Raw genomic sequence first — 41,350 nt, 5'->3', positions numbered from 1 at the left:
ATCCTGCGCCAACAAGTACTTCGCCCCACATAACCATGAATGTGAATAGGTCAGCATTTGGAAGAGCGAACGTTTCTAGAAATGCACCCCACCAAGCTTGAACGGTAGCCTCTTCGCCTTTAGAGTTGGCGATTGCGCCTTGAATGAAGCCACTTGCATCAAATCCGCCACCAGTAACTTTACCCCAACCACTCGTAATCCAGCTGTACCCAATATAAATTCGAATAATTGCTAATACACCAGCCACGACATTGTTATTTCTTAACATATTTAACATAAAAACCATCTCCTTATATTGTTCATTATTTCACAATTGATTTTTCAAGAATTCTTGTTTGTCTTTCTATATTTATATACTAACACGTATAGGAAGTATCGAAAATACATTTGTTCATTAATTCACAAATGCGAGATAAAGTTATGACGATTTAGTTAAATAATAGATTAGGTATTGACTTAAGCAGATGGCTAAAAGTGTGTTAAATAACCTTACAAGTTCCTTAAATTGAAGTTTAAATCGGTTTATACTGTGGTAAATCAATGTTACGAAACTTTTTAGGAAAGGGGTAGTTGATGTTTGTAAACGTGAAATTGTTACAAAGAAGTAGGTTAATTCTTTCTATTGCGACTGTTCTTGTTATTTTAACCAGCATGTAACTAGCAGTAACAACCCACTGATTGAAATTCCACTTTATCCTGGTGCAATCGCCCAGGAAGTTCCCAGAGAGAGTAGTTCATTCTAGCTGTTTGATTCAACCGCAAAAACCTTTACAATTAAATACTAGTATCTATTAGCAGTCCGATTAGCAACCAAATTGGACTGCTAAATTTTGTTGTGTCATCATTTGGATAGGGGGAAATCGTCAGTACAGTGCAAACATGCTATAATCGATTTGGATAATAGGTACCAACTATAAATGGAGGTTTATCATGATGAAATTAAAAGGATTTGTTATTGCGATAACTGTTATGTTGTTAAGTTTGCTTGTGGCTTGTGGAACAGGACAGGATGCAGAACCTGAACAAGAACCTAGTGAGTCACAAGAACAAACGAATGGACAAGCTGATGCAGAAGTTGATTTATCAGATGTAGAAGAGAACCTGGTCATCACGATCACCATGGAAAACGGTGGAGAAATTGTGGCTGAGTTATACCCAACGGTTGCACCAAATACGGTTGCGAATTTTATTTCATTAGTTGAGGATGGATTTTATGATGGATTGATTTTTCACCGGGTAATACCTGGATTTATGATCCAAGGTGGCGATCCTGATGGGACTGGAACAGGTGGACCAGGATATGCGATTGCAGGTGAATTTAGTGCAAATGGATTTGAAAATGACTTAGCACACGATCGTGGTGTATTGTCGATGGCCAGAAGCCAGGATCCAGACTCAGCAGGATCTCAATTTTTCATTATGGTAGCAGAATCATCCCATTTGGATGGGGAATATGCTTCTTTTGGAGAAGTAACAGAAGGAATGGACGTTGTCGATGAAATTGTAGCAACTGAGCGAAACGATGCCGACAAACCACTAGAGGATCAAAGAATGGAAACTGTAACGGTCGATACAAAAGGATATGACTATCCAGAACCAGTGAAAGAATAGGTGTCAAGCACTATAGGGAGGATGGTAACTGTGAGTAATGTGAATTTTATTGAGTTGTTGCAAGTATCATTAAAAGCAGGGCAAGAGATTTTGGATGTTTATGCGCAAGATTTTGATGTAGCGTTTAAAGAGGATGATTCTCCATTAACGGAAGCTGACCAAAGAGCGGATCAAGCAATACGAACTGGCTTGCAAGCAATCAGTGCGGATATTCCAATTTTAAGTGAAGAAGGGCGTGATATCCCTTATGCCGAGCGACAAGACTGGGATCGGTTTTGGCTAGTTGATCCACTAGATGGAACAAAAGAGTTTGTGAAAAAGAATGGGGAGTTTACGGTTAACATTGCACTAATTGAAGGAAACTTTCCATTAATGGGGGCGATTTATGCGCCAGTATTGGATGTGTTTTATTTTGGCAAGGTTGGAGATGGTGCTTATAAATTAGAACAAGCATCAAAGGTTTCCATCACAAGCGAAGCACAGCTGAAAGATAAAAGCATTCGCTTGCCAGAAAAAGCATCATCCAGTGCTGTGAATATTGTTGCTAGTCGTTCGCATATGTCTAATGATACAGAGGCATTTATTGATCGTATTAAGCAAAAGCATGAGAAAGTGGAGGTTGTGTCAGCAGGCAGTTCGTTGAAGTTTTGCTTAGTGGCAGAGGGGAAAGCGACGTATTATCCCCGATTTGCGCCAACGATGGAATGGGATACAGGAGCAGGACAAGCAATTGTGGAAGCATCAGGTGGAAAAGTGACACGACATGATGATGGTGAGCGTTTCGATTATAACCGTGAAAACCTTAAAAACGGTTGGTTCTTGGTAGAGAGATAAAGAGAGCGCGACAAACTAGCCTCAATTCAAGGCAGTGCATCAATGCTGCATGTTTTTAACTATGAATGAAAATGGAGGTATTTTGACATGACGATTCTAGTCACAGGTGGAGCGGGATACATAGGAAGTCATACAGTCTTATATTTACAAGAACAAGGTGAAAAAGTGGTGGTGTTAGATAGTTTGCAAAAGGGGCACAAACAAGCGGTAGTAGATGTGCCTTTTTATCAAGGGGAACTACACGATAATGCTGTGCTTGATAGGATCTTTGTCGACAACAAGATTGATGCTGTGATTCATTTTGCTGCAGATTCCCTTGTTGGCGAAAGTGTCAAGGATCCGCTTAAATACTATGACAATAATGTAATTGGGACCCATCACTTGGTGAAAAAAATGATCGAATATGATGTGAAAACGATTGTCTTTTCATCGACTGCAGCAACCTACGGAGAACCTGATTCGATTCCGATTCAAGAAAGTGACACTACCGTACCAACCAATCCATACGGGGAAACGAAATTGGCGATTGAAAAGTTGTTGAAATGGAGTGACCAAGCATATGGATTAAAATCTGTTTGCCTACGGTACTTTAATGCAGCTGGAGCTGATCCTGAAGGGCGAATAGGGGAGGACCATACCCCTGAAACACACTTGATTCCGATCGTATTACAGGTTGCATTAGGACAAAGGGACAATGTCAAAATGTTTGGTGATGATTATCCAACAGAAGATGGGACATGTGTTAGAGATTACATTCATGTGATGGATCTTGCGCAAGCGCACTATCTTGCCGTTAAAAAGCTGAAATCGACCAAACAGAGTGCCATTTATAATCTCGGAAATGGCCAAGGTTTTTCCGTCAAACAAGTGATTGATACGTGTCGAAATGTTACTGAACATGACATTCCGGCAGAAGTAGCGCCACGACGCGCGGGTGACCCAGCCATACTGATTGCATCATCCGAAAAGGCAAAAACTGAATTGGAGTGGACACCACAATACCCAGAACTTGAAGCAATCATCTCCCATGCCTGGGACTGGCATCACAACAACCCAAATGGATTTGAAGAGTGACAGCCACCATCTTAACATTTCCTATCACTCTAAGGAGGAACAAACATGGCTGAGCCAAAAGTTTTAGTAATAGGTAGTATGAATATGGATTTGGTTACGACGACTTCAACATTTCCAAAGCAAGGAGAAACGGTAATGGGGGAGACTTTTTCTACCATTCCTGGTGGTAAGGGAGCTAACCAAGCTGTTGCTGCATCACGTTTAGGTGCAGATGTGACGTTTATCGGATGTGTTGGGGAGGATCTTTTTGGCGAAACATTGATCAAAAATTTACATAAAAACAATGTCAACAGCGATTCTGTTACAAAGATAAACGGAGTCGAGACTGGAGTGGCTGCGATTACGATTGCTGAACACGATAACAACATCATCGTTGTCCCAGGCGCCAATGATCAGATAACACCTACGTTAATTGAACAATATGAACAAGTAATCGCTGAACACGATATGTTGTTACTGCAGTTTGAAATTCCTATCGACAGTGTAGCAAAAGCGATTACGATTGCTAACAAGCATCGAGTAAAAGTTGTGTTAAATCCAGCCCCCGTCAAGCAATTGCCTGTTGAAGTGTTAAAACAAGTTGATTTCTTAATACCGAATGAACATGAAGTATCCATCCTTGGTGAGCAACTTGAAGCGGAAGGGATATCTTTAACGGGACTTGCAACAAAGATCATCGTCACAAAAGGAAAAGATGGGGTGTTGATTTATCCAAATGAAATTGTTCCAAGTTTTGCCGTGAAAGCCACTGATACAACAGGGGCAGGGGACACTTTTAATGGCGCTTTTGCAGTAGCAATCGCACAAGGTAAACCGATCGCGGAAGCTTGCCAATTTGCCAATGCGGCAGCAGCCCTATCTGTAATGAAACTAGGTGCACAAGCAGGAATGCCTACGGAACAAAACGTATATGAATTTTTAAAAAGGTGACAAGCACTAGGATCATGGTGCTTGTCACCTTTTTAAAGTTGTCACCTAAAGCATACTTTTAAAAAATCTCTTCATAATAACTATATATCAGAATGTGAGAAGTGAATGTGATATTCGCTTGAAAAAAAGGGGTGATAGGAATGTTACGTATTGTTGCAATAGGATTGCTGGTCTTGTTAGTTGCTTGCAATACAAGTCCGCAAACACAACCTAATCAATCGAGTGAACAAGAGAATCCATATAAACAGCTTTCAACCAATCAACAAAATCAAGAAAATAATGAGGAAAACGATCAAGTTGATCTACATGAAAACAATGGATCCGACGATGAACAAGAGCAGTTTGAAGAGGTACATGATCAGAATCAAGCGTCTCTTCAACAATCCATTTCTGATGATGTTGAAGTAGAAATAGAAGAAAAAGAAGCTCAGGACAGCGAGTCACAGCAAGATACAGAAGCTCAGGACACCGAATCGCAACAAGATACAGAAGCTCAGGACAGTGAGCCGCAGCAAGATACAGAGGACCAGGACGCCGAACCACAACAAGATACAGAAACGCAAGATGAAACAGAATCACAGTCAGACCAACAAGGTGGAGAAGAAACAACTGACAAGATTACAACGAAACTACCTTTTGATGATTTTCAGCAAAGATGGAATGCCGTATCAGACGAACAATTATCTAATTTGTACATTCGAGGGTGGGATAAAACGGACAAGGAGTCTGAAGAAATTTATCGTACTAAATTCAGAGAGAATTTAGAACTCAACGTACATGTACAACAGGGATTCATCCAATCAATAGGTATGGTCAATCATGATGGGAGAGACAAAGACAGTGTTTTCTCCATGTTAACTGGTTGGACGCAAATCATTAATATCTTACATCCTGAGATGGAGATTTATGATATCGATTCAATCTTATCAGATATTGGAGTAGGACCAAATGGAGATCTCCGTCATGTTAAGACAAGTACTTTTACTTATGAAGACGTTGACTACCATGTAACCAAGGATAAAGACAGTTACCAACTTTATGGAATATATCAAGAAGATCATAGTTCGTAATAAATATGTGCTTATCTTGCGTATGCCAACAGTAGTAATGTTGGCCAAAACACAAACATCTAAGAACAAGCAGCAAAAGGGAGGCACCATAGATGAAAAACATAAAGCTATTGGTCGTATGTATGACCATCGCTTTCATGCTTTCGATTATCCATCAAAGTACTCCAGTTCGGTCGCAAAAAGGTCTATTTAATATGTCGTATCTTTTCTTTGGTAATCCAAATACGTATATATCTCAAGTGGACCAAACACAGGGAAGTTTGCACGTTATTTCGCCAAACTATTTTGATATCGGGGACGAAGGTAATTTAGAAGTTACTTGGAGAGTAAGACAAGACTTTATTGATGAAATGCACCGTCGAGGCAAGAAAGTCGTCCCTTTCTTAGCGAATCATTGGGATAAAACAAAAGGGATAAAAGCGTTAGAAACCGCTGCAAGCAGGGACAAGTTGGCGAAAGAAGTCGCAACCCAAATAGAAAATTACAACCTGGACGGTGTTAATGTTGACATTGAAGGAGTGAATGAAAAATATCGTGACGCACATACGGATTTTATACGGTTATTAAGAGAGTATGTTCCAAATCATAAAGAAGTATCGGTTGCAGTTGCAGCGAACCCTAATGGTTGGAAAACGGGCTGGCATGGCTTTTATGATTATCCAGGATTAGCGAAATATGCCGATTATCTTATGATCATGGCTTATGATGAATCATGGGAAGGGAGAGATAGCCCAATCGGTCCTGTATCTACCCTTAACTTCTTTGAAAGGTCTGTACAATATGCGATCAATCAAGGTGTTCCAAAAGATCGCATTGTTGTCGGTTTACCTTTCTATGGTCGGATTTGGACACCGGGTGGTCCAACAGCTGAGGGTACTGAGCTTATAGGTCGTGGCTTATCAAGTACAACGATTGAAAAACTAATCAATGACTTCAATGCTGACGTTCAATATGATGAACAAAAGCATTCCACATCAGCTGAATTTACGATTCCAAACGGACAAACCGCCTATGCTGGCAGTACAAAACTAACACCAGGGGATTATATTATCTGGTACGACGATGAACGAGCCATTAAACAAAAGCTGTTAGTGCCAAATAAATATGGTATTAAAGGAACGGGATCGTGGGCGTTGTATCACGAAACACCAGAAACATGGAATTATTATACGGCTTGGTTAAATCGCTTTTTCTTTACGGATGTCTCCCTCAACTATTGGGCAGCAGATAGTATTCGTCGTGTTTCAGATAAAGGATGGATGAAAGGTACGAAGGAGACTACCTTTTCACCAAGCAAAACACTTACAAGAGCAGAAGGTGCTACTATTATTGTTCGAGCACTTGGACATGAAGGAGAAGTACCAACTAATTACCAATTTGAAGATACTAGAAATCATTGGGCACGACAAGAAATTGAACTGGCGCGAGAAAATGGCTATATACAAGGGAAATCAAATACAACCTTTGATCCCAATGCATCGTTAACTCGCCAAGAACTTGCGAAAATATTGCATAATATCTTTAATTTTCCGGTTGCAGCCAATACGACAAATCCATTTCAAGATGTGTCGCCATCTAGGTGGTCCTACAATTCCATTATCGCCTTACATCAGCGCGGGGTGATTGGCGGTTATAATGATGGTACTTTTCGGCCAAATATGGTCTCATCAAGGGCACACATGGCGACATTTATGGACCGATTGTTAGAAGATTTTGAACAAAAGCGGAATGAATAAATTATTTCTTTGAGCATGTAACTAACTGGTACTAAGCAAGCCCTCACTGAGTGAAGTTTACTTTACCTGGTACAATCGTCAATAGGCTTCACACTTCAAGGCATGAAACCAAACGGAGAAATTCAAATGTGGAGTAAATGGACATGTACACTCCGATTAGTTTAACTAACACTCAGTGAGGGAAGAGCAAAAACCCCCACTGAATTATGTTGACAAAAGGTAGAGAAAGCGAGGGATGGCATGACAAGGCTGCTATCGATACTTGTTGTGGTATGGTTAACCGCATGTCAACAACAAGTTCCAAATACAGAGCAAGATACTTCAACTAACTATCTACAATTAAATACTACGGAGCAGGGGGATGTCACAGGTCAAAACGCTGAGGATACTAGGGAGATTACGGATGATTCATCTGATAGTCCAGGAGCGGATGATCCATTAGCAAATGATGGAACGAATGAGGTACAGCAATCAGAATCCACTATAGAGGATACCATTGATCCAGAGATTGAAGAAAACGGCGAAATCAGGGTGATGATGCTTGTTGAAGAAAATAGTAGCCCGGAGCAAGTTATACAAACATATGATGGCACGGTGGAACAAACGTATGAGGAAATGAATATGATTGCTGGTTATGTGCCGCGACAAAAGATTTCGGATTTAGAGCAAGATCAACGGGTTACCCACTTAGAATATGATAAGGTGATGGAAATCAATTCCACCCAAGTAGTGGAATGGGGGAGCGAAGCGATTCAATCACCGCTGGCATTATCAAGTAACTTTACAGGAGAAGGGGTGAAGGTTGCAGTTCTTGATACAGGAATTGCGGATCATGAGGATGTAACCATTACCGCAGGTGTATCGATGGTAGACTATACCAATAGTTATCAGGATGATCATGGCCATGGAACACAAGTTGCAGGGATTATAGGAGCTAAGCCTAATGATATTGGGATTGTTGGTGTTGCACCGGCAAGTGAGCTTTATGCTGTGAAAGTTCTTGGACAAGATGGAACGGGTTATACGTCAGATGTGATCGCAGGGATTGATTGGGCCATTCAACAGGATATGGATATTATGAATATAAGTCTAGGTGCTGAAAGAGGATCGCCATTAATGGAAAGTTATATCCGCCAAGCAATCGATCAAAATATTGTTGTGATTGCTGCTGCAGGAAATGACGGCACCCCAGCAGGTACAGAGGATAACGTTGGCTATCCTGCTAGGTATTCCCAAGTAATCGCTGTTGGAGCCACGAATCAGAGTAACCAGCGTGCAGATTTTTCATCGACTGGACAGGCAGTTGAGATAGCGGCACCGGGGGAAGCAATTTTAAGTACGCACCTTCATAACAAATATGCACGAGTGAATGGAACAAGTTTTGCGAGTCCATATGTGGCAGGGGTGGCAGCGCTGATAAAACAACTTAATCCATCGATGACTGTTTCGCAAATCCGGAAAAGAATCCAACAAGAAAGTATTGACTTGGGCCCAACAGGACGTGACTCTTGGTATGGATATGGTTTAACACAGGCACCTTATTATTTTCGTGATATATACGGGAGTTGGGCACGTTCTGATATCGTAGCAGTCCGGGAAAAAGGATGGATGAATGGTGCGAATCAATACTTTTATCCATCACGGTCATTGACAAGAGCAGAAGCTGCGGCAATCTTCGTGCGCATGCTTGATCTTCCAATATCTGAACAAACCGAAACAACCTTCACAGATGTTTCAAGTCGGTATTGGGCAGCACGCGAAATCCAAACGGTTGTTGATCATGGTATTATGTATGGAATCAATTCATCAACCTTCTCGCCCAATCAAAATTTAACGCGAGAGCAAATGGCCGTGATGTTACATCGCGCTTTGGATCCTGATGACCAAGAGGTATCCAATCCGTTCGAAGATGTATCAGCAAATCGTTGGTCTTATCAATCAATTGTTACTTTAAAACATATAGGGGTGATTAACGGGGTGAATGCAACGACATTTGCACCAAAAAGATCGATCCAGCGAGCAGAAATGGCAGCGATGCTTAATCGAATTGCAAAGTATATGGGTGCTAACCAATAATTCCCTTGGTACAAATTTTAACAAGATCTTCCAACTGGCGAAATTGGAAATTTATCCTGGTGCAACCGTCCGATCAAAATTTGGTAGTAATTGCAGAGGAATAAGTTAAAAAGAGAACTTCTATCTTATTAGAAGTTCTCTTTTTCTATATAAAAACAATCTATGTTTTCCTGTCAAAAATGGTAGAATTTTCCCTCGTTTTCCTCTAATATATAGAATAGTAGTGTAATAGTTTAAATGAAAGGGGAATAACATGCCGAGGTGGTTGAACAACAAGATAATTACAATGATTATTGTTGTCATTTCTATGGTAACTCTACTAGCTCCTAAACTTACATCCGCGGCGTATAGTCATTCTTTTACAGATGTGAAAGAAGGATCTACATTCTATGAGCCGATTATGGAGCTAACGAAGCAAGGAGTTATCAGTGGGTATTCTGATGGCACTTTCCGTGGGAAAGAAACATTACAACGTCGTCATGGAGCTGTGTTATTGTATCATGCATTGGATATGCAAAAACCTGCTGACATCGACGAAAGATTGAGTGAATATTATGATGACGTTTGGGAAGGTGGCGCCAATGCAGATGAAATTGCAGCAGTAACCCCTTCCGTTTTTAAGGGTAGTGACAGGTTGTTTCACCCTAATGACAACATGACAAGAGAAGAAGTGGCAACAACTTTTGTAAGGGCGTTTGATTTATATGATAACGGCACAGACCCTGGGATGAATCTATCAAACGTTTCTCCTGCTCATAAGCAAGGTGTTGAGATTCTAGCTCAATATGAGGTAACAGATGCTTTGGATGATTTCAAGCCAAAGGAAACAATCACTCGAGAAGAGTTTTCTGCATTTCTTTATCGGATCATGAATCAGAGTCAAGAAAAGGATATTAGAACCTATACATCCTATGATTCTGATTTTGATGAAGTCATCAATACGCAAATGGACCGAACACCAAAAGTTGATGGTGCGGGAGCATTTTTAGCAAGTGAGCAATTGGTTGAACATTATGCAAACCCTAACAATTTTTCAGAGGATACACCTGAGTTTTTCCAATTTTTACTACTTTCCTATAGTGATGGGTTACATGCAGATGAAATTAACCAGAAAATCCTAAAAGGAAAAGGTAGTTTAGAAGGTACGGCGGAAGCTTTTATCAAAGCTGGTAAGAAATATAACATCAACGTTATTTACTTGATTGCTCATGCTTTACATGAGACAGCGAATGGTACATCGACTTTGTCAACGGGTTATCCTGTTTCTGAAGTAGATGGTGAAGAGGTACCAGAGAGAAAAACATATAATATGTATGGTATAAAAGCCTATGATTCTACTCCGCTAGAAAGTGGCTCCGAATATGCTTACGAACAAGAATGGTTCACAAAAGAAGATTCGATTATTGGTGGAGCTAAGTTTATTAACAGTGGGTATATTGGAGAAGGACAAGACACCCTTTATAAGATGAGGTGGAATCCTGATTCACCTGGCGATCATCAATATGCCACACATGTTAATTGGGCAACGATCCAAGCGGAAAATATCCAAAAGATGTATGAGGTTTACAATTTAATCGATCATTATGTCTTGAAATTTGATATTCCAACTTATGATAATCTGCCTGAAGGTTCACCCAAACCATCCGTCGAAGCACAATATGTAGTCGATGAGGCATCAGCAGGATGGATTGGCGAAACGACGGATAACCTTAACCTTCGAGTGGCACCATCCACATCAAAACAAAGAATTACGACCATTCCCGAAGGTACAGAAATGGAAGTTATCGGTGAAAATGGTGGCTGGTACAATGTTGATGTCGATGATGAAATTGGTTGGGTAACTGGAGAATATGTAGAGTTTACTAATTTATTATTAGTAGATGATGTAGGGTCTAGTGTTCTTAATGTTCGAAATGAACCTAGTACAACCGATTCAACTGTAGTTGGAAAGTTAGAAGAAGGGGACCCGATCGTCGGGGTCAAAGATGAACTGGATGATTTTACTAAAGACGGCGAGTGGTATAAGGTAACGTACAATGGGGAAGACGCTTGGGTGCATGGAGATTATGTGAAAGAAGATGACTAGAGCAATGAATAACCTTAGCCTATGATTGAATAGGTTAAGGTTATTTTTTAGTACCTTACAATGAGGGCGGTCTGTGAAATAGCGGGATGAGGGCCCACTTCCATCCCGTCTGGGTAAAAAAAGCACGCCGGTGTTTCTGCCAACTACGTAAAAATAACAAATTTTCAGAAAGCATCCTCAAGCAAATTCATTCAAACATGTAACAAGATATCAAATAGCAATTAGTTGTTCTGAAGCGATTGATTTCATTAATTGAATGTGCTGAACTTTTACTATAACATTGATATACTTGCATATATGATTGGTTTTGTATTGTCTTGTGCTATACAGTCAAATCGTATATATTTAAATTATTTGATATAAATCAATTGTTTATAATAAAAGGATTATAAAAATGAAGTAATGGAGTTGTGTAGAAATGAAAATAGCAATTGCAGGTACAGGATATGTAGGTTTATCTAACGCGGTTCTTCTCGCACAACATAATGAGGTAGTCGCTGTAGATATTATTCAAGAAAAAGTGGAACAAATAAATCGAAAAGAATCGCCAATTGTCGATGCGGAGATTGAAGAATTTTTACAAACGAAAGACTTAAATCTGTTCGCTACTACTAATATGGAAGAAGGGTACAAAGACGCAGATTTTGTTATCATCGCAACACCAACGGATTATGATACGGAGAAGAATTATTTTAACACAACAACTGTCGAAAGTGTGATTGAGTCTGTTCAATCGATTAATCCTAATGCGGTTATGGTCATTAAATCGACCGTTCCAGTTGGGTACACGAAAGATATAAAACAAAAGTATGGGATAGATACGATTATGTTTTCGCCTGAGTTTCTTCGTGAGGGGAAAGCTTTGTATGACAACTTATATCCATCAAGAATCATTGTTGGGGAACAATCTAAACGAGCAGAAACTTTTGCTAATCTGTTAGTAGAAGGTGCGGAGAAACAAGATATTCCAGTTCTATTCACAGATTCTACGGAAGCAGAAGCAGTTAAGCTATTTTCTAATACGTATTTAGCCCTTCGTGTTGCATACTTTAACGAGTTAGATACGTATGCAGAGATGAAAGCATTAGATACAAAGCAGATTATCGAAGGCGTTGGATTAGATCCGCGAATAGGAGATCACTATAATAATCCGTCCTTTGGTTATGGTGGCTACTGTTTACCAAAAGACACCAAACAGCTAAAAGCCAATTTTGAAGATGTGCCGAATAATATCATCGGGGCAATTGTTGATGCTAATCGTACACGAAAAGATTATTTAGCATCGAAAATTGTTGAAAAGAATCCGAATAGAGTTGGAATTTATCGTTTAACGATGAAAAAAGACTCTGACAACTTTAGGGAGTCCTCGGTTCAGGGAATTATGAAACGAATCAAACAAAAAGGAGTCGAAGTTGTCATCTATGAGCCTAATTTAGATGATTCATCTTATGATGGTTCCAAAGTAATAAAGGATTTTGACGAGTTTAAACAAACAGCAGATATCATTGTCTCTAATCGCCTTAGTCCTGAATTAGAAGATGTAGAAGAGAAAGTGTACACGAGAGATTTGTATAATAGAGATTAACAGCGAGTGGAGCCAGGTAGGAATGGCATTTCTGAAAGGATGGAAGTTATGACGGTAAGACGATACCGTGCTGGAGATGAACAGCAAATACAAGCCTTGTTTGAAAAGGTATTTAAACATAAACGATCATTAAGCCATTGGCAATGGAAATTTATCAATACACCAACTACAACGAACCCCTTTATTTTAGTGTTTGAAGAAGAGGGGGAAATTCTAGGACATATTAGTTTATGGGTGCATGATGCGTTTGTGGATGGGAAACGAACAAAACTAGGCCTTCGAGTTGATACGATGGTCGACCCTGATGCACAAGGGAAAGGTATCTATCGAAAGCTAAATGAACATCTATTCCCAGAGGCAAAAAAGGATGGAATTTCTTATGTTTATGGGTTTCCAGCTGCAAAGGCTAAACAGCTTTTCCAAAGGTATACCGGTGCCTTTCATATGACTGATATGCCACGATTGGTTTATGTTTTACGTCCATTAACTTTACTATCAACTAAGTTTTCGATTATGAAAGTATTCAGTGGTTTCGATCGATTGGTTGCAGCGATAAGGTTAGGGAAGTTTACGAAACAATCGCGTAATGGTGAGGTTAGAGAGGTAGAAAAATTTGATCAAACGTTTGATCAATTAGCAGAAAGGTTGCGAAATAGATACCCAGTCCAACTGGTTCGAGACGCAGCGTATTTAAATTGGCGATATCGAGAGCATCCGGATTATCAGTATCATGTATTAGGATATTATGAAAAGCAAGAGTTACTTGGGTACTTAGTTTATAAGATAGAAAGAAATGAACAAAAAGGGTTTACTAATGGCTTGATTATGGATCTCGTAGTAGATGAAAATAAACAAGAAGTGATTCAAAAGGAATTATTAGCTATCGCGATGAAAAAAATGAGCAAGGTAGATATGGTTCAAGCTTGGTCACTACCATCAATGGAATTATACGACTTATTGAAAAAGCACGGTTTTATTCATAAAGATAGCCCAGTACCACTAGTTGGAAAAGAAGTAACCGGCACAAAAACGTACGCATCCGACTATACAAACTGGTTTATTACCACAGGTGACGTCGACTCTTTCTAAAGGTGGACATTCTTCCTTGTTAATTGGAGCATTCTGTCCAAGGGCCTGCTGGCTGGGCACTCCGTGTGGTACTAACACCAAGTGCGGGAGCGCAAAAACTCCACTGATTGAAGTTTCACTTTATACAAGGCTTTTAATAAAAGATTGTTGTTTTGTCACAATAACTATAAACTCATGCGTAACTTTAATATGATTATCTCATATTGGAAATTTGCCGTTAGGCGTGCACTATTTCACATGTTTTCGTCTATATCTGAGTCGAAATCCCAGGCAAATGTGCACGTTTCTTAAGTTTTCGTGTACATTAGGTGTGATTTTCAAGGTAGATGTGCACGATTAATTCATTTTCGTCTATATCTGAGTCGAAATCTCATGTAAATGTGCACGTTTCTTAAATTTTGTTTGAAGTTACGTCGAAGTTTCTATCAACTACGAAACAAAAGCAACAAACTTTACTAAAAGACCTTATAAAAAAAGCACAGTAGCGTTCATCATGAGCGCTACTGTGCTTTTTTCTTAGTTTTCTTGTTGTTCTAGGAATTGCATCGTACGGTACAAGAAGCTAGCAAATTCTCCACGTGTTACCGCTTGTTTTGGTATGAAATCATCTCGTTGTTTGGTAATGCCTAAGTTTGCGATGAGTTGTACATCATCTTTAAACACAGGGTTTACGTTACCCAAATAGATATCCACTTGTTTATCTTCATCTGTATCAAAACGTTTAAGATCAAATGCATTAACCAATGTTTGTGCCATTTGGTCACGTGTAAGTTTTTGATTGATTAAGAAGTTTTCGCCATCCCCTCTGAAAATACCAGCTTCGGCAACCGCGGCAATGTATTGTGCGTATGGGTTGCTTGCACTAACATCTTCAAAGTACGTTTCTACAACTTCAGTGCTAGGTGTATCAAGGCTAAGTGCCTTTGTAAACATCGTTGCAGCATGTGGTCGTGTTAACGTATCTTTTACACCGAACTCACCGTCTAAATAGCCTTTAATCCCTTTAGTGGTTAACCAATAAATACCATCATTGTGAACGCCACCTGGATATACATCGGTATAATACATCGTATCTGGTGAATTAGAAATCGCCATTAATATAGATGAAACACCACGTTCACGGCCATCGGAAGGGGAGTTGGCAAGTTGGACTAACTCTTGTCCTGGATAACGCGTTGCCATTGTCGTCGAGCCGCCGCCATCCATGTTCAATGCTCGATCTACCCCCAAGCCTACTAAATACTCCGCAAATTCAACCATTGACATACCATCACTATACCCGTTTTGACGGCCATCAACCGTAACGAAAAAGATTCTTTCACCGGTCTCATCAATCGCAACGGCCGTTTTTGGTGATCTAGTTGTCGCTCTCCAGCTAGTTGGATCCATGGAAAGGTCTACTTTGCCGTCTTTTACAAGCATTGGGCCACTAGCTAGCATGAAGGAGCTATTGTGCCATTTCTTGTCCATTTGGATTGAAACGGAAATATCGTCTCCAACCTCAATATCTGACATGTTGAATAAATCTGTACCATGCCCGGATATAACGAAACCTTTTTCAGGTATTTCTGTTTTAGTATCATCATGTCTTTCCCTTATAGCAGTGACTGTTCCTTGATAGGTGGAATCGAATGTCATGTTTGGACTTTCAGGAAGAGATACAACGAGTTCTTTTCCCATACTGCTCGTTTCGGTATAATCACTATGAAAGTCAGGTGTATATAAAATCGTTTCGTCTGGTGAACGCTTTTTATTTACACTTGCAATCTTATGTGTATTATCGTTATGGGTATACGAAAGTTGTAGAGCGTAGTGATCAATGACACCTTTACCGTTTTGATCGACCCCAAAAGCGATTGGTTCATTGACATAATTAGCTTCCCCTTGATAAATCGAACCGCCAAAAATAAGCTGGCCATTTTTTGCAATTAAATACATTGGTGTAGAGTCATCAATGTTAAAAAAGGAACCATTAATGGCACCGACCACTTTATTGTCTTCCGTATGATAGTTCACGGCTTGAGAAGTTGTCGTTTGCAACTTATTTAAATTAGAAGCATGACCAAGTCCTATGTTGGCATAAGGATTGGTAGTATCGATTTCCATTACATTAATTGCTTGGTTACTAGTATCCGATCCATCTAGAATGCGATTAGATTGAAAATGAATACCATCTGACACTTTAAAATCTTGATAGACTTTTTCTTCTATTGTTGGTGCAGCTTCCGTATGTAAAGGAAGGGAAAAGGTAGCGACCAACGTCATCAAAACAATTACCCGAATACTAAAAACAAAACGCTTGCGATGTCTGCTCATATTCTACTCTCCTACTTTAAAAACTATAAACCTACAAATCTATTATACATAAAAAATAAACAAACAGGAAGATAGATTTAAAGAGGATAGGCCTTTACAACCAGAGGTTTCTGTGAACAATTTTTTCGCAAGTGAAATATAAGTAGGAATAATCAATTGGTAAACGACCTGAACATGTTTACATTAGTCTGATATGCTATAATGGATCTATAGAAAATCATTCAAGAGAGCGTTTTACTTTTTGATAAAAAACAAAGAGGAGGAACGAACAATGAGGGATACGTTTAAAAAAGGATTAGCAATTGGTTTGGGATTAGCGATGACAAGCAAGGAACAAGCGGAAAAAATGTTTGATGACTTAGTCAAAAAAGGGGAGCTAACCCAACAAGAATCAAAAGATTTCATACGAGAAATGCGCCAAAAAGGAGAAGAATCTCAACAACAAATCGATGACAAGATCCAACAAAAAATCTCACATGTGTTCGATGATCTAAATGTAGCTTCAAAAGAAGAAGTTCGAGCACTCGAACAACGAATTCAACAATTAGAAGACCAGCAGAAATTGTCAGATTCAGAATAACGATCGCTAAGTAGAAGGGTGTGGTGCCTATTTTTGAAAAAAGAATTCGACATATACAACGTTATCGAGAAATAGCAGCAGCCTTTACCCGAAATGGTTTTGGTTTTATTGCAAAAGAATTAGGCTTATATGACATCCTAACCTTACCGAAGCGATTGTTCGTAAAAGATAGCGAAGATGTTCATACTAAAACTACTGGTGAACGTGTCCGTGTTTTTTTGGAAGAATTAGGTCCAACATTCGTAAAACTTGGACAACTGGCAAGTACTCGTCCGGATGTGATTCCGAAAAGTATTATCGTTGAATTGGAAAAATTACAGGACCAAGTATCAGCCGTTTCTTACCATGAAGTAACCACGATTGTCGAACAAGAGCTAGGGATGGAAGTTGATCAAGTCTTCCGCGAGTTTGAACCTGAGCCACTCGGTGCTGCGTCAATTGGTCAAGTCCATCAAGCAGTATTAAAAACAGGGGAACATGTTGCTGTAAAGGTCCAACGCCCAAATATTGACAAGAGGATAAAAACGGATCTAGAAATTTTACTTCAGTTAGTGTTAATGGCTGAACATCGAATGGAGTGGGTAGCAAGGTACAAGGTCCGAGACATGATTGAGGAATTTTCGAATACGATATTGGCCGAGCTGGATTACACAGTGGAAGGACAAAACGCTGAAAAAATTGCTAGACAGTTTGCCGATGATGCAACCATCCGTATTCCTAGCGTATATTGGGAGCTTTCCACCAACAAAGTTCTGACGATGGAATACGTGAAAGGGAACAAACTGAACGAATTAGAACAGCTTGGTCAACAAGGGTTTGACCGAAAACAATTAGCAGAACGGTTAACCCATGCGATGTTACAACAAATTTTAATGGAAGGTTTTTTTCATGGAGATCCACACCCAGGGAATATTACGGTGTTGCCCAATGAGACAATCGTCTTTATTGATTTCGGAATGGTAGGTCGGCTGACACCAGAAATGAGAAATCATTTAGTTTCATTAGTCATTGCGCTCATGCGTCAAGATTCAGAGCGAATGATTAAAGTGATTACCAAAATGGGCATCGTTCCCGTTGATGTCGATATGCGACGGTTGCGGATTGATGTCGACCAAGTAAGGGAAAGGTACTATGACATTCCATTGAGTAAAGTTCGAATTGGGGAAGCTGTGCATGACCTATTCTCGATTGCGCAACGTCATCAAATTCAAATTCCTTCTGATTTCACCTTGTTAGGAAAAGCCCTATTGACGTTAGAAGGTTCGGTTGAGAAGTTGGATCCGGGATTTAATATGATGCAGGTGGCTGAGCCCTTTGGCCGAAAATTGCTCCAACAACGTTACCATCCTAAAAAAGTGGCGAAAGATATGGTCGATCAATGGGTCGAGGTAGGCGAGGCATTAGCAGATGTGCCTAAAAACATTCGAGAATTAACTACAATTTTGAAAAAGGGAAAAGTCCCACTAGAAATATCAATGCCTAAGTTGGAAATGTTTTTAACTAAGTTAGATCGGATTAGCAACAGGCTATCGTTCAGTATTGTATTACTGTCCTTTAGCATCGTCATGGTCGGGTTAATCATTGGTTCTGCAATCGGTGGCCAATCCTCCCTACTTTGGGATATACCAGCTGTTGAGATTGGTTTTGTCGTTGCTACGCTAATGTTTCTATGGCTAATCTTTTCAATCTTTCGCTCTGGTCGTTTTTAGCCTCTAACAATTCGATACGGAATAGATGAAAACACGCAAATAATAGTATTCAGTTGCCAAAACGCTCAGAAATTTAATCTGAGCGTTTTTCATTTGTCTTGTATTTTTTCAGAAACGCTTCGGACTTATTTATTTGACTGTAGGTGTTAAATTATACCTCGTTTTACTTTGTTAAAAGACATCCAAACTACCTAATAGTTAGTACTTGATTGTGTCCCAATGAAATCAGTTTAGAACTCTAACTCGAATAAAACAGGGAGGTGAGGCTTTGGGTGAGTTGGTAAAAAGAATTTCCGTCTTTTTCAGCATCTGTGTGATTAGCATTTGTCTACATGTAAACACAGAAACAGAAGCGAAAGTTGTCAGCAACGAACAAACGACACAATCACTGATTGAATCACCTCTCATCAATGTGGCAGAACTTATGCTTCGCCTGGAACGAGCAGGCTTTAAGGTGTCAGGCACTTCCACAGACGAATCGAATCAAAACATAAAACAGGCAATTAAAAATTTTCAATCTCAGTATGGGTTAACGCCAACAGGAATTGCTGATCAAGAAACGCTAGAAAAGTTAGAAGATGTGATTCATAATCGTGTTGCTAGGCATTTGCCGGCTATTGTTAATCCGAATGGAGTCTACACCTATCAACAAATGCAGGAAGATATGAAGCGGTTAGAATTTATGTATCCGAACTTAATCGAATCCAAGGTGATTGGTCAATCGGTTGCTGGTCGTGCTATTTATGCGATTAAATTAGGGAATGGAAAAAAAGAAGTATATATCGATGCAGCGCACCATGGTCGTGAACATATGACAACGAACCTTGTCATGAACATGGTTGATACTTATGCGCGTGCTTACGCGGCTGATCAGACATTTGCGACTTATGACGTGAAAGAACTATTAGACCAAGTTACGATATGGATCATTCCAATGGTGAATCCAGACGGGGTTACCCTTGCCCAACACGGGCTAAAAACAACGGTTAATCCAGGCCAATTAATTCTATATAATAACGGACGTACCGATTTTAAAAACTGGAAGGCCAACCTTCATGGTGTGGATTTGAACAGACAATATCCATTTCAATGGAATACGATTGTCCATGATCCAGGAAAGCCGAGTTACGGGTATTATAAAGGTCAGCAAGCTTTAAGTGAACCTGAAGCAAAAGCAGTCTATCGTTTTATCAAAAGTCATCATTTTTTAGCTGCTATTTCCTATCATTCCTCAGGGCAATTGGTATATGGGAGATCGGGACATGATCGCTATACCCTACCGTTGCAAAAACAAATAGCCGATGCAACAGGTTATCGCCCCATTGATCTTCACAAAAATCCAGATGGTGGCGGATTAACATCATGGTTTGTATACGACCAAGGCCAACCAGGCATTACCCCAGAAATTTCCCCATACGTAGTCGAACAACCAGTTCCATTGAAAAATTGGGACAATGTATGGAACAGAAATAAAACAATCGGATTACTAGTGGCAAAACACGTAATCAATCGATGACAGGCACCAGGTTAAAAAGTGTCTGTCACATAGCCGTTTCATTTATCAGAAAATTTAGTATATAATGGTTGTATCATGTAAAAGGGGGAGTCGGTATGCAACAACAATTATATCAACGTTTAGAAGCATTGTATCCAGACCTTGTAGAGATTCGTCGTGACTTGCACATGTATCCAGAGCTTTCATTTCAAGAAGTAAATACACCAAAAAAAGTGGCAAACTTTTTGCAGGATCTTGGGTTGGATGTTCGTACTGATGTTGGTGGCAGAGGTGTTGTCGGTTATTTGAAGGGTGGTAAACCAGGCAAGACAATTGCATTACGTGCTGACTTTGATGCTTTACCAATACAAGATGAAAAGGATGTCCCATACAAATCCAAAGTAGATGGTGTGATGCATGCGTGTGGTCACGATCTCCATACTGCCACATTGTTAGGTGTTGCCAAAGTATTAAGTGAAGTGAAGGAAAACTTGCACGGGACGGTTGTGTTTATTCACCAATTTGCAGAGGAACAAATTCCTGGCGGTGCCCAAGCAATGATTGAAGATGGTTGCTTGGATGGGGTCGATGTGATTTATGGTGCCCATGTATGGTCACCACTTCCGGTTGGAACTGTTGGGATTGTGGAAGGAAATACGATGGCCGCTGGAGATAGTTTTGACATACAAATTGATGGTAAGGGGGGCCATGGTGCTCAACCACATTTGACAGTCGATGCGATTACAACGGGCGTGCAGTTAGTTAGCAACATACAAAACATTGTCAGTCGACGTGTGGACCCGCTTCATCCTGCTGTGGTCACTGTTGGAACGTTTGAAGCAGGCCAAGCATTCAATGTAATTGCAGATAAAGCAAAAATTACTGGCACAGTACGAACGTTTGATGAAAATACTCGCGATTTAGTGGAAGAGGAGATTAAACATATTGCGCACACAACCTGTGAAGGAGCAGGTGCTACAGCACAAGTTACTTATCAACGAGGTTATCCAGCCGTATGGAATCACCCAGAGCCGATAAGAAAAGCGGAGACATTGGCAAAGGAAGTTGTTGGCAAAGATCAAATCATTCATATCGATCCATCGATGGCGATGGAGGATTTTGCTTATTACTTAAAAGAAATTCCAGGGGCGTTCTTGTTTATTGGTGGTAGAAATGAACAGTTGCTGGCGACCTATCCACACCATCATCCCAAATTTAATGTCGATGAACGTGCGATTCTTCATGGAGGAAAAATGTTTATATCACTAGTGTTAGATTTTCTGACTAGTGAGTTGAAACAAAGTAAATCTGTTCGTAAAATATAAGAGGTCAAACTCCTAGTTGGTTGTGTCGACTAGGAGTTTTTGCTTGTTGATAGATAACCATCTGATTATTGCTCAAATTGTCGTGACGGTGTGTCTCACGACAGTTCCGAGCTCTGATTTATGCTGAAACTGTCGAGACAGGCTCTCTCACGGCAGTTTCGCGTCCCAATTTATGCTCCAAGTGTCGAGACAGGGTCTCTCACGACAGTTCCGCTCCCAGATTTAAGCACATAGTGTCGAGACAAGGTCTCTCACGGCAGTTCCGCTCCTAACTTTGCTGAATCAATTACAAACAAAAATAATAAACAAATAAAGGAAATAGCCGCTTTTTGTAGAAATTAGTAGGTACCATTTTTTACTGAACGCATGTTTTAACTAGAAAAAATTCGCTACATGAATCATAGAGGAGTTTTCATAGCACCGGGATAAAGGGGTTGCGCGTATGTCTTCACTAACATTAACGGTTGCAGATATTTTGGATCGACCAATATTTAAACATGCTAAACTTCTAGCAGGTCGAGAGGGATTACAGCATACCATTCGTTGGGTACATGTCATAGAGGTAACGGAAATAAGTCAACTGCTTAGCGGAAATGAATTTATTTTATCGACAGGGGTTAGTTGGCAAGGAGAACCTGATCGTGGATTGGCATGGTTACAGCAATTAATTGCAAATGATGCGGCAGGTTTATGTGTAGAATTAGGTACCTATATGGACGAAATTCCCGAAGCGATGATTGAGCTTGCTGAAGAAAAGGCCTTTCCATTGATTATATTCGATCGAAAAGTACGATTTATTGATATTACGCAGGAATTGAATCGTTTGCAGCTAGAAAAACATTATCAACTCATTTCAGATTTAGAGTGGTTTTCTAATCGATTGAACCATTTGTTGCTAAAACCAAATAGTTTTCAAAAGATTTTACGCTTATTTTCTGATTACGTTAACGCACAAGTTGTCTATGTTGGCATTGATGGCGATACCAAATTTTTTCCACCAGTAAAAAAGAACCAGCAGCTTAGTTATATGCAACAATTCGAAGCGGTTTACGATTCTTCCTCACAAGATCCAACGGTCATGTTTCAACCAATTGAGGCAGTAGGGCATAAAATTGCCGACTTGGTTGTGTTTGTCAATGAACATGAACGAGCTGACTTTGTGGCACTATTACTGGAGCGTACCGTAACGGCGATTGCGCAAGAAAAAATGCGAATCCTATATGTGGAAGAAAAGCAAAAACATAGACAAGAGGATTGGGGCAAAGCGTGGTTAAAAGGGGAGCATACGGAAGAAGAAGTTGAAAACTATTTGTTAACAGTTGACCCAAAATTACAACCAGCAGGCTATTGTACTTGCCTATGTAAAGTAGCTGCTGTTGACGAAGAAACGGACATGACCTATTATACCACGATTTTTAGTTCGATTTTAAAACAAAAAGGCTTTCTATCGATGATTATTGTCGAAGGAAATCACTTGATCTTTGCGTTAGTCAACAAGCGCGAACAAACGAACTGGAAACAACGGCTGCGAGAGGCATTCCAACAAATGGAGCAAACCGATTTAATCGCCGATGGTTTGTTTGATTGGACCAGTGTATCAATCGGTAAGCTAGTAGAGGATTCAGAATCCTTATCGGAAAGTTATTTGACGGCCAAGGATACAAGGAGTATTCAGCAACAGTTAGCACTTACTAAACCTACTTTTTATGATGAATTGTATATTTACCAATACCTTTGGAAATTAAAAAAAGAGAATGAGTTACAACATTTGATTGCCCATATTGAACCCGTTTTGGAGTATGATCAACATCATAAAGGACAAATGCTCCCAACATTGGAAATGTTTTTGCAAGTCAATGGGTCAAAAAAAGAAGCGGCAGAACACTTATATATTGTCAGACAAACCCTTTATCACCGGATTGAAAAATTAAAAGAGTTACTTGGGGGTGACTTTATGGAACAAGAAAAACGTATAATGATAGAGCTTGCCATAAAGGCGTATCGGTTACAAAAAAATCCCTCAAATAATGTGCAAGGTTAATAGTCACAATTAAATAGAATTTACGGAAACAAGTAAGCATTCATGATTGTCGCTTTCTTTTTCCTAACTTCAATACAAGCATGCATAAGCGATCCCGATTTGTGATGTAAGATAAGTATGGTCATTCGGGATTGCTATCTCCTTAGATTCTTTCACTTCACAGTATTACAATTTTTTTCAAATCCAGCGAGAATGTCAACCTATTCGTAGTCCAGACCGGTCCTTTCATAGCAGATGTGACATAATGTAAAATGAGTGAGTCATTTCTTACACACTACGTATAATGTAACAAGCAGTAAAAACACGTACAATAATATCATTCATAATTTTCTGTATTTTCAGTACAATCACACTAAAAATAAACTAACATTGTGAATAGTTAACAATAAGCAACACAAATGCGATCAATATTATGGAGGTGGAGCGATGATTAATCATAACCGACTACATAACCATATACAGGAGCTGTCCAAGATTGGCAAGGTTGGCGAAACAGGTGTATACCGGTTAGCGCATTCTGAATTAGATGTGAAAGCAATCTATCAAGTCAAGGAGTGGATGGAAGCAGCAGGGTTGCAAACGAGAATCGATAACTTTGGAAATTTAATTGGACGATTAGAGGGGAACAATCCTGACAAACCAGTGTTCATGATAGGGTCACATATTGATTCACAACCATATGGCGGGAGGTTTGACGGGACAGTTGGTTCTCTGGGGGCACTTGAAGTTGTCCAAACCTTAAAAGAACAGCAAGTACAAATCCAACATCCTATCGAGGTAATCTGTTTTGCTGATGAAGAAGGAACCAGGTTTAACAAAGGAACGTTTGGATCTAGAGGAATAACAGGCCAGTTAGTGGATGGAGAGCTAGAAAGAACAGATGAGCAACGGATTACAAGAAGACAGGCCTTACTTGATATGGGCTGCAACCCTGATCAACTAGATAAAGATGTATACCCTGAGGGAAGTATTGAGGCATTTATCGAGGTGCATATTGAACAAGGACCAGTGTTGGAAAAACAAGATGTTCCAGTTGGGATTGTATCAGGAATTTCTGGACCAGTATGGTTGACGGTGACGATGGAAGGACATGCCGGCCATGCGGGGTCAGTGCCAATGGATCAAAGACAGGATGCTCTTGTTGGTGCATCAGAAGTGATCAGTGGGTTTCGCTCAATCGTAAGTCAAGATCCGAACGCAGATACTGTTGGAACAATTGGCAACATCCAAGTTTTCCCTAATTCTAGAAACGTCATTCCAGAAAAAGTCGCATTTACGATTGATCTACGTGATATCGATGTTTCTAGGCGTGAGGACTATGAGCAACAATTCAAACAGTTGCTAGATGAAGTGGCCGAGCGACACAATTTAACCTATCAAGTGCAGGAAGACATGCGTAGTAATCCGAAGTATTGTGCAGATTGGATTAAAGATGTTATGAAACAAGAAAGTGAAAAATTAGGCTTGCAAGCACCGACGCTTATGAGTGGACCATTTCATGATGCATTAGTGTTATCCAATGTTTGTGACTATGGCATGATTTTTGTTCGTTGTAAAGATGGATTAAGCCATCATCCTGATGAATATGCAAATGAACACGATATTAGTAAAGGAGTTGAGTTGTTGTACCAGACCGTTTATCAAATAGTAACCAATGATTAAAGGGAGGACTCCAATCATGGAAGTTGCAGATCTTATTTTTTTCAATGGCAATGTTATTACCGTCGATCAACAATTTAGCATTCACCAAGCAATTGCAGTCAAAGATCATCTCATATGTGGCACTGGTGCATCACGAGATATATTGGCCAACTTTAAGGGAGAGCATACGAAAGTCATCGATTTAGATGGCCGTAGTTTGTTGCCGGGTTTCATTGATGCGCACGCCCACCTTGAACTTTATGGAACGAATAAATTAGGGGTGAATTGTAAGGAACTTGCAAGTATCAAGGATATTCAAGCAACGATGAAACAAGTAGCAGCTTCCACAAAGCAAGGGGACTGGATTCGTGGTTGGGGCTATAATCAGAATGCCCTAAAAGAAAATCGACATCCAACTCGTTGGGATCTCGATCACATTTCAACCGACCATCCGATTATTATTACGCGAACTTGTAACCATATTTCAGTTGTCAATAGCAAGGCGCTTGAACTTGCTGGCATAGATGAAAACACCCCGGATCCCGATGGTGGCAAAATAGGTCGAGAAGATGGCGTGCCAAACGGTCTGTTATTTGAAGCGGCACACATGCAAATGTTTTTGGAAGCTCTCTATCCTGAAGACCAAATAATGGAAGGCTTACAATACGCTTCGGAAGATTATATTGAAAAAGGGATCACAAGTGTCCATGATGCTGGTGGCTATACGAACCATCATTTCAGACATTTAGCAAAAGCAGTCCAGCAAGGAAAAATAAAACTACGCGTCCACACCTTAATCGGTTCTTTGAACGATTCTCCAGGTGTATTAGATAAGGCATTGGAAGCGGGTATGGTGACAGGCACCGGTGATGACCGGTACCGTATTGGTCCTGCCAAAGTATTCATTGACGGGAGCAGTAGTGGTCCAACCGCAAAAACAAGAGAACCTTACACAAGCAATCCTGATGACTCCGGTATTTTGTACCTCTCTCAAGATGAACTGAACCATATCTTAGGCAAAGCACATGATTATGGCTGGCAAATCACTGCCCATGCCATTGGTGATCAAGCAGTGGAAATGTTAATTGAAACAATCGAAACAGCACTTGAAAAAGCGCCAAGGAACGATCATCGTCACCGGATTGAGCACGCGGGTATCACGCCACCAGATTTAGTCGAGCGCATCAGCGATTCTACGATTCTACCTGTTCCGAATCCTGCCTTTATCTATGAATTTGGCGATGGTTATTTGCAAGACTATGGGGATCGGGTCCGTCACATGTTCCCAATTCGCTCGTTTCTAGATGCTGGGATTATGACGGCTGTTGGTTCTGATAGTCCAATTACTAGTTTTAATCCATTAGTAGGAATTTGGGCAGCCATTACTAGACAAACGAAACAAGGTGCTGTTGTCGGCCCAGAGCAAAAAATTTCCGTTGAGGAAGCCATTCGTCTTTATACATTAAACGGGGCATACGCATCATTTGAAGAAGAGCATAAAGGTAGTTTGGAAGTTGGCAAACTAGCTGATCTCGTCGTATTAAATGGGGATATTTTATCTGTTCCAACTGAAGACATTAAGGAAATGCAAGTGGATATCACTCTCATTAATGGAGAGATTGTATATCAAAATAAAAAAGTGGAGGTGTAAGGGTGAGTAAACAAAAGTTTGAATGGATTTATTGTAGTGTTTTGCTTGTCACTTTTTTACCTGTTGTATTTCCGGTTTTTGAACTAGCGAACCATACGACACCACTTGTTTTAGGACTACCATTTAGCTTTTTTTGGGTGCTTATGTGGGTCATTATTGCCTTTATAACAGTAATCTGTCTATATTTCGTTGACCCAGAAAAAGATAACGATGAGGGGGCTGAATAAATGCAGGATTGGTTCATTGCACTCATTATGATGATGGTTTATTTAGTGATTGCGCTAGCTATTGGTATGTTTGCAGGACGAGGTAGAGGCGGATCACTAAATGAATTTGTTGTTGCCGGCGGTAAATTGGGCATGTTTGTCATGTTGTTCCTCATGGGTGGTGCTGTCCTTAGCGCCTTCTCTTTCTTAGGAGCACCTGGTTGGGCTTTTACAAGAGGGGCGCCAGCCTATTATATTATCATTTATATTGCTTTTGCGATTTTACCTTGGTATTTAATTGGTCCGAAAATTGGACGGATTGGTCGAAAATATGGCCTTTATACGTTAGTTGGTTTTTTACAAACGCGTTATAAGTTAAAGACACTTGGTGTTTTAGTAGGGATTATTGCGCTACTTGGTTTTATTCAATATTTAGCGACACAAATGAAAGGGATGGCTTACATCTTCAATATTATGACCGATGGCCGCATTCCTTTTTGGCTTGGTGCGCTACTCGCCTATGGTATTGTTGTGATTTATGTCGCGACAGGCGGGTTACGTGCTGCAGCATGGTCGGATGTGTTTCAGGGGATTTTGATGATTGTGATTTCTTGGACGATCGGGCTTGCGGTTGTTTTTCAACTGCATGGCAGTCCTAGTAGCATGTTCATGAACATCCATGAGATGGATCCTGGCTTTTTACAGATTGGTAAAGAAGGTTCGACGATGTCTTCAGTTGGTTTTACCACCACGATTCTCGTGTCACTGATGGGATTCTTAATGTGGCCGCACTTATTCAGTAAGTCTTACGCATCTAGACCGAAGACAATTAAGAAGACGGTACTTGCTTATCCAGTGTTCGCATTATTTTTAATTCCATTATTATTAGCAGGCTTTGCTGCAGTTGGTGTGGTCGAGCAAGGTACTGTTGAAGCGGATGAAATTTTACCATATTTAATTACAACCGTATTAGAACTTCCTGGTTGGTTATATGGGTTAGTTGGTGCAGGTGCTCTAGCTGCGGCAATGTCCTCAGCAGATGCGATCACCCATAGTGCTTCACTAGAATTCACTTCCGGTGTGGTGCAAAATATTAAGGAAGACCTTTCCGAAAAAACAGTGTTAATCATCATGAAGGTTGCCGTAATTACCATTGGTGGTTTAGCCTATTTTGTTACGATTTTCGGTGGTCAAGGATTGATCGCACTACTTCTTGGTGCCTATGGATCAATCGTACAGTTTGCTCCTGGTGTGTATGGGGCCCTTTATTCAAAACGAATTTCCGGTGTCGGTGTAACGATTGGTTTGGTTGCTGGTACAGTAATCAACTACTATTACCAACTTGCAGCACCAGCTACACCATTTGATATCCATGCCGGGATTATGGGACTGATGGTGAACATTCTGATCGTAGTTGTTGTAAGCTTGATTCAGAAACCGAAACAAGAAGAAGTAGTGGAGGGTTATACGAAAGCGAGTTAATGGTGTTGTGAGTAGATGATTTATCTAAACGACTTCCCGTGTTGCGGGAAGTCGTTTTTAGTTTGCTTTGATATTCCATGTCACGGCAGATTCGCGTATGAAATTAGTCTGAATCGACCGAGAGAGGTGTTGTCACGGCAGATTCGCGCAGGAAATTAATCTGAATCGGCCGAGAGAGGTGTTGTCACGGCAGATTCGCGCAGGAAATTAGTCTGAATCGACCGAGAGAGAGGGTTAGTCACGGTAGATTCGGGCAGGAAATTAATCTGAATCGACCGAGAGAGAGGTTGTCACGGCAGATTCGGGCATAAAATTAATCTGAATCGACCGAGAGAGTTGTTGTCACGGTAGATTCGCGCAAGAAATTAGTCTGAATCGACCGAGAGAGAGGTTGTCACGGTAGATTCGGGCATAACATTATTTTGAATCGATCGAGTAAGCACGCTTCAAAACAGATTCACAATCCAAATTAGTAGAATTAACTGAGACAGGACAACTCACAACAGCTTTCGTCCACACACTCATATCAATACCACCCCACCTTCAAAAAAACATCATCAATTCATTCTGTAAAAACCGCTAGTCTTTCTGTTAGCAAAATTCATTTTTTATTTTACTTTTTGTCTAATGTAATGACGCGCGCAATTTCTTATAGTAGAGGTAACAAATCTTGAGGGGGGACCAAGTATGGAACAGTCATTAACACAAACAAAAAAAGTAAATAATTTCATAAATGGTAAATGGATTAAATCGGATAAAGAAAATGTGGAACAGGTGAAAAATCCTGCTTCAGGCGAGACGCTTGCCAATGTACCGATTTCAACAAAACAAGATGTAGATGATGCGGTGCAGGCAGCAAAACAAGCATTTAAAACGTGGCGAAAAACGCCGGTACCAAAACGTGCGAGAATTTTATTTAAATATCACGAACTATTAGTAAAAAATCATGATACATTAGCAAAAATTGTTACGCAAGAAAATGGAAAAAACTACAAAGAAGCATATGGCGAAGTATTACGTGGAATCGAGTGTGTTGAATTTGCGACAGGTGCACCTAGTTTGATGAAAGGGGAATCGTTGTCAACGATCGCCACCGATATTGATTCCGAAATGTTCCGCTATCCTGTTGGGGTTGTTGGCGGCATTACACCGTTTAACTTCCCAATGATGGTACCTTGCTGGATGTTTCCACTAGCCATCGCATGTGGGAATACATTTGTATTAAAACCATCTGAGCGTACACCGCTGTTAGCAAATAAACTTGCAGAATTAATTCAAGAAGCAGGCCTGCCTGATGGTGTCTTAAACGTCGTACACGGGGCACATGATGTGGTAAATGGCTTATTAGAACACAAAGATGTAAAAGCGATATCGTTTGTTGGTTCACAGCCTGTAGCAGAATACGTATATGAAACAGCATCAAAACATGGAAAACGCGTACAGGCACTTGCAGGCGCGAAAAATCATTCGATCGTCATGCCTGATGCCGATCTTGATAAATCGGTGGAACAAATTATTGGTGCCGCCTATGGTTCCGCTGGTGAACGTTGTATGGCATGTTCTGTTGTGGTGGCTGTTGGCAACATTGCGGATGAACTTGTTGAACGGCTTCATCAAGCAGCCGATGACATTAAAATTGGAGATGGATTAGTTGAAGGGAATTTCTTAGGACCAGTCATACGAGAACAGCATAAACAACGTACACTGTCTTATATTGAAACTGGTGTGACAGAAGGTGCGGAATTGGTACGTGATGGTCGCAAAGATGAAATTAACGAAGAGTCTGGTTACTTCGTAGGACCGACACTGTTTGATCATGTCCATCCAGATATGAAAATTTGGCAAGATGAAATTTTTGCACCGGTTTTGTCCGTCGTACGTGCAGATACATTGGAAGATGCGATTGATATTTCCAACCAATCTGATTTTGCCAATGGTGCATGTTTATTTACAAACGAAGCAGGAGCGATTCGTGAGTTTAGAGAAACAATCGATGCAGGTATGTTAGGTGTCAATTTAGGGGTGCCTGCTCCGATGGCATTTTTCCCATTCTCCGGTAATAAAAATTCTTTCTATGGTGATTTGCACGTGAATGGTACAGATGGTGTTGAGTTCTATACACGTAAAAAAATGATTACTTCCCGTTATTAAAGGAGGGGTAAGGAATGGAAAAAACGACTCATGAACTTTATCAAAAAGATGATCAATATATTTGGCACGCCATGCGCAAATATAATCCTGATGCACCACCACTGATTGCCGAAAAAGCAAAAGGTGCATGGGTGACAGATATTGATGGCAATCAGTATCTAGACGGAATGTCCGGACTATGGTGTGTCAATGTCGGATATGGCCGGGAAGAACTTGCAGAGGCAGCGTATCAACAATTAAAAGAGTTGGCCTATTTTCCGTTATCCAATAGCCATGTCCCAGCGATTCAGCTTGGGGAAAAACTGAACCAGCTATTGGATGATGATTATGTGTTTTTCTTTTCCAATAGTGGGTCAGAGGCGAATGAAACAGCCTTTAAAATAGCGCGCCAGTATCATCAGCAGACAGGGAATGGATCGAAGTATAAGTTTATTTCAAGATATCGTGCTTATCACGGGAATACGATGGGGGCACTTGCGGCAACAGGGCAAGCACAACGAAAATTCAGTTATGAACCGTTAAGTCCTGGTTTTATCCATGTTTCTCCACCAGATGGCTATCGTAGTCCATATGCAGGAACGGATGAAGAAATTGGGAAGGCTTATGCCGATGAAATTGAACGAGTGATTACATGGGAATTGGATGAAACCGTCGCTGGTGTGATCATGGAGCCGATTATTACCGGTGGTGGTGTGATTATTCCACCGAAAAATTACTTACAAAGAGTTCGTGAGGTTTGTGATCGTCATGGTGTGCTTTTAATTATTGATGAAGTGATATCTGGCTTTGGGCGAACTGGAGAAACTTTCGGGTTTATGCATGAAGGAATTAATCCAGATATTATTACGATGGCAAAAGGGATCACAAGTGCCTATCTACCACTGTCAGTTACTGCCGTTCGTGCCGATTTATTTGAGGCATTCAAACAGACAGAAGAGTATTCGCATTTTCGCCATGTCAATACGTTTGGTGGAAGTCCGGCTGCTTGTGCGGTTGCTTTAAAAAATATTGAGATATTGGAAACAGAAGGATTAATCGAACGCTCTGCAACATTAGGTGCGAAGTTAGCAGAAGAAATGCAAGAGTTAGAGTCGCATCCAAATGTAGGAGACATTCGCATTAGAGGCTTGCTAATGGGAATTGAGTTAGTGGAGGATAAACAAACGAAACAACCAGCTTCAGCCGAAATGATGGGTAAAGTGATCGGTGCTTGTAAACAAAAAGGATTGATTATCGGTAAGAACGGAGATACGGTCGCCGGCTTCAATAACATCCTTACCCTATCACCACCATTAGCAATCACAGATGACGACTTTGCATTTATAGTGAAAACAGTGAAAGAAGCAATAGCACAACTTTAATGGAAATGCTTTATAAGAGGCTGTTATTTATGACATATAAGCTATATTACACGCAACAACCACCACTGTCCTTTATAAAATGAGTGCTAATATATCGCTGCGGAAATACACTCCGCTTTCCTGTGGGGGGCTGGTGAGCCTCCTCGTTCGTACCTCACTGCGGGGTCTCACCGATGATAAATTAAGGATCACAGGCTAAAACCGTCCTTGTCGGACAACGCCTGCATAACCCTTGCCGGGCCTCGGGAGTCTCCGTGTATTTCCTTCGCTGTTCGTGAACAATGAATTTTTATAGAAAATGGCTTAATTGCTTTAATGCTAATGATTCGCTTTTAGCATAACGTTGTATACAATATTGCCTTCAACGATGTACACTATTATAAATTAGAAAACTTATACCAGCGAAGGCAGAATACGTAGACTCCTCGAAAATACAAACCGATTTTCTTCGTGCGATGTATCGCTACCGAAGCCTTCCTTGTCCTATGGGAACAGCACGAGGCGAAGATCCACTTGGTAAAGTGGTTTTCTTTACCAAGTTAGCTGAGGCCGTGCACATGGAAAGCGTAGTATTCTGCCGTAGCGATGGTATAGCACTTATTTCAATCAGAATAGAAGAAAGCATAACATTACGATAGTTATTGCGCATTATATAGCTACTACGCTACTAATAATATAGCAAAAATAAATTAATCAAAGTATGAACAAGGAGGGGAAAACGATGAGGATTGGGGTACCTAAGGAGATTAAAAATAATGAAAATCGTGTGGCCATGTCTCCAGCTGGTGTAAATGAATTAGTGACAGCGGGTCACCAAGTTTATGTACAGTCAAAAGCAGGTATGAATTCTGGTTTTGCCGACGAGGAATATAAGCAAGCAGGGGCTAGCATTGTCGAAACTGCTGCTGAAGCGTGGAGCAATGAAATGGTTATGAAAGTAAAAGAACCATTGCCAGAAGAGTACCGTTATTTTTATGAAGGCTTGATTTTGTTTACGTATTTACATTTAGCGGCTGAACCAGAATTGACGGAAGCTCTGGTTGAAAATAAAGTGGTTGCAATTGCTTATGAAACCATTCAATCACAAGATGGCTCTTTACCATTATTAACACCAATGAGTGAAGTAGCAGGTCGCATGGCTGCTCAAATTGGTGCGCAATTTTTAGAAAAGACAAAAGGTGGCAAAGGCGTGTTACTTGGTGGGATTCCTGGTGTATCACGCGGAAAGGTTACCGTTATTGGCGGGGGTATTGTTGGTACTAACGCAGCAAAAATTGCAACAGGTTTCGGTGCTGATGTGACCATAATCGATGTGAATCCTAACCGTTTAAGAGAATTAGATGACTTGTTTGGTCGTTCAATTAATACATTGATGTCGAATCCATTGAACATTGCCAATGCACTAAAAGAGTCGGATCTTGTGATTGGTGCTGTCTTATTACCAGGGGCTAAAGCGCCGAAACTGGTTACGACAGAAATGGTGCAAGACATGCCAACTGGATCGGTTATTGTAGATGTTGCTATTGATCAAGGTGGTATTTTTGAAACGACCGATCATATTACCACACATGATGATCCAACCTATGAAAAATACGGTGTTGTTCATTATGCTGTTGCTAATATGCCTGGTGCTGTACCAAAAACATCGACAATTGGTCTAACCAATGTGACAACGCCTTATGCATTGAAACTAGCAAACCAAGGCTATCAAAAAGCGATTGAAAACAGTGCCGCCATCGCTAAAGGTGTTAACACGATAGCTGGAAAAGTAACACATCAAGCGGTGGCCAAAGCACATGGATATAGCTATCAATCTATTGAGAGTACTCCAAAAGTATCAATAAGAAAATAACTAGAATAAACTTCAGTAGATGTGAGTGTTATGGAGGAACAATCTAATAAATAAGGGAAATAGCATACCAGCTATTGAATTGGTATGCTATTTCTATTTGGGTCTTTTCTTGTGGTACTAACAGTAAGTGGGGGAGAGCAAATCCCCCCCCACTAAGTGAAGCTTCACTTTATAGTCTGATCTATTAGCAGTAATAGCTCATCAATATCCCGAGGTATCTTTTTTAATGACATTCGATAGCAATTTTCTCCATTTAAACCTTCCACCTTTAATCTGAATCTTTCTTTGTTTGTGTAAGACGGTTAGAAAGGCGGAAGTGATGACGAGAATAATTCCCATAACCTGTAAGGTGGTCAACGAATCTCCAAACACGAATACACCAACTAAAACGGCGACAATTGGTTCCATTGCCCCCAAGATGGCAGCTTTACTAGATTCAATGTAGGCTAACCCAAATGTATACAAGGTATAGGCGAGTATCGTCGATATCACAGAAATGCCGAATATATTAATCCAAACATCTACCGATTGGAAAGCATCTAATTTATTCCATAATCCACTTGTAGGGAAAATGAATAAACTGCCTGTTAGCAAAGCATAGGTAGTAATCGTTAAAAAGTTATAATGCCAACTAACAAACTTACCGATAATACTATAAAGTGCACAGAAAAAGGCGGATAGTAATCCTAATAAAATACTGATAAACGGAACGGAGACATTGCCTAGTGGTATTAACTTAATAACGAGTGAACATCCGACGAGTGTGAATAGAAGTGAAATGAGCTTTTTTTTCGTGATCCGTTCTTTAAAAACTACTTTTGATAGAATCGCAACAAAAACAGGAGATGTGTACAGTAAGACGACGGCAATGGATAACGAGGTTTGTTCCATCACGGTGAAGTATAGCCAATTAAAGATGACAATACTTCCAACCCCTAGGCCGACAAAATAGGGGAGGTGTTTCAGTTTTATTCGGAGATGTTTCCGCGAGAACAAGCTCATGAAAACGATCAGAATAATCGTTGAACTGGTTAGTCGCAAACTCACAATCTCCCATGCTGTAAAACCATGAGCATTCAAAGATTCTACAAATAATCCCGTTAATCCCCAAAAGCTTGCCCCTAAAATCGTAATGATGTAGGAAATATAATTCTTCATACTTTCACCTTCTTTTCTCTCTATTTTTAAAGGTTTCCGTATTATAGCTTCGTGCTAAGCCAGTAAAAATTATATGGTATAGGTTGAAGTACAGAAATTATAACATAATCTTATATATACTCAACCATTATCAGCGGTGATTTCTTAATTGGTAAAAGTTTTCTTAAATGGATAAGGAATGTTTTGGTACTACAGGATGCATAAAGAAAAATGCTCAGAAGTTTCTGAGCATTTTTTGAGTCCTAATCATCAATCTATGAACTTAAACACTATTACGTTCAGATCTATCGTTACGCTACGTTATTCCAGTCAGAGATATCTTCTTCAAGTGGAATCTGGTTATAGCGAGATTTTTTGGCTGCGTTAAAGAAAACTGCGACAAGAATGATTGTCACAATAGCTGCACCAATGTAAGAGATGTTCATCTCAAGACCAAAGCCAATTGGTGCATTTAAAATGTAGGTTGTCGTTGCCATTAGCATGAAGATCCCTGGAATAAGCGAAATCCAGTAGTTCTTTTTGGCAACGAACAAGTACATGGCACCGACAAATAGTGCGATAACGGCTGTTGATTGGTTTGCCCATGAGAAGTAGCGCCATAATAAGTTGAAATCAATTTGTGTTAACCCAATCGACAGTACGAATAACGGCAAGGCGACTAATAAACGATTGTATGTTTTTTTCTGTGAAAAGTTAAAGTAATCAGCGATGATCATACGTGCACTACGAAATGCCGTATCACCAGAAGTAATTGGTAGAACAATAACACCTAAAATAGCAAGTGTTCCCCCAACTGCTCCTAACATAAGGGTAGAGGCTTCACTGACCACAGCCGCAGGTCCGCCGGCAGCAAGAATTTCATTTAAACCTGTTGGACCATTGAATAAACTCATGGCAGCGGCCGCCCAAATCATAGCGATCACACCTTCTGCAATCATCATGCCATAGAAAATTTTCCGTCCTTGATTTTCCCCTTGGGTGGTACGCGAAATAATCGGTGTTTGGGTCGCATGGAACCCGGATAATGCACCACAAGAAATCGTTAAGAATAATAATGGAAAGATTGGTGCGCTCTCTGGGTGGAAGTTTGCTAGTGTAACTTCTGGAATTGGTGCTCCAGAAATAACAAGTTTAATTCCGACACCGATCGCACTAATTAATAATAAAGCTCCAAAGATTGGATAGAAGCGTCCGATAATTTTATCAATCGGAAGTAGAGTTGCTAATGTATAATAAACAAAAATAGCTCCAATGATTAGTCCCATTGTTGTCCAGCTGCTTGTTAAGTTAAATAGTAGTTCAGCTGGAGCGGTAACAAAAACAGTTCCCACAAGTAAAAGTAGTAACACCGAGAAACCGTTCACAACGTGTTTCATTACTTTTCCTAAAAACTTGCCAGCAAGTTCTGGTAGGTGGGCTCCGCGATTACGGATCGAAATCATTCCTGTTAAATAATCATGCACCGCACCAGCAAAAATACAACCAAATACGATCCATAAAAAGGCGACAGGTCCGTAAAGCGCTCCCATTATTGGTCCGAAGATTGGTCCAACCCCAGCGATGTTCAACAATTGAATTAATGAGTTTCGCTTTGTATTCATTGGTAAGTAGTCGACATTATCTTGGCTCGTATATGCAGGTGTTGCACGAGTTTCGTTGACCCCAAATACTTTCTCCACAAATTTACCGTACGTAAAGTATCCAACGATTAATAAGACAATCCCAGCTAAAAACGTATACATATCTTAACCCCCTATAAGAAATGTTGTAAGCGTATACATAGATTATAAGTGTAAATGTGTCTATTATGTGAAATTTGGATTAACATGCCTAAAATGGAGGTTAAGATGCTAAGTTTGAAGACTGACTTGCATTAATGAAGATGTTCATTTCATAGTGTACCTGTCATCACTGGAGCTTGTTCGGTTCCTCTTTAATCTGAATGTTAACATATAGATAGAAACTGTGAAGGGGGAAAATAGCATTCATTTGAAATAGTTGTATTAAGAAAACGTGCACATCTATCCTGGAGATTGTTCCAAATGTGCTCATTTGGAGGGATTTCGCTTCAAATGTTTAGAAATAAACAATTGCAAATAATCGTTAAAATCAATTTCTGTAAGTTCTTTTGTATTTGTCCACTCGAAATATTTAATACTACTGATAAAATTATAAAAATTTTCATCTTGCAATAATTCAATAATCACTTCATTTCTAATAGCATATCCTTTTGATGTTTCATTTGGTTTATTTTCAAGTATATTTCTCATGACACCTAAAAGGAGATCTGTAACTTCTACACCGATTTCTTCTCCTTTAGGTACTAGTTGACTAGAAGAAACATAATAATTTTCTCCACGATATAAGGATTGGATGTTAAGTTGTTCTTTGATTAACTTATTTAATTCGAAAGAGGCATACTCTGTAGATTCCTCAATATATATATCCGTAATTACATCAATGCTTCGACCGTAGCCTCTTAGTAAACCATAAATAATTCTTTCTGGAAATTTTGTATAAATCATTTTTTCGATAAGGTCTTCCCCAAAGTCTCTTCTATTCGCTAACGCTGTAAAGTTATAATGGATAACGTTGAATTTAATTAAATGTTGATACTTTATAATAGCCTTCAAAGACCTCATAATGTTATCACGATATTCAGATTTACCAGTAACATCATGCCAATGAAGCTTCATTTGACCATCTCTAAGCTTTTGGGATAATAACTCTATTTCTGGCAAGGAATAAATGGAGGAAGGTACCGAAATGGCTCCCATAAGATTTGGTTTATTCTTTCGTTTCCCGCTTTCATCAAAAAATACTTTTATATTTTCCTTTTGCAATAACATTTACGCCACTCCTCAGGGGGGTGACAAAGAAAGAATTATTAGGTAATATTCACATATAATACTAAGTTCTCACTCTGGTAGTGCGAACTTCATATTAGACTTGAGAGTAACTCATCCAGGTGATGCGTGAAATCAGTCGAACCTAATCAACTGAACTGCCAACTCCAGTAGTTTTTTTATTTATATAATAACATTTATCGACAGAATAAAATAGTGTTTCTTTTATCGTTTAGAAATAACTTTCAGTAAAGGATGAATCACTTCCATTTAAGGAAGTGATATTTTATCTCAGTGTAACCGTCCGTAAGCACCCCTCTTCAAAACATGATAGGAAATGGAAATGTTTAAGTGGGAGTGAACTTTCGCTTTCACCCCGATTGGTTTAAGGGCCTTCGGGTCTCCCTTTGATACTAACACTCAGTGGGGGAAGAGCATAAATCCCCCCCACTGAGTGAAGTTTTAATTTATAAGAGCCACAGATAGCAGGATATGCTTATTGTCAAGAAAGCCACTCCATTTTTGGGTGGCTTTTCTATATTTCGAAAGGTGGAGTGAAATTGTATTATTATAATCCTTTTGAAATGCTTCGAAACAAACGTAAAGTTATAATGGAAGCCCACTACTATAATAGCCCATACTTTCTACAAAAGTTTTCCCCACAACTCCCCTCTGTTCTTTATAGTTCCAATTTATTACGAAGGGTTTTAACATAGTTTCTACTAACGGATAGTTTCTCGTCACAACCTTTTAATTCGAGTTGATAAGCACCATTGAACCAGGGGCTTAACTTGGTAACATAGTCTAGGTTGATGAGATATCCTTTATGGATTCTGAAAAAAGAAAAAGGCAACAGCCGTTCTTCTAATGCTTTTAATGGTGTTTTGACGGTATACGTTCCAGTTTTCGTGACAATTTTTGAGACTTTTTCTTCACGATAAATATAAAACATGTCACTAGGTGATAGATAAATAATTTCTCCATCGTCTTCGACAGCTAGTTTTGCTTGATGCATCGTTACCTCTTTTGTCTCCTGTATTGCTGTATTTGGTACAAGTTTCTCTTTTAAACGCTGAATGGTTTGCTGTAATTGTTCCTCATCATATGGTTTTAATAAATAATCAATTGCTTGATAACGAAATGCTTCGGCAGCAAATTGAGGATATGCCGTCGCAAACACGATCAGTGGTGGCTTTTTCAATTCATATAATGACTTTGCGGCTTCCATTCCGTTCATTATGGGCATTTCCACATCTAAAAACACAACATCTGGTTGGTGCTGCAATGTTTTCATAATGGCTGCCTCACCAGTGTCAGCCTCAGCCACTACTTGGACCGACGAAAAATCAGCTAGCAGATGTTTTAATTCATCACGTGCATACCGTTCATCATCAACGACTACTGCTTTTATTACGTGGCTCATGCGTATCCCTCCGTCTTTGGAATTCGTAACGAAATCGTTGTTCCTTGATCTAGCACACTATCAATCTGAAGTGCTGCATCACTACCGAACAGTAAGGTTAAGCGACGGTTCACATTGTAGAGTCCAAGTCCAGTCCCTGTTGTTGATAGGACTTTTTGTATTCCAAGTGCTTCGAGATGGGCTGGATCAATTCCACTCCCATTATCTTCTATTATTACCTCCACCTCTGATTCATACTGCTTAATGGAAAGGTGGATGGTGCAGTCTTCCTGTTTATGTTTCAGCCCATGCTTGAGTGCATTTTCTACCAATGGTTGTAAGGTGAGTGGTGGTACTTTTGTTTGTAACAACGCCTCATCGATATCATAGGTAACTGACAACTTATCAACAAAGCGTGCTTGTTCAATGGTGAGGTATGCTTGGACATGTTTGACCTCTTGCTCTAAAGAGATTTTATCTGCTGTTGTTCCAGTTAAATTTTGTCGTAAAAAGTGAGACAAAGAGATTAACAGTTTCCTCGCCTTGGTTGGATCTAATCGAATTAAAGAGACGACTGTGTTTAATGAATTAAATAGAAAGTGCGGACTGATTTGTGCTTGCAGTGCTTTGATCTCCGCTTCTTTTGCTAGATGATAAGCACGATCTGCTTCAGCTACTTCCAACTGATTACTTAATAATATACCTAATCCAGAAATAGTCTCCCGAACAACACTGGTGATTTCTCTTTCACTACGAAAGTAAAACTTAATCGTACCAATTGTTTGTCCTCTTTGTTTTAGTGGTGCAATGACAGCAGCCCCCAATGGGCAAGAAGTGTTGGTACAGTGAATTGTTTCATTATTGGCAACGACAAGTTTGCCATGTTGGATGACCTCACGGGTAATATCGGTTTGTAGGTGGTTATTTGCGCGGTGATGGTCATCTGCTAGTCCGACATGTGCTAAAATGTGTGTCTTATTTGTCATCGCAACTGCACTAGGTTGTATTTCTTGGTAAAGGATTTTACAAACAGCGAGTGCAGAATGGTTATGCAAACCTTTTCGCAAATAGGTAATCGTTTGATCAGCAATTCGTAAAGTTTTTTGTGCTTGTAGGGCACCGGTCTTTTCTCGTTCATTGACGACATTTTTAATGATGAGAAGAAACAATGCCGATCCAACTCCATTGGCAATAATCATGGGTAGCCCGATGATTTCGACTAATGTCCATGCTTTTTCTAGTGGTCTAGCAATGGCGATAATTAAGAGCATTTGTAATCCTTCTGCAAGGGCGCCAACCATAAACGCAACCTTTAAATTAATCGTTTTCTTTTTTCGATAAAAAAATCCAGACACAAGCCCGGTAACAATCGTTGCTAACCCGCATGCTAAGCCTGTGAATCCACCAAGTGAAAAACGATGAATACCAGCAATCAAACCAGCCCCAATCCCCATTTTATACCCACCTAAAAGACCAGCAATCACAATGCCAATCACTCTAGAATTGGCAATTGCTTCATCGGATGTAAGGCTTGTGACGACCCGATCAAAGGAAATGCTCGTGGTATCTAGTGTCACACCTAAATATGTGCCAATGATCCCAAATAGTCCAAAAAACAAAATCGCAGAAAGTTGCTGGCTTTTGCGTAGTCGGTCTTGGTAAATCAAATCTTGTAGAAATCGAAAGCGTGTAAGGACAAATGCAATCGTCACGATAATGCCCAAACGCTCTAACATGGTTAATAGTAGAACAAGCATCTAATTAGCTCCTCTATATTTTGCTTTTGTATTATTGTTTTTTGATGCGTAGTTGCTATATACTGCGCAGTAAATTTCAATTTCCTATATATATGACGAGTGATAATAGGCCGCTGCGGAAAACACTACGCTTTCCATGGGTGGCTGATGAGCCTCCTCGTTCGTCCCTCACTGCGGGGTCTCACCTAGGCCATTCCTCCCATAGGAGTCTCCGTGTATTTCCTCCGCTGTTCGTGAGCATTGAATTTTGGAGAGTTGGTTGTTTCATATTTAAGTAATAAATGGC

At 39.9% G+C, this 41,350-nt stretch carries 28 protein-coding genes and 1 pseudogene; 22 read left to right on the top strand and 7 right to left on the bottom strand.

Annotation, left to right across the window (positions count from 1 at the left end; translation table 11 throughout):
• A pseudogene (locus tag FCI53_RS19140) lies at positions 1-277 on the bottom strand (DoxX family membrane protein); the annotation flags it as partial.
• 656 nt (positions 278-933) lie between these two features.
• On the opposite strand from FCI53_RS19140, the gene FCI53_RS19135 reads away from it, so the two are divergent.
• The 10 genes from FCI53_RS19135 to FCI53_RS19090 all read left to right on the top strand — a co-directional run bounded on the left by FCI53_RS19135 (position 934) and on the right by FCI53_RS19090 (position 14,091).
• Positions 934-1,611 carry a peptidylprolyl isomerase gene (locus tag FCI53_RS19135; RefSeq protein ID WP_138420608.1) on the top strand — a complete coding sequence of 226 codons (678 nt, stop codon included), beginning with the start codon at positions 934-936 and terminating at the stop codon, positions 1,609-1,611.
• 21 nt (positions 1,612-1,632) lie between these two features.
• Entirely contained in the window at positions 1,633-2,445 is an 813-nt protein-coding gene (gene cysQ, locus FCI53_RS19130) for a 3'(2'),5'-bisphosphate nucleotidase CysQ (RefSeq protein WP_138420604.1), read from the top strand.
• Positions 2,446-2,532: 87 nt separating this feature from the next.
• Complete coding sequence (gene galE / locus FCI53_RS19125; protein WP_138420603.1) at positions 2,533-3,519, top strand: UDP-glucose 4-epimerase GalE; 987 nt, start codon at positions 2,533-2,535, stop codon at positions 3,517-3,519.
• 45 nt (positions 3,520-3,564) lie between these two features.
• Positions 3,565-4,449 (top strand): ribokinase, encoded by an 885-nt coding sequence (rbsK, locus tag FCI53_RS19120; protein WP_138420602.1) that lies wholly within the window; start codon positions 3,565-3,567, stop codon positions 4,447-4,449.
• Between the two features lie 140 nt (positions 4,450-4,589).
• Positions 4,590-5,519, top strand: a complete 930-nt coding sequence (locus FCI53_RS19115) for an ICP22 family protein (protein WP_138420601.1) — start codon at positions 4,590-4,592, stop codon at positions 5,517-5,519.
• A 92-nt stretch (positions 5,520-5,611) separates the two neighbouring features.
• Positions 5,612-7,255 carry a glycosyl hydrolase family 18 protein gene (locus FCI53_RS19110; protein WP_138420600.1) on the top strand — a complete coding sequence of 548 codons (1,644 nt, stop codon included), beginning with the start codon at positions 5,612-5,614 and terminating at the stop codon, positions 7,253-7,255.
• Positions 7,256-7,495: 240 nt separating this feature from the next.
• Positions 7,496-9,331 (top strand): S8 family peptidase, encoded by a 1,836-nt coding sequence (locus tag FCI53_RS19105; RefSeq protein WP_138420599.1) that lies wholly within the window; start codon positions 7,496-7,498, stop codon positions 9,329-9,331.
• Positions 9,332-9,584: 253 nt separating this feature from the next.
• Positions 9,585-11,417 carry an SH3 domain-containing protein gene (locus tag FCI53_RS19100; protein WP_138420598.1) on the top strand — a complete coding sequence of 611 codons (1,833 nt, stop codon included), beginning with the start codon at positions 9,585-9,587 and terminating at the stop codon, positions 11,415-11,417.
• Positions 11,418-11,835: 418 nt separating this feature from the next.
• Positions 11,836-13,002, top strand: coding sequence for a nucleotide sugar dehydrogenase (locus FCI53_RS19095; protein WP_138420597.1), 1,167 nt, complete (start codon positions 11,836-11,838; stop codon positions 13,000-13,002).
• 48 nt (positions 13,003-13,050) lie between these two features.
• Entirely contained in the window at positions 13,051-14,091 is a 1,041-nt protein-coding gene (locus tag FCI53_RS19090) for a GNAT family N-acetyltransferase (RefSeq protein WP_246050156.1), read from the top strand.
• Positions 14,092-14,607: 516 nt separating this feature from the next.
• Here FCI53_RS19090 and FCI53_RS19085 read toward each other — a convergent pair.
• Complete coding sequence (locus tag FCI53_RS19085) at positions 14,608-16,407, bottom strand: phosphodiester glycosidase family protein (RefSeq protein WP_138420596.1); 1,800 nt, start codon at positions 16,405-16,407, stop codon at positions 14,608-14,610.
• Between the two features lie 271 nt (positions 16,408-16,678).
• Between FCI53_RS19085 and FCI53_RS19080 the strand changes: the two genes are divergently transcribed.
• The 12 genes from FCI53_RS19080 to ald all read left to right on the top strand — a co-directional run bounded on the left by FCI53_RS19080 (position 16,679) and on the right by ald (position 33,901).
• Positions 16,679-16,987, top strand: a complete 309-nt coding sequence (locus FCI53_RS19080; RefSeq protein WP_138420595.1) for a phasin family protein — start codon at positions 16,679-16,681, stop codon at positions 16,985-16,987.
• A gap of 29 nt (positions 16,988-17,016) precedes the next feature.
• On the top strand, positions 17,017-18,696 hold the full coding sequence (locus tag FCI53_RS19075) for an ABC1 kinase family protein (protein ID WP_138420606.1): 1,680 nt from the start codon (positions 17,017-17,019) through the stop codon (positions 18,694-18,696).
• Between the two features lie 268 nt (positions 18,697-18,964).
• On the top strand, positions 18,965-20,212 hold the full coding sequence (locus FCI53_RS19070; protein WP_138420594.1) for a M14 family zinc carboxypeptidase: 1,248 nt from the start codon (positions 18,965-18,967) through the stop codon (positions 20,210-20,212).
• A gap of 95 nt (positions 20,213-20,307) precedes the next feature.
• Complete coding sequence (locus FCI53_RS19065; protein ID WP_138420593.1) at positions 20,308-21,516, top strand: M20 metallopeptidase family protein; 1,209 nt, start codon at positions 20,308-20,310, stop codon at positions 21,514-21,516.
• Between the two features lie 442 nt (positions 21,517-21,958).
• Positions 21,959-23,557: a PucR family transcriptional regulator gene (locus tag FCI53_RS19060; protein ID WP_138420592.1), complete on the top strand. Its 1,599-nt coding sequence runs from the start codon at positions 21,959-21,961 to the stop codon at positions 23,555-23,557.
• 426 nt (positions 23,558-23,983) lie between these two features.
• The gene (locus FCI53_RS19055) at positions 23,984-25,219 is read left to right on the top strand and encodes a M20 family metallo-hydrolase (RefSeq protein ID WP_138420591.1); all 1,236 of its coding nucleotides are present in this window, start codon (positions 23,984-23,986) and stop codon (positions 25,217-25,219) included.
• 16 nt (positions 25,220-25,235) lie between these two features.
• Positions 25,236-26,849: an amidohydrolase gene (locus FCI53_RS19050; protein ID WP_138420590.1), complete on the top strand. Its 1,614-nt coding sequence runs from the start codon at positions 25,236-25,238 to the stop codon at positions 26,847-26,849.
• A 2-nt stretch (positions 26,850-26,851) separates the two neighbouring features.
• A complete protein-coding gene (locus FCI53_RS19045; RefSeq protein ID WP_138420589.1) occupies positions 26,852-27,076 on the top strand; it encodes a DUF3311 domain-containing protein in 225 nt (74 codons plus the stop codon).
• Complete coding sequence (locus FCI53_RS19040; RefSeq protein WP_138420588.1) at positions 27,077-28,537, top strand: sodium:solute symporter family protein; 1,461 nt, start codon at positions 27,077-27,079, stop codon at positions 28,535-28,537. It begins immediately after the preceding gene.
• A gap of 687 nt (positions 28,538-29,224) precedes the next feature.
• Positions 29,225-30,688: a CoA-acylating methylmalonate-semialdehyde dehydrogenase gene (locus FCI53_RS19035; RefSeq protein WP_138420587.1), complete on the top strand. Its 1,464-nt coding sequence runs from the start codon at positions 29,225-29,227 to the stop codon at positions 30,686-30,688.
• A gap of 14 nt (positions 30,689-30,702) precedes the next feature.
• Positions 30,703-32,049 carry an aspartate aminotransferase family protein gene (locus FCI53_RS19030; protein WP_138420586.1) on the top strand — a complete coding sequence of 449 codons (1,347 nt, stop codon included), beginning with the start codon at positions 30,703-30,705 and terminating at the stop codon, positions 32,047-32,049.
• A 721-nt stretch (positions 32,050-32,770) separates the two neighbouring features.
• Entirely contained in the window at positions 32,771-33,901 is a 1,131-nt protein-coding gene (gene ald, locus FCI53_RS19025) for an alanine dehydrogenase (protein WP_138420585.1), read from the top strand.
• Between the two features lie 201 nt (positions 33,902-34,102).
• Here ald and FCI53_RS19020 read toward each other — a convergent pair whose 3' ends face one another.
• The 5 genes from FCI53_RS19020 to FCI53_RS19000 form a co-directional block, all read right to left on the bottom strand.
• The gene (locus FCI53_RS19020; RefSeq protein WP_138420584.1) at positions 34,103-35,059 is read right to left on the bottom strand and encodes a DMT family transporter; all 957 of its coding nucleotides are present in this window, start codon (positions 35,057-35,059) and stop codon (positions 34,103-34,105) included.
• A gap of 290 nt (positions 35,060-35,349) precedes the next feature.
• Positions 35,350-36,801 carry a carbon starvation CstA family protein gene (locus FCI53_RS19015; RefSeq protein WP_138420583.1) on the bottom strand — a complete coding sequence of 484 codons (1,452 nt, stop codon included), beginning with the start codon at positions 36,799-36,801 and terminating at the stop codon, positions 35,350-35,352.
• 306 nt (positions 36,802-37,107) lie between these two features.
• Complete coding sequence (locus tag FCI53_RS19010; protein ID WP_138420582.1) at positions 37,108-37,908, bottom strand: DUF3800 domain-containing protein; 801 nt, start codon at positions 37,906-37,908, stop codon at positions 37,108-37,110.
• A gap of 676 nt (positions 37,909-38,584) precedes the next feature.
• The gene (locus FCI53_RS19005; RefSeq protein ID WP_138420581.1) at positions 38,585-39,328 is read right to left on the bottom strand and encodes a LytR/AlgR family response regulator transcription factor; all 744 of its coding nucleotides are present in this window, start codon (positions 39,326-39,328) and stop codon (positions 38,585-38,587) included.
• Entirely contained in the window at positions 39,325-41,064 is a 1,740-nt protein-coding gene (locus FCI53_RS19000) for a sensor histidine kinase (protein ID WP_138420580.1), read from the bottom strand. The genes FCI53_RS19005 and FCI53_RS19000 overlap by 4 nt, the downstream gene beginning before the upstream one ends.
• Positions 41,065-41,350 lie beyond the last annotated feature (286 nt).

It is taken from the genome of Aquibacillus sediminis, from assembly GCF_005870085.1.
GTDB lineage: Bacteria > Bacillota > Bacilli > Bacillales > Amphibacillaceae > Aquibacillus_E > Aquibacillus_E sediminis.
The sequence above is the reverse complement of the archived record's forward strand: the minus strand, read 5'-3'. Positions and strand labels throughout refer to the sequence as shown.

What these genes read in the sequence shown, in the direction of transcription:
- FCI53_RS19060 (WP_138420592.1), top strand. Translation starts at nt 21,959, where the DNA reads ATGTCTTCACTAACATTAACGGTTGCAGATATTTTGGATCGACCAATA.
- FCI53_RS19090 (WP_246050156.1), top strand. Translation starts at nt 13,051, where the DNA reads ATGACGGTAAGACGATACCGTGCTGGAGATGAACAGCAAATACAAGCC.
- FCI53_RS19040 (WP_138420588.1), top strand. Translation starts at nt 27,077, where the DNA reads ATGCAGGATTGGTTCATTGCACTCATTATGATGATGGTTTATTTAGTG.
- FCI53_RS19115 (WP_138420601.1), top strand. Translation starts at nt 4,590, where the DNA reads ATGTTACGTATTGTTGCAATAGGATTGCTGGTCTTGTTAGTTGCTTGC.
- FCI53_RS19050 (WP_138420590.1), top strand. Translation starts at nt 25,236, where the DNA reads ATGGAAGTTGCAGATCTTATTTTTTTCAATGGCAATGTTATTACCGTC.
- FCI53_RS19065 (WP_138420593.1), top strand. Translation starts at nt 20,308, where the DNA reads ATGCAACAACAATTATATCAACGTTTAGAAGCATTGTATCCAGACCTT.
- FCI53_RS19000 (WP_138420580.1), bottom strand. Translation starts at nt 41,064, where the DNA reads ATGCTTGTTCTACTATTAACCATGTTAGAGCGTTTGGGCATTATCGTG.
- FCI53_RS19085 (WP_138420596.1), bottom strand. Translation starts at nt 16,407, where the DNA reads ATGAGCAGACATCGCAAGCGTTTTGTTTTTAGTATTCGGGTAATTGTT.
- FCI53_RS19055 (WP_138420591.1), top strand. Translation starts at nt 23,984, where the DNA reads ATGATTAATCATAACCGACTACATAACCATATACAGGAGCTGTCCAAG.
- FCI53_RS19015 (WP_138420583.1), bottom strand. Translation starts at nt 36,801, where the DNA reads ATGTATACGTTTTTAGCTGGGATTGTCTTATTAATCGTTGGATACTTT.
- FCI53_RS19110 (WP_138420600.1), top strand. Translation starts at nt 5,612, where the DNA reads ATGAAAAACATAAAGCTATTGGTCGTATGTATGACCATCGCTTTCATG.
- FCI53_RS19030 (WP_138420586.1), top strand. Translation starts at nt 30,703, where the DNA reads ATGGAAAAAACGACTCATGAACTTTATCAAAAAGATGATCAATATATT.
- rbsK (WP_138420602.1), top strand. Translation starts at nt 3,565, where the DNA reads ATGGCTGAGCCAAAAGTTTTAGTAATAGGTAGTATGAATATGGATTTG.
- FCI53_RS19095 (WP_138420597.1), top strand. Translation starts at nt 11,836, where the DNA reads ATGAAAATAGCAATTGCAGGTACAGGATATGTAGGTTTATCTAACGCG.
- FCI53_RS19010 (WP_138420582.1), bottom strand. Translation starts at nt 37,908, where the DNA reads ATGTTATTGCAAAAGGAAAATATAAAAGTATTTTTTGATGAAAGCGGG.
- galE (WP_138420603.1), top strand. Translation starts at nt 2,533, where the DNA reads ATGACGATTCTAGTCACAGGTGGAGCGGGATACATAGGAAGTCATACA.
- FCI53_RS19005 (WP_138420581.1), bottom strand. Translation starts at nt 39,328, where the DNA reads ATGAGCCACGTAATAAAAGCAGTAGTCGTTGATGATGAACGGTATGCA.
- ald (WP_138420585.1), top strand. Translation starts at nt 32,771, where the DNA reads ATGAGGATTGGGGTACCTAAGGAGATTAAAAATAATGAAAATCGTGTG.
- FCI53_RS19135 (WP_138420608.1), top strand. Translation starts at nt 934, where the DNA reads ATGAAATTAAAAGGATTTGTTATTGCGATAACTGTTATGTTGTTAAGT.
- FCI53_RS19080 (WP_138420595.1), top strand. Translation starts at nt 16,679, where the DNA reads ATGAGGGATACGTTTAAAAAAGGATTAGCAATTGGTTTGGGATTAGCG.
- FCI53_RS19020 (WP_138420584.1), bottom strand. Translation starts at nt 35,059, where the DNA reads ATGAAGAATTATATTTCCTACATCATTACGATTTTAGGGGCAAGCTTT.
- FCI53_RS19100 (WP_138420598.1), top strand. Translation starts at nt 9,585, where the DNA reads ATGCCGAGGTGGTTGAACAACAAGATAATTACAATGATTATTGTTGTC.
- FCI53_RS19035 (WP_138420587.1), top strand. Translation starts at nt 29,225, where the DNA reads ATGGAACAGTCATTAACACAAACAAAAAAAGTAAATAATTTCATAAAT.
- cysQ (WP_138420604.1), top strand. Translation starts at nt 1,633, where the DNA reads ATGGTAACTGTGAGTAATGTGAATTTTATTGAGTTGTTGCAAGTATCA.
- FCI53_RS19105 (WP_138420599.1), top strand. Translation starts at nt 7,496, where the DNA reads ATGACAAGGCTGCTATCGATACTTGTTGTGGTATGGTTAACCGCATGT.